At 73.3% G+C, this 56309-nt stretch carries 53 protein-coding genes (1 of these 53 cut by a window edge); 28 read left to right on the forward strand and 25 right to left on the reverse strand.

Features of this window, described 5'->3' with window-relative positions:
• The 3 genes from ACZ434_RS11505 to ACZ434_RS11515 form a co-directional block, all read left to right on the forward strand.
• On the forward strand, positions 1-1519 hold a 1519-nt coding region (locus ACZ434_RS11505; protein ID WP_468454280.1), incomplete at its 5' end, for a protein phosphatase 2C domain-containing protein.
• Between the two features lie 66 nt (positions 1520-1585).
• The gene (locus ACZ434_RS11510) at positions 1586-3331 is read left to right on the forward strand and encodes a pyruvate dehydrogenase (protein WP_468454282.1); all 1746 of its coding nucleotides are present in this window, start codon (positions 1586-1588) and stop codon (positions 3329-3331) included.
• 155 nt (positions 3332-3486) lie between these two features.
• Positions 3487-3888 carry an ATP-binding protein gene (locus ACZ434_RS11515; RefSeq protein ID WP_468454284.1) on the forward strand — a complete coding sequence of 134 codons (402 nt, stop codon included), beginning with the start codon at positions 3487-3489 and terminating at the stop codon, positions 3886-3888.
• A gap of 68 nt (positions 3889-3956) precedes the next feature.
• Here the strand turns inward: ACZ434_RS11515 and ACZ434_RS11520 are convergent, their stop codons facing one another.
• On the reverse strand, positions 3957-5006 hold the full coding sequence (locus ACZ434_RS11520) for a DUF2637 domain-containing protein (RefSeq protein WP_468454286.1): 1050 nt from the start codon (positions 5004-5006) through the stop codon (positions 3957-3959).
• 326 nt (positions 5007-5332) lie between these two features.
• Positions 5333-6193, reverse strand: a complete 861-nt coding sequence (locus ACZ434_RS11525; RefSeq protein WP_468454288.1) for a (2Fe-2S)-binding protein — start codon at positions 6191-6193, stop codon at positions 5333-5335.
• A gap of 168 nt (positions 6194-6361) precedes the next feature.
• On the opposite strand from ACZ434_RS11525, the gene ACZ434_RS11530 reads away from it, so the two are divergent.
• Positions 6362-7243, forward strand: coding sequence for a GntR family transcriptional regulator (locus ACZ434_RS11530; RefSeq protein ID WP_468454290.1), 882 nt, complete (start codon positions 6362-6364; stop codon positions 7241-7243).
• Between the two features lie 155 nt (positions 7244-7398).
• Here the strand turns inward: ACZ434_RS11530 and ACZ434_RS11535 are convergent, their stop codons facing one another.
• Positions 7399-8166 carry a hypothetical protein gene (locus ACZ434_RS11535; protein WP_468454535.1) on the reverse strand — a complete coding sequence of 256 codons (768 nt, stop codon included), beginning with the start codon at positions 8164-8166 and terminating at the stop codon, positions 7399-7401.
• A gap of 160 nt (positions 8167-8326) precedes the next feature.
• Positions 8327-10015 carry a PucR family transcriptional regulator gene (locus ACZ434_RS11540; protein ID WP_468454292.1) on the reverse strand — a complete coding sequence of 563 codons (1689 nt, stop codon included), beginning with the start codon at positions 10013-10015 and terminating at the stop codon, positions 8327-8329.
• A gap of 356 nt (positions 10016-10371) precedes the next feature.
• Here ACZ434_RS11540 and ACZ434_RS11545 point away from each other — a divergent pair, with 356 nt between their 5' ends.
• From ACZ434_RS11545 to ACZ434_RS11565, 5 genes are all read left to right on the forward strand, one after another.
• A complete protein-coding gene (locus ACZ434_RS11545; RefSeq protein ID WP_468454294.1) occupies positions 10372-11262 on the forward strand; it encodes an FAD binding domain-containing protein in 891 nt (296 codons plus the stop codon).
• Positions 11262-11834, forward strand: a complete 573-nt coding sequence (locus tag ACZ434_RS11550; RefSeq protein WP_468454296.1) for a (2Fe-2S)-binding protein — start codon at positions 11262-11264, stop codon at positions 11832-11834. Before ACZ434_RS11545 ends, ACZ434_RS11550 begins: the two co-directional genes overlap by 1 nt.
• 2 nt (positions 11835-11836) lie before the next feature.
• Positions 11837-14221 (forward strand): xanthine dehydrogenase family protein molybdopterin-binding subunit, encoded by a 2385-nt coding sequence (locus tag ACZ434_RS11555; RefSeq protein ID WP_468454298.1) that lies wholly within the window; start codon positions 11837-11839, stop codon positions 14219-14221.
• Between the two features lie 251 nt (positions 14222-14472).
• Positions 14473-15930, forward strand: coding sequence for an NCS2 family permease (locus ACZ434_RS11560; protein ID WP_468454300.1), 1458 nt, complete (start codon positions 14473-14475; stop codon positions 15928-15930).
• Positions 15931-15982: 52 nt separating this feature from the next.
• The gene (locus ACZ434_RS11565) at positions 15983-17140 is read left to right on the forward strand and encodes an XdhC family protein (RefSeq protein WP_468454302.1); all 1158 of its coding nucleotides are present in this window, start codon (positions 15983-15985) and stop codon (positions 17138-17140) included.
• Positions 17141-17147: 7 nt separating this feature from the next.
• Here ACZ434_RS11565 and ACZ434_RS11570 read toward each other — a convergent pair whose 3' ends face one another.
• A complete protein-coding gene (locus ACZ434_RS11570) occupies positions 17148-18986 on the reverse strand; it encodes a hypothetical protein (RefSeq protein ID WP_468454304.1) in 1839 nt (612 codons plus the stop codon).
• A gap of 95 nt (positions 18987-19081) precedes the next feature.
• Between ACZ434_RS11570 and ACZ434_RS11575 the strand changes: the two genes are divergently transcribed.
• Positions 19082-20542, forward strand: a complete 1461-nt coding sequence (locus ACZ434_RS11575; protein WP_468454306.1) for a hypothetical protein — start codon at positions 19082-19084, stop codon at positions 20540-20542.
• 34 nt (positions 20543-20576) lie between these two features.
• Here ACZ434_RS11575 and ACZ434_RS11580 read toward each other — a convergent pair whose 3' ends face one another.
• Together ACZ434_RS11580 and ACZ434_RS11585 are read right to left on the reverse strand one after the other, a co-directional pair.
• Positions 20577-21017, reverse strand: coding sequence for an SRPBCC family protein (locus ACZ434_RS11580; RefSeq protein ID WP_468454308.1), 441 nt, complete (start codon positions 21015-21017; stop codon positions 20577-20579).
• 89 nt (positions 21018-21106) lie between these two features.
• Positions 21107-21883: a polysaccharide deacetylase family protein gene (locus ACZ434_RS11585; protein WP_468454310.1), complete on the reverse strand. Its 777-nt coding sequence runs from the start codon at positions 21881-21883 to the stop codon at positions 21107-21109.
• 283 nt (positions 21884-22166) lie between these two features.
• Between ACZ434_RS11585 and ACZ434_RS11590 the strand changes: the two genes are divergently transcribed.
• From ACZ434_RS11590 to ACZ434_RS11615, 6 genes are all read left to right on the forward strand, one after another.
• Positions 22167-23171, forward strand: a complete 1005-nt coding sequence (locus tag ACZ434_RS11590; RefSeq protein ID WP_468454312.1) for a glycosyltransferase — start codon at positions 22167-22169, stop codon at positions 23169-23171.
• Between the two features lie 50 nt (positions 23172-23221).
• A complete protein-coding gene (locus ACZ434_RS11595) occupies positions 23222-23881 on the forward strand; it encodes a D-glycero-alpha-D-manno-heptose-1,7-bisphosphate 7-phosphatase (RefSeq protein WP_468454314.1) in 660 nt (219 codons plus the stop codon).
• Positions 23878-24870, forward strand: coding sequence for a glycosyltransferase family 9 protein (locus tag ACZ434_RS11600; RefSeq protein ID WP_468454316.1), 993 nt, complete (start codon positions 23878-23880; stop codon positions 24868-24870). Before ACZ434_RS11595 ends, ACZ434_RS11600 begins: the two co-directional genes overlap by 4 nt.
• On the forward strand, positions 24867-25871 hold the full coding sequence (locus ACZ434_RS11605; RefSeq protein WP_468454318.1) for a glycosyltransferase family 9 protein: 1005 nt from the start codon (positions 24867-24869) through the stop codon (positions 25869-25871). The genes ACZ434_RS11600 and ACZ434_RS11605 overlap by 4 nt, the downstream gene beginning before the upstream one ends.
• Before the next feature lie 628 nt (positions 25872-26499).
• Entirely contained in the window at positions 26500-27369 is an 870-nt protein-coding gene (locus ACZ434_RS11610) for a glycosyltransferase family 2 protein (protein ID WP_468454320.1), read from the forward strand.
• Positions 27366-28262, forward strand: coding sequence for a glycosyltransferase family 2 protein (locus ACZ434_RS11615; protein WP_468454322.1), 897 nt, complete (start codon positions 27366-27368; stop codon positions 28260-28262). Before ACZ434_RS11610 ends, ACZ434_RS11615 begins: the two co-directional genes overlap by 4 nt.
• A gap of 84 nt (positions 28263-28346) precedes the next feature.
• Here ACZ434_RS11615 and ACZ434_RS11620 read toward each other — a convergent pair whose 3' ends face one another.
• The 4 genes from ACZ434_RS11620 to ACZ434_RS11635 all read right to left on the reverse strand — a co-directional run bounded on the left by ACZ434_RS11620 (position 28347) and on the right by ACZ434_RS11635 (position 30185).
• Complete coding sequence (locus tag ACZ434_RS11620) at positions 28347-28547, reverse strand: hypothetical protein (protein ID WP_468454324.1); 201 nt, start codon at positions 28545-28547, stop codon at positions 28347-28349.
• A gap of 53 nt (positions 28548-28600) precedes the next feature.
• Positions 28601-28921: a DUF3040 domain-containing protein gene (locus ACZ434_RS11625; RefSeq protein WP_468454326.1), complete on the reverse strand. Its 321-nt coding sequence runs from the start codon at positions 28919-28921 to the stop codon at positions 28601-28603.
• Positions 28922-29012: 91 nt separating this feature from the next.
• Complete coding sequence (locus tag ACZ434_RS11630) at positions 29013-29942, reverse strand: polysaccharide pyruvyl transferase family protein (RefSeq protein WP_468454328.1); 930 nt, start codon at positions 29940-29942, stop codon at positions 29013-29015.
• 60 nt (positions 29943-30002) lie between these two features.
• Positions 30003-30185 carry a hypothetical protein gene (locus ACZ434_RS11635; RefSeq protein WP_468454330.1) on the reverse strand — a complete coding sequence of 61 codons (183 nt, stop codon included), beginning with the start codon at positions 30183-30185 and terminating at the stop codon, positions 30003-30005.
• A 207-nt stretch (positions 30186-30392) separates the two neighbouring features.
• Here ACZ434_RS11635 and ACZ434_RS11640 point away from each other — a divergent pair, with 207 nt between their 5' ends.
• A complete protein-coding gene (locus ACZ434_RS11640; protein WP_468454331.1) occupies positions 30393-31514 on the forward strand; it encodes a winged helix DNA-binding domain-containing protein in 1122 nt (373 codons plus the stop codon).
• A 555-nt stretch (positions 31515-32069) separates the two neighbouring features.
• Here ACZ434_RS11640 and ACZ434_RS11645 read toward each other — a convergent pair.
• Both ACZ434_RS11645 and ACZ434_RS11650 read right to left on the reverse strand, forming a co-directional pair.
• Positions 32070-34880, reverse strand: a complete 2811-nt coding sequence (locus ACZ434_RS11645) for a helix-turn-helix transcriptional regulator (RefSeq protein WP_468454332.1) — start codon at positions 34878-34880, stop codon at positions 32070-32072.
• Between the two features lie 155 nt (positions 34881-35035).
• Complete coding sequence (locus tag ACZ434_RS11650) at positions 35036-35866, reverse strand: helix-turn-helix transcriptional regulator (RefSeq protein WP_468454537.1); 831 nt, start codon at positions 35864-35866, stop codon at positions 35036-35038.
• 140 nt (positions 35867-36006) lie between these two features.
• Here ACZ434_RS11650 and ACZ434_RS11655 point away from each other — a divergent pair, with 140 nt between their 5' ends.
• Both ACZ434_RS11655 and ACZ434_RS11660 read left to right on the forward strand, forming a co-directional pair.
• Positions 36007-37680 carry an AMP-binding protein gene (locus ACZ434_RS11655; RefSeq protein ID WP_468454333.1) on the forward strand — a complete coding sequence of 558 codons (1674 nt, stop codon included), beginning with the start codon at positions 36007-36009 and terminating at the stop codon, positions 37678-37680.
• Positions 37677-39287 carry an AMP-binding protein gene (locus ACZ434_RS11660; RefSeq protein WP_468454334.1) on the forward strand — a complete coding sequence of 537 codons (1611 nt, stop codon included), beginning with the start codon at positions 37677-37679 and terminating at the stop codon, positions 39285-39287. Before ACZ434_RS11655 ends, ACZ434_RS11660 begins: the two co-directional genes overlap by 4 nt.
• A 36-nt stretch (positions 39288-39323) precedes the next feature.
• On the opposite strand, the gene ACZ434_RS11665 is transcribed toward ACZ434_RS11660, so the two are convergent.
• Together ACZ434_RS11665 and ACZ434_RS11670 are read right to left on the reverse strand one after the other, a co-directional pair.
• Positions 39324-39860, reverse strand: coding sequence for a GNAT family N-acetyltransferase (locus tag ACZ434_RS11665; protein WP_468454336.1), 537 nt, complete (start codon positions 39858-39860; stop codon positions 39324-39326).
• 43 nt (positions 39861-39903) lie between these two features.
• On the reverse strand, positions 39904-40575 hold the full coding sequence (locus ACZ434_RS11670; protein WP_468454338.1) for a hypothetical protein: 672 nt from the start codon (positions 40573-40575) through the stop codon (positions 39904-39906).
• Between the two features lie 202 nt (positions 40576-40777).
• On the opposite strand from ACZ434_RS11670, the gene gcl reads away from it, so the two are divergent.
• Complete coding sequence (gene gcl, locus ACZ434_RS11675; protein ID WP_468454340.1) at positions 40778-42562, forward strand: glyoxylate carboligase; 1785 nt, start codon at positions 40778-40780, stop codon at positions 42560-42562.
• 82 nt (positions 42563-42644) lie between these two features.
• On the opposite strand, the gene ACZ434_RS11680 is transcribed toward gcl, so the two are convergent.
• The 4 genes from ACZ434_RS11680 to ACZ434_RS11695 form a co-directional block, all read right to left on the reverse strand.
• Positions 42645-43346: a TIGR04222 domain-containing membrane protein gene (locus ACZ434_RS11680; RefSeq protein ID WP_468454342.1), complete on the reverse strand. Its 702-nt coding sequence runs from the start codon at positions 43344-43346 to the stop codon at positions 42645-42647.
• Between the two features lie 161 nt (positions 43347-43507).
• Positions 43508-43744 carry a hypothetical protein gene (locus ACZ434_RS11685; RefSeq protein ID WP_468454344.1) on the reverse strand — a complete coding sequence of 79 codons (237 nt, stop codon included), beginning with the start codon at positions 43742-43744 and terminating at the stop codon, positions 43508-43510.
• A gap of 445 nt (positions 43745-44189) precedes the next feature.
• Positions 44190-45080, reverse strand: a complete 891-nt coding sequence (locus ACZ434_RS11690) for a 2-hydroxy-3-oxopropionate reductase (RefSeq protein ID WP_468454346.1) — start codon at positions 45078-45080, stop codon at positions 44190-44192.
• Between the two features lie 27 nt (positions 45081-45107).
• A complete protein-coding gene (locus ACZ434_RS11695; protein ID WP_468454348.1) occupies positions 45108-45938 on the reverse strand; it encodes a TIM barrel protein in 831 nt (276 codons plus the stop codon).
• A gap of 192 nt (positions 45939-46130) precedes the next feature.
• Here ACZ434_RS11695 and ACZ434_RS11700 point away from each other — a divergent pair, with 192 nt between their 5' ends.
• The 7 genes from ACZ434_RS11700 (at position 46131) to ACZ434_RS11730 (ending at position 51867) form a co-directional block, all read left to right on the forward strand.
• Entirely contained in the window at positions 46131-46382 is a 252-nt protein-coding gene (locus ACZ434_RS11700) for a thiamine-binding protein (protein ID WP_468454350.1), read from the forward strand.
• Complete coding sequence (locus ACZ434_RS11705) at positions 46379-46747, forward strand: helix-turn-helix domain-containing protein (RefSeq protein ID WP_468454352.1); 369 nt, start codon at positions 46379-46381, stop codon at positions 46745-46747. The genes ACZ434_RS11700 and ACZ434_RS11705 overlap by 4 nt, the downstream gene beginning before the upstream one ends.
• 133 nt (positions 46748-46880) lie before the next feature.
• On the forward strand, positions 46881-47396 hold the full coding sequence (gene uraD, locus ACZ434_RS11710) for a 2-oxo-4-hydroxy-4-carboxy-5-ureidoimidazoline decarboxylase (protein ID WP_468454354.1): 516 nt from the start codon (positions 46881-46883) through the stop codon (positions 47394-47396).
• Position 47397: 1 nt separating this feature from the next.
• Positions 47398-47805 carry a hydroxyisourate hydrolase gene (uraH, locus tag ACZ434_RS11715; RefSeq protein ID WP_468454356.1) on the forward strand — a complete coding sequence of 136 codons (408 nt, stop codon included), beginning with the start codon at positions 47398-47400 and terminating at the stop codon, positions 47803-47805.
• Between the two features lie 6 nt (positions 47806-47811).
• Positions 47812-48723 (forward strand): factor-independent urate hydroxylase, encoded by a 912-nt coding sequence (pucL, locus tag ACZ434_RS11720; RefSeq protein ID WP_468454358.1) that lies wholly within the window; start codon positions 47812-47814, stop codon positions 48721-48723.
• 121 nt (positions 48724-48844) lie between these two features.
• Positions 48845-50224, forward strand: a complete 1380-nt coding sequence (locus ACZ434_RS11725) for an 8-oxoguanine deaminase (protein WP_468454360.1) — start codon at positions 48845-48847, stop codon at positions 50222-50224.
• Positions 50225-50481: 257 nt separating this feature from the next.
• Positions 50482-51867 (forward strand): nucleobase:cation symporter-2 family protein, encoded by a 1386-nt coding sequence (locus ACZ434_RS11730; protein ID WP_468454362.1) that lies wholly within the window; start codon positions 50482-50484, stop codon positions 51865-51867.
• Positions 51868-51889: 22 nt separating this feature from the next.
• Here the strand turns inward: ACZ434_RS11730 and ACZ434_RS11735 are convergent, their stop codons facing one another.
• The 6 genes from ACZ434_RS11735 to ACZ434_RS11760 all read right to left on the reverse strand — a co-directional run bounded on the left by ACZ434_RS11735 (position 51890) and on the right by ACZ434_RS11760 (position 55926).
• A complete protein-coding gene (locus ACZ434_RS11735; protein WP_468454364.1) occupies positions 51890-52549 on the reverse strand; it encodes a peptidoglycan recognition protein family protein in 660 nt (219 codons plus the stop codon).
• Between the two features lie 104 nt (positions 52550-52653).
• On the reverse strand, positions 52654-53538 hold the full coding sequence (locus ACZ434_RS11740; RefSeq protein ID WP_468454366.1) for a lysozyme: 885 nt from the start codon (positions 53536-53538) through the stop codon (positions 52654-52656).
• A gap of 240 nt (positions 53539-53778) precedes the next feature.
• Positions 53779-54204, reverse strand: coding sequence for an acyl-CoA thioesterase (locus ACZ434_RS11745; RefSeq protein WP_468454368.1), 426 nt, complete (start codon positions 54202-54204; stop codon positions 53779-53781).
• A 62-nt stretch (positions 54205-54266) separates the two neighbouring features.
• Positions 54267-54896: a hypothetical protein gene (locus ACZ434_RS11750; protein ID WP_468454370.1), complete on the reverse strand. Its 630-nt coding sequence runs from the start codon at positions 54894-54896 to the stop codon at positions 54267-54269.
• On the reverse strand, positions 54893-55099 hold the full coding sequence (locus tag ACZ434_RS11755) for a DUF397 domain-containing protein (protein WP_468454539.1): 207 nt from the start codon (positions 55097-55099) through the stop codon (positions 54893-54895). The genes ACZ434_RS11750 and ACZ434_RS11755 overlap by 4 nt, the downstream gene beginning before the upstream one ends.
• Positions 55099-55926 carry a helix-turn-helix domain-containing protein gene (locus ACZ434_RS11760; RefSeq protein ID WP_468454372.1) on the reverse strand — a complete coding sequence of 276 codons (828 nt, stop codon included), beginning with the start codon at positions 55924-55926 and terminating at the stop codon, positions 55099-55101. Before ACZ434_RS11760 ends, ACZ434_RS11755 begins: the two co-directional genes overlap by 1 nt.
• Positions 55927-56083: 157 nt before the next feature.
• On the opposite strand from ACZ434_RS11760, the gene ACZ434_RS11765 reads away from it, so the two are divergent.
• A protein-coding gene (locus ACZ434_RS11765) for an ATP-binding protein (protein ID WP_468454374.1) crosses the window boundary here: on the forward strand, positions 56084-56309 show its 5' end (the start). The gene runs 323 nt beyond the window's last position; only the first 226 of its 549 coding nucleotides appear in the window; it begins with the start codon at positions 56084-56086; the stop codon falls past the right edge of the window.

A 56309-nucleotide genomic window follows, 5' to 3' on the forward strand; every position in this document is an offset into this window, starting at 1 on the left:
TACGCCGGGTTCGGGTCGTGGTGCTGCGTCGGATGGCGGTCGGCAGGCGCCGCAGGGTCCGGGGCGGGGCGCGGCGCCGGACGTTGGTCGCGGTGCTACGCAGGGTCCGGGTGGGGGTGTCGCGCCGGAGGACGGTCGGGGGGTGCCGCAGGGTCCGGGTCGGGATGCCGCGCCGGGGGTGGGTCGGGGTGCCGCGCAGAGTTCCGGTCGGGGTGGCCGGCCGGGCGTGGGCCGGGATGCCCCGCAGGGCACCAGCGCCCGGCAGGTCCCCCGTACCCCGGAGGACGTGCCGCCCCGGCCGGGCGTGGGCCGGGATGTCCCGTCGGGGTCGGGCCGGGAGGTCCCGCAGGGGCCCCGTGCCCCCCAGGGTCCCCGCCCCCCGGAGGACGTTCCGCCTCCCTTGCCCCCCATGGCGTTCGGTACCTGGACGCCCTTCCCCGACTCGGCTTCCGAGGAGCAGGGGGCGGCGGGTGCCCCGGCCGTCCCGGGGCCCGTGGACGCGCCGGGGCCCGCCGCCCCCCGTCCCTCCCGCCTCGTACCGCTCCCCGAGCCGCCCACCCGCGCCCATGTCGGTTCCCGGCCGCCCACCTACGACGCCGAGCCGACCGCCCTGCCCGCGGCCGACCCCGACGAGCTGGACGGTCTGGTGCCGGACACCGTGCTGGACGGCGCCCGCTACGGCGCCTGCACCCTGCGCGCCGCCTCCGTACGCGGCGACTCCGCGCGCTACCGGGGGGAGCCGCGACGCGACGCCCTGCTCACCGCCCGGTTCGGGGCGGGGGAGCGGGCGCTCCTCCTCGTGGCCCTCGCGACCGGTGTCCGGACCTCCTCCGCGCCGCACCTGGCCGCCGCCGAGGCCTGCCGCTGGATCGCACGCGCGGTGGGACGCAGCCACGCCGGCCTCGTCGACGACATCAGGGCCGCCCGGCGCGGCGACCTCAAGTCGGGCCTGCACCGCCTCACCGACCGCAGCCTCGGCCGGCTCCGCGCCAGCGCCGCCGAACAGGGCCTCGAACCCGACGCCTACGCGGCCACCCTGCGCTGTCTGCTCCTGACCGCCGACCCCGAGTGCCGCACCCGGGTCTTCTTCGGCGTCGGCCCCGGCGGTCTGTTCCGGCTGCGGGACGGCGAGTGGCAGGACATCGAACCGGAGGTCACCGAGATCAAGGGCGAACCCGTACTCGGCTTCGGCTCACCGCCCTCCGAGACGCCCGACGGCGACCGCCTCACCATGGACCTCGGCATCCCCACACCCCCGAGCCCCTACGAGCCCGCCCCCGAACCGCCCCGCGAACCCTTCCGGTTCCGCACCTCCGTAGCCCGCCCGGGTGACACCCTGCTGATGTGCGGCACCGGCCTCGCCGACCCGCTGCGGGGCGAGCCGGAACTCCGCGCCCACCTGGCCGAACGGTGGCATCGCCCCGAACCGCCCGGCCTCGCCGCGTTCCTCGCCGACACCCAGGTACGGGTCAAGGGGTACGCCGACGACCGTACGGCCGTCGCCGTTTGGGAGGCGTGAGCGCGCCCGGTGTGAATTCATGGAACCCGTCAGGCATCTTCGGCACCGGAGGGGCAGACGGAACCCATGGCCAAACAGAACATCGCGGAACAGTTCGTCGACATCCTCACCCGCGCGGGAGTCAAACGCCTCTACGGCGTCGTCGGCGACAGCCTCAACCCGGTCGTCGACGCCGTGCGCCGCAACTCCGCCATCGACTGGATCCACGTCCGGCACGAGGAGACCGCCGCCTTCGCCGCCGGCGCCGAGGCGCAGATCACCGGCAGGCTCGCCGCCTGCGCAGGCTCCTGCGGCCCCGGCAACCTCCACCTCATCAACGGCCTCTACGACGCCCACCGCTCCATGGCCCCGGTCCTCGCCCTCGCCTCCCACATCCCGTCCAGCGAGATCGGCCTCGGCTACTTCCAGGAGACCCACCCCGACCAGCTGTTCCGCGAGTGCAGCCACTACAGCGAGCTGATCTCCAGCCCCCGCCAGATGCCCCGGCTGCTGGACACCGCCATCCAGCACGCGGTCGGCCGCTCCGGCGTCAGCGTCGTCTCCCTGCCGGGTGACCTCGCCGACGAGCCCGCCCCGGACCAGGCCCCCGAGACCGCCCTCGTCACCTCCCGGCCCACCGTCCGCCCCGGCGACGCCGAGATCGACCGTCTCGTCGACATGATCGACAGGGCCGAGAAGGTCACCCTGTTCTGCGGCGCCGGAACGAAGGGCGCGCACGCGGAGGTCATGGAGTTCGCCGGGAAGATCAAGTCCCCGGTCGGGCACGCCCTGCGCGGCAAGGAATGGATCCAGTACGACAATCCGTACGACGTCGGCATGAGCGGTCTGCTCGGCTACGGCGCCGCCTACGAGGCCACCCACGAGTGCGACCTGCTGATCCTGCTCGGCACCGACTTCCCGTACAACGCCTTCCTCCCCGGCGACGACGTGAAGATCGTCCAGGTCGACGTGCGGCCCGAGATCATCGGCCGGCGCTCCAAGCTGGACCTCGCGGTGTGGGGCGACGTGAAGGAGACGCTGCGCTGTCTGACGCCCCGGGTCCGCGCCAAGGACGACCGCAGGTTCCTCGACCGGATGCTGAAGAAGCACGCGGACGCGCTGGAAGGCGTGGTGAAGGCGTACACTCGGAAGGTGGAGAAGCATGTCCCGATCCACCCCGAGTACGTGGCGTCCGTACTGGACGAGATGGCCGACGACGACGCCGTGTTCACCGTCGACACCGGCATGTGCAACGTCTGGGCGGCCCGCTACATCTCGCCCAACGGCCGCCGCCGGGTGATCGGTTCCTTCTCCCACGGCTCGATGGCCAACGCGCTGCCGATGGCGATCGGGGCGCAGTTCACCGACCGGGGCCGGCAGGTCGTGTCGATGTCCGGCGACGGCGGATTCACCATGCTGATGGGCGACTTCCTCACCCTCGTGCAGTACGACCTGCCGGTGAAGGTGGTCCTGTTCAACAACTCCTCGCTGAGCATGGTCGAGTTGGAGATGCTGGTCGCGGGTCTGCCCTCGCACGGCACCGCCATGAAGAACCCCGACTTCGCCGCCGTCGCCCGGGCGTGCGGCGCGTACGGGGTGCGGGTGGAGAAGCCGAAGGAGCTCGCCGGGGCGCTGAAGTCGGCGTTCAGGCACAAGGGACCGGCCCTCGTCGACGTGGTCACCGACCCCAACGCGCTGTCCATCCCGCCGAAGATCAGCAAGGAGATGGTGACCGGGTTCGCCCTGTCCGCCTCCAAGATCGTGCTGGACGGAGGCGTGGGCCGGATGCTGCAGATGGCCCGGTCCAACCTGCGCAACGTGCCGCGGCCGTAGCGGTGTTCACCCCGCGCGCATACATGGCCACTGCACTTCGGCCAACAACCGGTCGTCGACGATGCGGGACGACTGCCGCGTGGGTGACCGGGCAATGATTCCCGTGAACGCGTACGAACGGCAGGGGAATCGACGGCGGCACGCGGGCGGGGGCCATGAAGAGTCAGGCTTCGGCGGCTCAGCTGAGGCGCACACTGGGGCGGGCGGATCTGAGAGCGGTGCCGGAGTCCCGCAGGGCACTGCGTGAACTGCTCGCCCACTGGGGGACGCCGGAACGGTCCGCAGTGGCGGAGCTGCTCACCTGCGAGCTCGTCACCAACGCGCTGGTGCACACCGACGACGGGGCGGTGCTGACGGCCACCGTCGGACCCCATGGACTGCGGGTCGAGGTACGGGACTTCGTGGCCCGCGATCCCCGGCCGCGCCCGCCCTGCGCCGACGAGGGCACCAACGGCCGGGGGCTGGCGCTGGTCGAGTCCCTCGCCGACGCGTGGGGCGTCAGCAGGCACGACGTGGGCAAGTCCGTCTGGTTCCAACTCGAGGCGGACGCCGCCTGAAGGACCGGTCACGCGGCACGGGGACGCGGCCCGGGCGGGCCGCACCCCCGTCGGTCCGGGGAGCGGCGTCAGCCGAACTGCTGCTCCAGGTCCTTGAGTTTGCGCTCCAGGGAGTCCAGGCGCGGCAGGGCCTGGGTGTCGTCCTCGGCGGTGAGGTCGACGGTCACCGGGTCAGCGCCACCGGTGCGTACCGGCTGCAGGGAGGGACGCGCGCGGACGGGCAGGGCCTCCGACGCCGATATGGCAGGCTCCGCGGAGACCAGGTCGGATTCGCGCTCCACGGTCGCCGTCTCCAGCTCCCGCCCGCCGCCGCCCCGGCCGACGAGACCGCGGTGGCCGCGGCTGATCGCCTTCAGCCGGGCCCGCTCCATCCGCTGCTGGTCCCGCCGGCGCCGCTTCGCCTCGTCCTTGCGGATCTTGTCCTCGCGGACCTCCTCGACCGCCTCGTCGAGGCTGCGCACGCCCTCCAGCAGCATCAGCGACCAGGCGCGGTAGGTCTCCCGGGGAGCGCGCAGCCAGCGCACGATACGGATCTGGGGGAGCGGACGCGGTACCAGGCCCTGTTCGCGCAGGGCGGCCCGGCGGGTCTGCTTCAGCGCGCGGTCGAACAGGACCGCCGCCGACAGCGACATGCCCGCGAAGAAGTGCGGGGCGCCCGCGTGACCGATGCCCCGGGGAGCGTGGACCCAGTTGAACCAGGCCGCGGCGAAGGCGAACGTCCATACGAGTATGCGGGAGCCCAGCGCCGCGTCGCCGTGGCTGGCCTCGCGTACGGCGAGCACCGAGCAGAACATCGCCGCGCCGTCCAGACCGAAGGGGACGAGGTACTGCCAGCCGTCGGACAGGCCGAGGTTCTGCTCGCCGAAGCCGACGAGCCCGTGGAAGGAGAGCGCGGCGGCCACCGCCGCACAGCAGAACAGCAGGACGTAGGAGACGGTGCCGTAGACGGCCTCCTTGCGCCGGCGGCGCTCCTCGCTGCGCTCCCACGAGTCGTCCGCGCTCGTGTCCTTGACCGAGGAGCGCTTCCCGCGCGCCAGCACCGCCACCGCCGCCAGCATGCCGAGGAGCAGCACGGCGCCCGGAAGCAGCCAGTTCAGCGATATGTCGGTCAGTCTCATCTAGGGGTCCCTTGCATTGGGATAGGGCGTAACGCCCGCCATAGTGGCCCAATCCCAGCGGCCCTCAGGGGGTTTCGGGGCAAGAGGCCGCCAAGGAAGTGCGAGGGGGGTGCCCAGGGCGGCGTTCTGCTCGAACTGCCGCATGAGGGGCGGGAGTTGAGTTCGAATAACACTACCCGTGCGGGTGGTTCCACGGACAGTTCCCGCGACGGGTGAGGGAATTGTGAATCAGTCGTGACCTTGGTGGGCCCCCGACCGGGTGATCCGGCGGCCCCGGGGGCCGTTCCCGGAGGCCGTGGCAGATTGGACCGTCGGCCGACGCGGCGTCAACTCGCCTGCGCTGCAAGGGCCGTGGCGCGTCCGGCGGTCGGCTCCTTGGCGCAGGTGCGCGGGCAGGTGGCGCAGATGTCGGCGGGGCGCAGGGTGTAGAACATGCAGCAGCTGACCCGGTCCCGGGTGGCGCTCCGCGGCTCCCCGTCCGGTCCGGCCGGCCGGTGGAAGGCCGCCGCGCCGACGTACGGCTTGGTCGCGCCCGGCAGCAGCTCCTCCAGCTCGCGCAGTCCCCGCTCCTCCTCGCCGAGCAACTGGGCGATGTACCGCAGGCTCTCGACGATCTCGTCGGTCGCCATGCCCCACAGGGCGCGGCCGCGCCGGCGCATCCGGGGGCCGAATCCGGCCAGCACGGGCTCGAGGTGCTGGGCGACCGCCGTGCGCACCTCCGCCCGCAGCGCCTCCTCGTCGGGCACCACGCGGGCGCCGGGCAGCGCGGCGGCCGGGTCGCCGGGCAGACAGGCGAACCCGTCGGGCCGTACGGCCATGCGTCCCACGGCGAGACCGGCGGCCGTGCGGTCGAACGAGACGTGCGTCACGGGGTAGCGCGGCACCCGGCGGTGCAGGAACCACGGCACGGTGATCAACAGGCAGGCGGGCCAGGCGTAGCGGTGCAGTCCGAAGCTGGCGATCACGTCGGGCCGGCCCTGCTGTCCGTAGTCCCGCAGCACCTGGGTGTCGTCCCAGGCGAGGAAGGCGTCCAGGTCGGAACCGCCCTCGGCGAGACCGGAGGCGGCCACCCAGCCGCCGCCCCGGGGTGCCGCCTCGTCGGCGCCGAGCTCGGTGACGGCCAGTGCGGGGAAGGCCTCCGCCAGGAGGGCGTACGCGTCCGCGACGGCCGAACCGGGCACAGGCATGGGACCACCCATTCACGTCTCGTGCAGCAGGGCAAGAAAAGGTAAGGCTCACCTTACCCAAGATCTCCGGGATGTGAACTGACGTCCGGTGCGCCGTATGGTGCTTGACGCAGAGGTGACAACCCGCCGTAATGGCCGCAAGTACCGACACGTCCTCGGGAGGACCTGGTGAAGCAGGGCATGCAGGGCTCCGTGGGGGCGGAGGCAGGGGAGACGGCGGCCGGCGGCGCGCCGGCCGGGGCGGGGCGTCATCGGGTGCCCGTGCAGCCGGGGGCGCGGGAGGCGGAGCGGCGGCGGAGTGGCGTCGGGAGTGGTCTCGGGAGTGGAGTCCGGGGCGGCGTCGGAGGTGGTGCCGGCGACGGTGCCGTGCGCGGGGAGCACACGCACGGTGAGCCGGCCCTTCCGCGGCCCCGGCCCGTCGTCCAGCGGGCCTCCGTGCGCGGGCAGGTCCTCGCCGCGTTGCGCACCGCGCTGGTGACGGGGGAGCTGCGGCCCGGCGAGGTGTACTCCGCGCCTGTACTGGGGGAGCGGCTCGGGGTCTCCGCGACGCCCGTCCGGGAGGCCATGCAGCAGCTCGCCCTGGAGGGCGCGGTCGAGGTCGTGCCCAACCGGGGGTTCCGGGTCGTCGAGCGGGGGGCGCGCGAACTGGCGGAGCTCGCCGAGGTGCGGGCGCTGATCGAGATGCCGGTGATGCTGCGGCTGGCCCGTACGGTGCCGGCGGAGCGGTGGGCCGAGCTGCGGCCGCTCGCGGAGGCGACCGTGCGGGCGGCTTCGTCCGGGTGCCGGGCCGCGTACGCGGAGTCCGACCGGGCGTTTCACCGGGCGGTGCTGGGGCTCGCGGGGAACGAGCAGTTGGTGGGGATCGCCGAGGATCTGCATCGGCGGGCGCAGTGGCCGCTGGTGGGGGGTGGGTCCGGTGGGTCCGGTGTGCGGGCTGAGTTGGTCGCGGACGCGCATGAACACACGGCGTTGCTGGACGCGTTGATCGCGGGGGATCTGGGCGTGGTGCGGGTGTTGGTGGGGGAGCACTTCAACGGGGCGGCGGGGTGAGGGGGCGGTAGCTGTTTTCGCCCCCGCCGCCCCTTCCCGTCCCGTCCCTGGGGGCTGCGCCCCCAGACCCCCTGTCGGCCCTGCGGGCCTCGTCCTCAAACGCCGGACGGGCTGGGGGGCGGCCTCGTCCGCACGTGCTGGACGGGGGCTGGGTGTTATGCCGTCGCTGCTCCCGGGGTGGGTGGGGAGAGCTGGGTGGTGAGCCAGGTGGGGACTCCGCCGAGGAGGCGGAAGAGGCGGCGGGCCTCCTCCCGGAGGCGGGAGGCCTCCGGTTCGGTCTCCGTGTCGGCGAGGGAGACCAGGGCGGGGGCCGTGCCGACGAGGTAGCCCAGCTCCTCGCGGATCCGCAGGGACTCGGCGAAGCCCTGCCGGGCCTCCGCCAACTCCCCGTCGCGCAGGGCGAGTCCGGCCAGATGGCGCCAGGTGGCCGACAGCAGCAGCGGGTCGGCGTGCGCGGTGGCACCCGCGTGGGCACGGCGGTAGGCCGCCCGCGCCGCCTGCGGGGAGCGGGTGAGGTTCTCCGCGATCAGCCCGCGCCGGAAGTCCAGCAGCGCCCGCCCCGTCGCCCCCGGAGCGATCAGCGCCGCCGCCCGGCCGAGCGCCGCCCGCGCCTCGTCCGCACGGTCGCGCACCCGGAACAGGGTGGCCGCGTAGGCCAAGTACCCGCGTTCACAAGCGGCCGCCCCGCGCTCGTCGTCGCTGTGCGCCAGCGCCTCCGCCGTACGCAGCGCGTCCTCCGCGTCCTCCCACCCCGCCTCGGTGTAGAGGCACCGCTCGACCAGCAGCGACGCCCGCTGCAGCGCCGTGCCGGGGGTGGCGGGTTCGAGCAGCGCGGCGGCGTCGGCCCAGCAGGCACGGGAGCGCAGCCGCCACACCGCCGTCTGGAGAGGATCGTCTTCGGCGGTCGTTCCGTCACCGGACATGGCGGTATGCGCCACGTTGCCCTCCCCGAGCACGCCATCGAGCTGTTGAGTGGTGGCCGCATCTCAGCACGAACCGCACGGCCCGGCCAAGAGGGTGGGTGAAGGATTTCACAAAGTCATGGCTTGCGGGCCCGAACTGCCCGGACGGGTCCCCTTGTGATCAACTCATGCGCAGGGCAAGGAAGAAGTCCAGCTTGTCCTCCAGGCGGGACAGGTCACGGCCCGTCAACTGCTCGATGCGGCCGACGCGGTAGCGCAGCGTGTTGACGTGCAGGTGGAGACGGGAGGCGCAGCGGGTCCAGGAGCCGTCGCAGTCGAGGAACGCCTCCAGGGTGGGGATCAGCTCCGCGCGGTGCCGGCGGTCGTACTCCCGCAGGGGGTCCAGGAGGCGCGCGGTGAAGGCACGGCGTACGTCGTCCGGGACGAACGGGAGCAGCAGGACGTGCGAGGCCAGTTCCTGGTGGCCGGCCGCGCAGACCCGGCCCTGGCGGGCGGCGGCCACGCGCCGGGCGTGCCGGGCCTCCTCCAGCGCGCCGCGCAGCCCCTCCGCGGAGTGCACGGCGGCGGAGACACCGAGGGTGAGCCGGCCGTCCCCGTCCAGGCCGGCCGTGAGCGGGTCGCGCACGGACTCCAGGAGGACGTCGGCGAGCACGCCCGTACCGGGGTGGCCGTCGTCGCCGGCCACCGCCGGCAGCGGTACCAGCGCGACCGCCTCGTCCCCGGCGTGCGCCACCGCGATGCGGTCGGAGTGCTCGGGCCCCGTCGACGCCGGGTCGACCAGGATCTCCTCCAGCAGCGCCTGTGCCACCGGGCCGCCGTCGACCTCCCCGCCGTCCCAGTCGACGCGCGCCACCACGACCTGCCAGTGCGGCGCGGTCCCGAGCCCGGGCAGCAGCACCGGCGCGGCCACCCGCAGCCGCGCCGCGATCTCGGCGGGCACGGCACCCGTCTGGACCAGCTCCAGCACCTCCTGCGCGAGCCGGCGCCGCACCGTGCGCGCCGCGTCCCGGCGGTCCCGTTCGACGGCGATCAGCTGGGTGACGCCCTGGAGCAGGTCCAGCCGCTCCTCGGCCCAGTCCCCGGCGTCGGCCTCGACGGCCAGCACCCAGTCCGACAGCACGCTCTCGCGCACGTCGCGCGCGCCCGCCGCGGAGCGTCCGCTGCCGCGCACCGGGAAGAGGCTGTACGTCGTCTGCCCCAGCGTCGCCCGGTGCGGTCCGCGCCGGCCGGTGCGGGTGGCCGCCAGCTGCTCCGCGGCGAGCCGCGCGCACACCTCGGCGGGCAGCGTCGGCTCCGCCCCCAGCGCCCCGGCGACCTTCGGTCCCGCGATCAGCCGGCCGGTGGGCGACAGCACCCAGGCCCGCAGGTCCAGGTCGGAGCCGAGCAGGTCGAGCACGACGTCGGGGCCGCCGCCCGCCGGGCCCGACGTCATCATCCGCCGGTGCCGGTCCACGACGGCCGCGAGATCCCCGGCGCGCTCGCCGGAGACCTGCCGTACGACATGTTCGGTGATGGTGGCGAAGGCCACCGACTCGTGCACCGCGAACAACGGCAGCCGGTGCCGCGCACAGGCCGCCACCAGGTCGTCGGGCACCTCGCCCAGCTCCGCCTCACCGGCCGCGAGCGCGGCCACCCCGGCCTGCACCAGCAGCCGTACGAACGGCTCGGAGTCGGCGGCGTCCCGGCGCCAGGCCAGGCCCGTGAGCACCAGTTCCCCGCCGGAGAGGTAGCGGCTGGGGTCCCGCAGATCGGTGGTCATCACGCCCCGGACACCGCGGTCCAGCTCGTCCTCGCCGCCGAGCAGCTTCAGGCCCAGCGCGTCGGTGTCCAGCAGTGCGCGCAGCCGCATTCTCGTCGCCGCCGTTCTCTGTGTTCTCTGTCTCGGATATCTACGATGGACCGGGACGGAGCTTCCGGTGAGCGCCCATGGCGTGGCTGATCAGCGGTGCCGGCCGTTCCCCGGACCGGGCCCCCCGTTTCCGGAGGAACATGGGGAGGCCATGGACGGCCTCCGTTCATATGAATCTACAAGATGCCTTTGCTGGCCAGCTAACTCCTTCATGGTTTCCGTGACTGACCCATGCGGAGCACGCGGCGGTGTACTGAGCCCACTCCGCGTGAACATCGCATGAACGAGCCGGGCCCGCCGCACACGGATTGGCTCAATCTGTACGCCCCACCACGAGACGAAGAAGAGAGCCGGTCATGGACTTCCTTCGCCCCGCCAGCTGGAAGGAGGCGCTCGCCGCGAAGGCCGAGCACCCCGCCGCTGTGCCGATTGCGGGTGGCACCGACGTGATGGTCGAGATCAACTTCGACCACCGCCGGCCCGAGTACCTCATGGACCTGAACCGCATCGGCGACCACGAGGAATGGGAGGTCGGCGAGGACAGCGTACGGCTCGGCGCCTCCGTCCCGTACTCGAAGATCATGGAGCATCTGCGCGCCGAGCTGCCGGGCCTCGCCCTCGCCTCCCACACGGTCGCCTCCCCGCAGATCCGCAACCGCGGCGGCGTCGGCGGCAACCTCGGCACCGCCTCCCCGGCCGGCGACGCCCATCCGGCGCTGCTCGCCGCCGGTGCCGAGGTCGAGGTGGAGTCGGTGCGGGGGGCGCGCCGCATCCCGATCGACGCGTTCTACACCGGCGTGAAGCGCAACGCGCTGGCGCCCGACGAGCTGATCCGCGCCGTCCACATCAAGAAGGCCGACGGCCCGCAGCAGTACTCCAAGGTCGGCACCCGCAACGCCATGGTCATCGCCGTGTGCGCCTTCGGGCTGGCCCTGCACCCCGGGACGCGGACGGTGCGTACGGGCATCGGATCGGCGGCTCCCACCCCCGTCCGGGCGAAGGCGGCCGAGGAGTTCCTGAACGCGGCGCTGGAGGAGGGCGGCTTCTGGGACAACGGGAAGATCATCACCCCGTCCGTCGCCAAGCACTTCGCCGACCTGTGCGCCGCCGCCTGCAACCCCATCGACGACGTGCGCGGCACCGCGGGCTACCGCCGGCACGCGGTCGGCGTCATGGCCCGCCGCACCCTGACCTGGACCTGGGAGTCGTACCGCGGCGCCCACCGCATCACGGAGGGAGCCGCGTAATGCGCATCGACTTCACCGTCAACGGACGCCCCCAGGAGGCCGACGACGTCTGGGAGGGCGAGTCCCTGCTGTACGTGCTGCGCGAACGGCTCGGTTTGCCCGGCTCCAAGAACGCCTGCGAGCAGGGCGAGTGCGGTTCCTGCACGGTCCGCCTGGACGGCGTGCCCGTGTGCTCCTGTCTCGTCGCCGCCGGCCAGGCCCAGGGCCGCGACGTCGTCACCGTGGAGGGCCTGGCGGACTTCGCCCGGCAGCGCGCCTGCGGCACCGGCGCCTGCGGCACCGCACTGGACGAGGCCAGGGCGTGGCAGGCCGGGGGCACCGACTCACAGACCGGCGAGGGCACCGAACTCGCCCCCATCCAGCAGGCGTTCATCGACGCCGGCGCCGTCCAGTGCGGCTTCTGCACCCCGGGTCTGCTGGTCGCCGCCGACGAGATGCTGGAGCGCAACCCCAACCCGAGCGACGCGGACATCCGCGAGGCCCTGTCCGGCAACCTGTGCCGCTGCACCGGCTACGAGAAGATCATGGACGCGGTCCGCCTGGCGGCCGCCCGCCAGTCCGAGGAGGTCTGAGCATGCCGACGAACGGTGTTCCCACCAAGATCACGCAGGGCTCGGGGACCAAGGGCGGCATCGGCGAGTCCACCCTCCGCCCCGACGGCACCCTCAAGGTCACCGGCGAGTTCGCCTACTCCTCCGACATGTGGCACGAGGACATGCTCTGGGGCCAGATCCTGCGCTCCACCGTCGCCCACGCCGAGATCGTGTCCATCGACACGAGCGAGGCGCTCGCCACCCCGGGCGTCTACGCCGTGATGACGTACGACGATCTGCCGACCGACGTGAAGAACTACGGCCTGGAGATCCAGGACACCCCCGTCCTCGCCCACGGCAAGGTCCGCCACCACGGCGAACCCGTCGCGATCGTCGCCGCCGACCACCCGGAGACCGCCCGCCGCGCCGCCGCCAAGATCAAGGTCGACTACCGCGAACTCCCCGTCGTCACCGATGAGGCCTCCGCCACCGCACCCGACGCGGTCCTCGTCCACGACAACCGCGACGACCATCACAGCGGCCACGTCCCGCACCCCAACATCGTCCACCGCCAGCCCATCGTGCGCGGCGACGTGGCCTCCGCACGGGAGCGCGCCGACGTGATCGTCGAGGGCGAGTACACGTTCGGCATGCAGGACCAGGCCTTCCTCGGCCCCGAGTCGGGCCTCGCGGTCCCCGAGGAGGACGGCGGCGTCCACCTCTACATCGCCACCCAGTGGCTCCACTCCGACCTGCGCCAGATCGCGCCCGTGCTCGGCCTGCCCGAGGACAAGGTACGGATGACCCTGGCCGGAGTCGGCGGCGCGTTCGGCGGGCGCGAGGACCTGTCCATGCAGATCCACGCCTGTCTGCTCGCCCTGCGCACCGGCAAACCCGTCAAGATCGTCTACAACCGGTTCGAGTCCTTCTTCGGCCACGTCCACCGCCACCCGGCCAAGCTGTTCTACGAGCACGGCGCCACGGCCGACGGCAAGCTGACCCACGTCGCCTGCCGCATCGTCCTCGACGGCGGCGCCTACGCCTCCGCCTCCCCGGCCGTGGTCGGCAACGCCTCCTCGCTCGGCATCGGCCCGTACGCCGTCGACGACGTCGAGATCGAGGCCATCGCCCTCTACACCAACAACCCGCCCTGCGGCGCGATGCGCGGCTTCGGCGCGGTGCAGGCGTGCTTCGCCTACGAGGCGCAGATGGACAAGCTGGCGGCGAGGCTCGGCATGGACCCGGTGGAGCTCAGGCAGCTCAACGCCATGGAGCAGGGCACGCTGCTGCCCACCGGCCAGCCCGTCGACTCCCCGGCACCGGTCGCCGAACTCCTGCGCCGCGTCAAGGCGATGCCCATGCCGCCGGAACGCCAGTGGGAGTCCAGCGAGGGCGCCGACGTACGCCAGCTCCCGGGCGGCCTGTCCAACACCACGCACGGAGAAGGCGTCGTACGCGGTGTCGGTTACGCGGTCGGCATCAAGAACGTCGGCTTCTCCGAGGGCTTCGACGACTACTCCACCGCCCGCGTCCGCATGGAGGTGGCCGGCGGTGAACCGGTCGCGACCGTGCACACCGCGATGGCGGAGGTCGGCCAGGGCGGCGTCACCGTCCACGCCCAGATCGCCCGCACCGAGCTGGGCGTCGGTCAGGTCACCATCCAGCCCGCCGACACCCAGGTGGGCTCGGCCGGTTCGACCTCCGCGTCCCGGCAGACGTACGTCACCGGCGGCGCGGTCAAGAACGCCTGCGAGCTGGTCCGGGAGAAGGTGCTGGAGCTCGGCCGGCGCAAATTCGGCTCCTACCACCCGGCCTGGGCCACGGCCGAACTCCTGCTGGAGGGCGGCAAGGTCGTCACCGACGGCGGCGAGGTGCTCGCCGACCTGGTGGACGTCCTCGGTGACGAGGCCGTGGAGGTCGAGGAGGAGTGGCGGCACCGCCCGACCGAACCCTTCGACCTGCGCACCGGCCAGGGCAACGGCCACGTCCAGTACTCCTTCGCCGCGCACCGCGCCGTCGTCGAGGTCGACACCGAACTCGGCCTGGTCAAGGTCATCGAACTGGCCTGCGCGCAGGACGTCGGCAAGGCGCTCAACCCGCTCTCCGTCGTCGGCCAGATCCAGGGTGGCACCACCCAGGGCCTGGGCGTGGCGGTCATGGAGGAGATCATCGTCGACCCCAGGACCGCGAAGGTACGCAACCCATCCTTCACGGACTACCTCATCCCCACCATCCTCGACACGCCGACCATCCCCGTCGACGTGCTCGAACTCGCCGACGACCACGCCCCCTACGGCCTGCGCGGCATCGGCGAGGCCCCCACCCTGTCCTCCACCCCCGCGGTCCTGGCAGCCATCCGCAACGCCACGGGCCTGGAACTGACCAGAACCCCGGTCCGCCCGGAACACCTCACGGGCAAGGTGTAAGGCCGACGCCCGCAGCAACAGGCGGGCCCGGACCGACACCGGTTGCCGTTGCGGGCAGTCCGGCCGCAGGGCGGCACGGGTGGGCGCAACGGCACCCCGACGCCGGGGAACCGCACAACTCGCGGTCACCCCGGCGCCGGTCTCCACCTCAGGTGCAGTACCGGGCCGTCCCCCGAGACTCGGCACCTCCCAAATCCCGCGCACTTCGCCGAAGGCACGGGTGCCCCTATGAACCTTGGGAGTAGGCCCACATGACCCAGCAGTCACTCGAGCCGGCGGCCACCGCCGAGGACGCGGGCGCGGGAACCCGCGTCCCGGCCGGCCGGTCCTGGCTCGACCGGTACTTCCACATCTCGCACCGAGGGTCCACCGTCGCCCGTGAAGTGCGCGGCGGCGTCACCACCTTCATGGCGATGGCGTACATCCTCCTGCTCAACCCCCTGATCCTGTCCGGCGAGGACGCGACCGGGAACACCCTCGGCCGCACCGCCCTGATCACGGCGACCGCGTTCGCCGCCGCCCTCACCACCCTCCTCATGGGCTTCCTCGGCAAGGTGCCGCTCGCCCTCGCCGCCGGCCTGTCGGTGTCCGGGGTGCTCGCCTCGCAGGTCGTGCCCGTGATGACCTGGCCGCAGGCGATGGGCATGTGCGTGATGTACGGCGTGGTCATCATGCTGCTGGTCGTCACCGGCCTGCGCGAGATGATCATGAACGCGATCCCGCTCGCCCTCAAACACGCGATCACCATGGGCATCGGTCTGTTCGTCGCCCTGATCGGCTTCTACAAGGCCGGCTTCGTGCACCAGGGCGAGGCGACCCCGGTCACCCTGGGCCCGGCGGGCGAACTGGCGGGCTGGCCCGTGCTGTTGTTCGCCGTCACCCTCCTCGCCATCTTCATGCTCCAGGCGCGGGGCATCCCCGGCGCCATCCTGATCGGCATCGTCGGCGGCACCGTCCTCGCCGTCGCCCTCAACGCGTTCGGGGTCATCGACCCCGAGCAGTGGGCGAGCGGGGCACCCGAACTGCACGGCGGCGCGGTGTCGATGCCGGACTTCGGGGTCTTCGGCCACGTCGAGTTCGGCGGCTGGGGCGAGGTCGGCGCGATGACGGTCGGCATGATCGTCTTCACTCTCGTCCTCGCGGGGTTCTTCGACGCGATGGCGACGATCATCGGCGTCGGTACGGAGGCGAAGCTCGCCGACGACGAGGGCCGGATGCCGGGCCTGTCCAAGGCGCTGTTCATCGACGGCGCGGGTGGCGCGATCGGCGGTGTCTCGGGGGCCTCCGGCCAGACGGTCTTCGTCGAGTCGGCGACCGGGGTCGGCGAAGGCGCCCGTACCGGACTGTCCTCCGTCGTCACCGGCCTCTTCTTCGCCGCCTGCCTCTTCTTCACCCCGCTGACCGCGATCGTGCCGGGCGAGGTCGCCGCGGCGGCCCTGGTGGTGATCGGCGCGATGATGATGATGAACGCCCGCCATGTCGACTGGTCCGACCGCGCCACCGCGATCCCGGTGTTCCTGACCGTGGTGATCATGCCGTTCACCTACTCCATCACCGCGGGTGTGGCCGCCGGCGTCATCTCCTACGTCGCCATCAGGACCGGCCAGGGCAGGGCCCGGGAGATCGGTGCCTTCATGTGGGTCCTGACGCTGATCTTCGTCGTGTTCTTCGCCCTCGCCCCGATCGAGAGCTGGCTGGGTGTGCACTAGTCACTGAGCCACGAGCCGCCTTCCGCGCAACCGAAGCCGAGGAGACCGAGACATGCTGGACATCGCCGAGGAACTGGACCGGTGGGTCGAGCAGGGCCGTGACTTCGCGGTCGCCACCGTGGTGGCGGTCAGCGGCAGTGCGCCCCGCCCGCCGGGTGCCGCGCTCGCGGTCGACGCCGACGGAACGGCCGTCGGCTCGGTCTCCGGCGGCTGCGTGGAGGGCGCGGTGTACGAGCTGTGCGCCCAGGCGCTGACGGACGGCGAAACCGTCCTGGAACGCTTCGGCTACAGCGACGAGGACGCCTTCGCCGTCGGTCTGACCTGCGGCGGGGTCATCGACATCCTGGTCACTCCGGTGCGGGCGGCGGACCCCGCCCGCCCGGTGCTGGCCCCGGCCCTCGCCGCCGCCGCGCGCGGGGAGGCGGCCGCGGTGGCACGGATCGTGAGCGGCCCGGCGGAGTTGAAGGGCCTCGCGCTGACGGTCCACCCGGACGGTTCGTACGAGGGCGGCTTCGGTGCCCATCCGGAGCTGGACCGCACGGTCGCCGCCGAGGCGGGTGCCTTCCTGGACGCCGGCCGCACCGGCACCCTGGAGATCGGAGAGCAGGGCTCGCGGTGCGGAGCACCGCTCACCCTGCTGATCGAGTCGTCCGTCCCCCCGGCCCGCATGATCGTCTTCGGTGCGATCGACTTCGCGTCGGCACTGGTACGGGTCGGCAAGTTCCTCGGCCACCATGTCACGGTGTGCGACGCGCGCCCCGTCTTCGCCACCCGGGACCGCTTCCCCGAGGCCGACGAGATCGTCGTCGAGTGGCCGCACACCTACCTGGAACGCACCTCCGTCGACGCCCGTACGGTCCTGTGCGTGCTGACCCACGACGCCAAGTTCGACGTACCGCTGCTGCGGCTCGCCCTGCGGCTGCCGGTGGCCTACGTCGGCGCGATGGGCTCCCGGCGCACCCACCTGGACCGCGACGCCCGCCTCCGCGAGGCCGGCGCGACCGAGCTGGAACTGGCCCGCCTCAAATCCCCCATCGGCCTGGACCTGGGCGCCCGTACGCCGGAGGAGACGGCCCTGTCCATCGCCGCCGAGATCATCGCCGCCCGCCGGGGCGGCACCGGGGTCCCCCTCACCGGCGCCCACACACCGATCCACCACGACACCGCGACCGGCCCGGCGCCGGAGGACCGGATCGGCAGGCCCGCGTGACGGCGGGTCAGGCCGGACGGGGAGCCGACAGAACGGCGGAGGCGCGACGGACCTCGTCGAGGAGTTCTCCGAGGGACTTCACCAGCGCGCGCAGCCCGGGATGCCCGTTGCCGTACGCGAGTTCCTGCATACGACGCAAGGGCTGCACGAGCACCCCGTGCAGTTCCTCGGCCCGGTCGACCACCTCGCTCAACCGGCCCAGCACCTGCTCGCGGCACTGCTCGTCGGTGATGCCGGCCGGCTGCGGCATGACGAGCCGGGGATGACCGAGGGTCAGCCTGAGATCCGTGGCACGACGCATCACGTACTCGACGGTGGGGCGCTTCACGTGACCCACCGGGACCGAGGAGATCTGCCGCAGAACGGGCTCGAAGATCTCCCAGATCTCCGCCAGCACCTCCACGGCGTCGGTCCCCGCCCCCACGGGCACCTGCGGATCAGGCGCCGGAGGAGCGGCCACCTGCGCCCCCGGGCCGGCCTCTGTCGGCGCCGGGACGACGGCGACCGGCACCGGAACCGGAACCGGATCGGGAGCCGGAGCCGGATCGCCCACCGGTACCGGAACCGGAACCGGCACCGTTCCGGCATCGGGTGCCGGCGTCGCGGAGGAGGCGGGCGCCTCGATCACCGGGACCGCGCCCCTCGGCCGTCCCGCGTCCGTCTTCTCCAGGTAGGCCCGGCACGCGCGGGCCGCCAGCCGGAAGAACCACCAGCGGTCCCGCTCCGCGTACCACTCTCGTACCAGCACCATCACCGCGCAGGCCTGGAGCGCCAGAAACCACTGGTGGCGCCAGCTCGGGTTGATGTGGTGCACCGCGCCCCAGCCGATGACGGCCCGGCGCACCCGCATGACGGTGTCCGCCAGCCCCTGCGGGATCAGCGGTCCCGCGCACTCGGGGTCCTCACCGGTCAGCGCGGTCAGCAGCTCCTCGCGGGCAGGGTCGGACATGTGCGGCAGGAACGCGTCGGCGATCAGGCACAGCAGCAGATGGACGGGGTCGCGGGCCAGCAGCGCGTCCTGCTGGTACCCACTCAGGTCCACCAGCCAGAAGTCGTAGGGCGCGGACTTCCCGCTCACCGGCACGAGGATGTTGCCGGGGTGCAGATCCCCGTGGGCCCGCCCGCGTACCGCGAGTCTCACCTCGCACCGGCGCAGAGGGGAACGTTCGTACGGCGCCACGGGGTTGGGCAGGGGATCGGTGCCCTCGCCCAGCGAGAACCAGGCGCTCTCGCTGTCCGGTCCCATCCGTTCCCGCAGCCACGTCCGGGCCCGGTGCTCCCTGTCGGAGGACTCACCCAGCATCTCGGTGACGAACCGGGCCGCCGAAACACGCCCCACGGCGCCGTTCCTGTTCCCGCCGGCGGCCGGATCGGGGTTCCAGCCGCCCAGCACCCCCTTGACGACCTCCTCCATGAGGGCGGGCGTCCGACCGTCGGTGCCCAGCCCGGCGAGTGTCCCCATTTCCTCCCTGCCGTCACCGGCCGGGTACTGGATCATCACCCAGTAGTCGCCCACTTTGCCGGTCCTGTCGTCCAGCCCGACCAGGTGACGGTCGATGAACTCCTCGTTGTGCGGGACCCGGTCGGACAGGGCGAGCCGGTGGTTGCGGGGCTCCGCCTCGGCATGGGCGGAGGCCGGGACCAGCTTGATGATCCGCAGTCCGCCGGTGCGTCCGGGTCTCCGCTCCCGCAGGAACGCCGACATGAGCATCCCGCCGCTCCGGCCCGTCGCCACCAGGTCGGGCTCGTCCAGTACCAGGAGGCTCTGGTCGAGCCATTGGACCAGCGCCTTGCTGACGGGCTCGTCACCGAGCACGGAAAGGACGCCGGACAGGGAATGCTCCATGTTTCCAGTATGGCCAACGCGAGTTGCCGGGGACGGTCCGTCGAAGCGCTGGAACGAGCCTGTGATATGCCATGCGGGGAACAAGGGGGGACACCGTGTCACGCATCAGGGGGATCCGGCGTACGCGCCGGGCGACGGGCCTGTCCGGAACGGTCGACGCGGCGGTCCTGGGCGCGGCCCTCGCCGCGCGGGACGGCACCGGGGAACGGACCGTCACCTACGAGGGGTTGCGCGTCACGGGCCCCCTGCGTCTGGACCGCCGGCGCCTCGACACCGCGGTCGCCTTCGTCGACTGCACCTTCGAGGAACCGGTCGACCTGACGGAGTTGTCGGTTCCCTCGCTCGACCTGTACGGTTCCGTCCTGCCGGGGCTGTACGCCGACCGCCTCGCCGTCGACGGTGAACTCCGGCTGGCCGGCGCTCGGTTGGGTGACGGGGTCGCCGAACCCCGGCCCATGACGGACCCGTCGGACTCGGGTGCGGGGCGACGGGCGCCGCGGCGGCTCCAGGAGGGGGCGGCCACCGGGGCCGTCCGGCTGGCGGACGCGCGGATCGGCGGGAACCTCGTCGTCGAGGAACTCTCCGTGACCGACGGCGGCGCCTGGTCGCTGCTCGCGCCGCGGCTGACCGTCGAGGGCTCGGTCCACGGGCGCGGCCTGACCGCCAACGGAGCCCTGTATCTGAGGGACGCCCGCATCACCCACGCCATGAACCTGCACGCCGCCGACGTGGGCGGCATCGACGCCACCGGGATCGTCTGCACGGGCTTCTACGCGGACTGGGGGTTCCGGAGCACCGGTCAGGTGCTGCTGCGGGCCGCCGAGGTCGGCGGCGTGGTGACCTTCCACGACGGCGTCCTCGCCGGCCCCGCGGGCTCCCTGCTCTGCGGCCGGCTCCGCGTACCGCGCCTCAGGCTGGACCTGCGTCGCCCCCCGGCGGGCCGCGTGGTGCTGCAGGACGCGGCCGTCGACGTCCTGGTCGACTCCGAGTCCACCTGGCCGGCGCCGGGAGCGCTGTCCCTGGAGGGGTTCGTGTACCAGCGGCTGGAAACGGAACGGCCCGTCGGCGTGCGAAGCCGGATCTCCTGGCTCACCCGCGATTCCCGTGCCGGCGCCCGGGCCTTCGAGCAGCTCGCGAAGTCCTACGAGAGCGGCGGCGACGAACGCTCCGCCCGCACCGTGCGGCACGCCCGGGAGCGGCACCTCAGCCGCAGCGACCGTCTCTCCGGGCGGGTGTGGGGTCTGCTGCAGGACGTTCTGTTCGGTTACGGCTACGCGCCCCGCCGTGCCCTGCTGTGGCTGCTGTCGCTCGTGGCCGTGGGCTCGTCGTGGTTCGCCACGCACCGGCCGCCGCCCGTCGGCGGCGACTCCAAGCGGGCCTGGGACCCCGTGCTGTACAGCCTGGACCTGCTGATCCCCGTCGCGAGTCTCGGACACCGAGGCGCCTGGGACCCCCAAGGGGCGAGCAAGGCCGTCGCGGTGCTGCTGATCGTCTCCGGGTGGGTCCTGGCGACGGCCGTCATCGCCGGCGCCCGCCGGGTGCTCGGCCGGGGCTGACGCCGTGTACGTGAAGGCGGGCTCACCCTCTCCCTCACGGGGATCGCAGCAACCGGTTCACCGCGCGGCCGAACACGTGCCGGCCCGCCCGGGCCAGTACGGTGTCGGCGAAGGCGGGGAGGAAGCGGAGGTGGATCTCCTCCCGCCATTCCACGCGGGCCCGGCCCCCGGGGCCCGGCCGTACGTCGATCTCCGCCCAGCCGGTGACGACGCGGCCCCGCTTCTCCAGGCGGCAGAGTCCCGGGGAGTCGTCCGCCGGGGGCTGCCACACCGTCACCTCCATCGGGTCGGCGAAGGAGAGGGGGCCGAGGCCCGTGCGGGCGACGAACACGGTGCCCTCGCCGGTGGGAGGCGGAGTGGTCACCGTGACGCGGGTCAGCGGGACCACGTCGCCGTGGCGGGGCCACGTCGTGAGTCTGCGCCAGGCCTCGTCGAGGGAGAGAGGTGCCGTGCGCCGGAGCTGGAAGGTGGCCACGGGGGCATCCTAGGAAACCCGGGCCGCGCGGTGGCCCGCCCGGGGGCGACTCACCCGTCCGGCCCAGCCGGCGCCGGCGGTTCCGTCGCTCACCGGTACACCTTGCCGGGCTCCGCCTTCCCCGGGGCGAGCAGTTGCGGCACCGTCACGAACACATAGCCCCGCTTCTTCAGCGCGTCGATGATGCCCGGCACGGCGGGGACGGTCCCGTCGTAGATGTCGTGGAGCAGGATGATGCCGTCGCGGGAGGACTGGGCGAGGACGCGGCGGGTGATGAGGTCGGAGTCGGTGGTCGTGTAGTCCTTCGCCGTGACGCTCCAGAGGATCTCGGAGAGGCCGAGCTCGCGGCTGATCGCGTGCACGGTGTCGTCGGTGCGGCCCTGGGGCGGGCGCATCAGGGTGGGGCGGCGGCCGGTGAGGCGTTCTATCTCCTCGTTGGGGCGCTCGAGTTCCTCGCGTATCTCGTCCGGCTCCAGGTCCGTCAGGATCCGGTGCGTCCAGGTGTGACTGGCCACCTCGTGCCCCTCGTCGGCCATCCGCTTCACGAGCTCCGGATACGTGTCGATGTGCCGCTTGCCCAGCAGGAAGAACGTCGCCGGGACCTGCTCCTCCTTCAGGATGTCCAGCAGCCGCGAGGAGTGCTCACTGGGGCCGGCGTCGAAGGTGAGCGCTATGCACTTGGCCTCGCGGCAGTCGACGGTGCCGAAGCGGGCCTGGACGTCGGTGGTGCGGACGGTGCTCGGCGGGGTCGTCTCCAGCCGTGTGCAGCCGCTCAGCGCCAGCGAAAGTGCCGTGGCGGCGGCCAGTGTCGTCACCGCCCGGAACGCGGTCGCCGGTCTTGTCATCTTCCTGGTCAGAGAAGGCATGCGCGGACTATACCTATCGTCTATACACGCTATGTATAGTCCGTTTCGCGTGCCCTCGTGCCGGGTGTCGCGGGTGTGTGAGGGTCGTCACCCGGGGCGGGGGTCGTGGTCCGGAGCGGTACGCAAAGTGCGCAAGTGCGGCTCAGTGGGACAAGCTGTGTCCAAGTGTTTGAGACAACCGCGAATGCGGCACCCGCGTCCCGGTAGTACCTCACGCCTCTCAGGGACGGAGCACAGCCCCGATGCGCATCCTCGGTACCAGAGCAAGGGGGAGGGCGTTCGCATGACGTCGTACGCCGTCGTGATCCCCACCCTGGTGCGGGACTCCCTCGCCGACTGCCTCGCCGCGCTGGCCGCGGCGCACGGGCCGCGCCCCGACGGGATCGTCCTCGTCGACGACCGGGCCCGTCCCGAGCCCTCACCGGACGCGCTGGGCCACGCGCTGAACGTCCTGGGCGACCTGCGCGAACGCACCACCGTCCTGGCCGGCGGCGGACGCGGGCCCGCCGCCGCGCGCAACACGGGACTGCGCACCGTCACCACCCCCTGGGTCGCCTTCCTCGACGACGACGTCCAGGTCGGTCCGCACTGGTGCGCGGAGCTGCTCCGGGACCTCGCGGAGGCCTCCTCCGACACCGCCGGCGTCCAGGGCGACATCACCGTCCCGCTGCCGCACGGGCGCCGCCCCACCGACTGGGAACGCGGCACCGCCGGGCTGGCCCGGGCCCGCTGGATCACCGCCGACATGGCCTACCGCACCGAGGCCCTGAACCAGGTGGGCGGCTTCGACGAGCGCTTCCCCCGGGCCTTCCGCGAGGACGCCGACCTCGCGCTGCGCCTCCTCGACGCGGGCTGGCGCATCCGCCGGGGCCGGCGCACCACCCTGCACCCCGTGCGCCCGGCCTCCCGCTGGGCGTCACTGGCACAGCAGCGCGGCAACGCCGACGACGCCCTGATGCGCCGGCTGCACGGACCCGACTGGTGGGACAAGGCGGTCGCGCCGCGCGGCCGGATCCGCCGGCACGCCGCGATCACCGCGGCGGGCGCCGCCGCCTGCGTCCTCGGCGCCACCGGACACCGCCGGGCGGCCGGCGTCTGCGCGCTCGGCTGGGCCGCGGGAACCGCCGAGTTCGCCCGCGCTCGCATCGGCCCCGGACCGCGCACCCGCGACGAGGTGACGACCGTGCTGGCGACCAGCGTCGCCATACCGCCCGCCGCGACCTGGCACCGGCTGGCCGGCACCTGGCGCCACCGCAACACCCCCGCCTGGGCGGAGGCGGCCCGGTGAGCCCCGGGAGTCCGGTGAGCCCGGGGAGTCCGGTGAGCCCCGGGAGTCCGGTGAGCCCCGTGCGGGCGGTCCTCTTCGACCGCGACGGCACACTGGTCCACGACGTCCCCTACAACGCCGACCCCGCGCGGGTGCGACCCGTCGACGGGGCCCGCGCGGCACTCGACGAACTGCGCGCACGCGGCATCCGCACCGGCGTCGTCACCAACCAGTCGGGCATCGCCCGCGGACTGCTCACCGAGGCCGACGCCCGCCGCGTCAACCGGCGCGTCGACGAACTCCTCGGCCCCTTCGACGTATGGGCCCTGTGCCCGCACGGCCCCGACGACGGCTGCCTGTGCCGCAAGCCCCGGCCGGGCATGGTGCTGTGGGCGGCCGGGCGGATCTGCACGGACCCCGCCGACTGCGTCGTCATCGGCGACATCGGCGCCGACATGGAGGCCGCCCGCCGGGCCGGCGCCCACGGCATCCTCGTCCCCACCCCGCAGACCCGCCCCGAGGAGACGGCCGCGGCCCCCCACGTGGCCCCCGACCTCCCGGCAGCGGTACGCCTGCTCCTCGACACCCCGCTCCGGGACCGCCCCGCGCCTCCCGCGCACGGCTCCGGGCGTGCGGTGCCCCGGACGCCGGAGAAGCGCGCCGCCACCGGCACCGCGTCCCGTCCCGCGCACGGCGGCGGCGGACGGTCTCCGCGGAGGAGGGCCACGTGAACGTCCTCGTCACCCGGCTCGACAGCTTCGGCGACGTCCTGCTCGCCGGACCCGCCGTGCGGGCCGTGGCCGCCCGGGCCGACCGGGTCACCCTGCTCTGCGGACCGCACGGGGCTCCCGCCGCCCGGCTGCTTCCCGGAGTCGACGAGGTGCTCGTCTGGGACTCCCCTTGGACCGGGTTCCAGCCGCCCGACGTCAGCCGCGAGGCGACCGAGTCGCTCATCGCCGCCGTCGACGCCGACACCGCGCTGATCCTCACCTCCTTCCACCAGTCGCCCCTGCCCACCGCCCTGCTGCTGCGCCTGGCCGGCGTGCCCTTCATCGCGGCCGACAGCGAGGACTACCCCGGCTCCCTCCTCGACGTGCGGCACCACCGTGCCCCGCACGCCCACGAGGCCGAGGCCGCGCTGGACCTCGCCGAGGCCGCCGGTTTCCCCCGGCCCGCCGACACACGGCTGCGGGTCCTCCCGCCGCCCCCCGCCGAGGCGCTGACCGGCCCCGGGGAGTACGTCGTCGTCCACCCGGGCGCCAGCGTGCCCGCCCGCGCCTGGAGCCCCGGCCGGTGCGCGCAGGCGGTACGCGAACTCGCCGCCGCCGGACGCAAGGTGGTCGTCACCGGCGGCGCGGGGGAGCGGGACCTGACCGCGTACGTCGCCGGCGGCCGGGCCGTCGACCTCGGCGGCCGCACCGGCGCCGCCGAACTCTCCGGAGTGCTCGCCGGAGCCGACTGCGTGGTCACCGGCAACACCGGCCCCGCCCACCTCGCCGCCGCCGTCGGCACCCCGGTCGTCTCCCTCTTCTCGCCGGTCGTCCCCGCCGAGCGCTGGCGGCCGTACGGCGTGCCCTACGTGCTCCTCGGCGACCAGGAGGCACCGTGCGCCGGCACCAGGGCCCGGCAGTGTCCCGTACCGGGCCACCCGTGCCTGGAGGAGGTCACCGCGTACGACGTCGTCGCCGCCGTCGACAAACTCGTGCAGGTCGTCCGGTGAGCGGCCGTACGGTGCCCGGGCCGGCCGCCCGCGTACCCCGGGAGCGGCGCCTGCTCGTGCTGCGCGCCCTCGGCCTCGGGGACCTGCTGGCCGGCGTCCCCGCGCTCCGGGCGCTGCGGCGGGCCCATCCCGGCCACGAACTCGTCCTGGCCGCGCCCGCCGGACTCGCGCCCGTCGCCGAGGCCTCCGGAGCCGTCGACCGGCTGCTGCCCGCCGCCGCGCCCTCCCGCGCCGTGCCGGGCGCCCTCGACTGGACCGGCCCGCCCCCGGACATCGCGGTCGACCTGCACGGCAACGGGCCCCCCAGCCACCGCCTGCTGCAGTCCCTGCGCCCCTCACGCCTGCTGGCGTTCGCCCACCCCGACACGCCCGCGATCGAGGGCCCGGTCTGGTACGCCGAGGAACACGAGCGGGACCGCTGGTGCCGGCTGATCCGCTGGTACGGCATCGACGCCGACCCCGCGGATCTGCTGCTGCCCCGCCCGCACACCGCGTCCCCCGCCCCCGGCGCGGTCGTGCTGCACCCCGGCGCGGGAGCCCTCGCCCGGTGCTGGCCGGTCGAACGGTACGCGGCCGTCGCGACCGCCCTGCGCGAACGCGGCCGGCGGGTGGTGGTCACGGGTGGCGCGGACGAGGGGGACCTGGTGGCACGCCTCGCCAAACGGGCCCTCCTGCCCGACACCGACGTCTTCGCGGGCGGCCTGCCCTTCGCCCGGCTCTCCGCCCTCGTCGCGGGCGCCCGGGCCGTCGTCAGCGGCGACACGGGCATCGCCCACCTGGCCGTGGCCCACGCCACCCCCACCGTCACCCTGTTCGGCCCGGTCCCGCCCAGCCAGTGGGGCCCTCCCGCCCGGCCGCGCCACATCGCCCTGTGGCACGGCCCGCCGGGCGACCCCCACGGCGAACGCCCCGACCCGGCCCTCCTGCGCATCACCCCCGACGAGGTCCTCCACGCCCTGAACCACCTGCCCGCCCCGCAGGGAGGCCCGACCCCACCATGACCCCACCCACCACACCGCTCATGCCGTGCCCCACCGCGCGTGAGGGGAGAGGCGGCCGGTGTCCCGCCCCTTCCGTTCCCCTTTCCGGCGCCGCCCGCCGCCGGGACGCGCCAGGACGTCCGCCGCGAATCCGACCCGGGGACGCCCCGCGCGAGCGCCACCACCACCGTGACGCCCCAGCCCCTCCGGTGCTGGCCGTCCGGTGCCCTGCTCCTCCCGTTCAGCGTCCCGACGCGGCTCCTCGCCGGGGCGGTCCTGAGCGCACCCCGCTCGTCCGACCCGGGGACGCCCCGCGCGAGCGCCACCACCGTGACGCCCCAGCCCCTCCGGTGCTGGCCGTCCGGTGCCCTGCTTCTCCCGTTCTGCGTCCCGACGCGGCTCCTCGCCGGGGCGGTCCTGGGCGCACCCCGCTCGTCCGGCCCGGGGACGCCCCGCGCGAGCGCTACCGCCGCCGTGATGCCCCGGCCGCTCCGGTGCTGGCCGTCCGGTGCCCTGCTTCTCCCGTTCAGCGTCCCGACGCTGCTCCCCGCCGTGGCGGCCCGGTCGCTCCGGGGGCGGGCGGTCGGTGGCTCGTCGTCCGCCCGGCGCGGGGCTCGCGCTTCCGCCGCATGGTGAAGGGAAACGTGCCATGACGGATCACCGCCCCCTCGGCGTCGTCATCGCCACCCGGGACCGTTGTGAACGGCTCGCCGTCACCCTGCGGCGGCTGCTCGAACTGCCCGAGCGGCCCGAGATCCTCGTCGCCGACAACGCCTCGTCCGACGGCACCCGGGACATGGTCGCCCGCGACTTCCCCGAGGTGCGCCTGCTGGCGCTCCCGGTGAACCACGGCGCCCTGGCCCGCAACCACGGGGCCGGCGCCCTGGACACCCCGTACGTGGCGTTCAGCGACGACGACTCCTGGTGGGCGCCCGGCTCGCTCGGCCGGGCGGTCGAACTGTTCGACGCCCACCCCCGCCTCGGACTGATCGCCGCGCGGATGCTCGTCGGCCCGGCGGCGGACCCCGACCCGCTCAACGACGTCCTCGCCGGTTCACCGCTCGGCCCGGCCACCGACCTCCCCGGCACCCAGGTGCTCGGCTTCCTCGCCTGCGGCGCCGTCGTCCGCCGCAGCGCCTACCTCGACGCCGGCGGCTTCCACCGCCTGCTGTTCTTCGGCGGCGAGGAGACCCTGCTCGCCTACGACCTCGCCGCGCGCGGCTGGGGCGTCACCCACTGCCCCGACGTCGTCGCCCACCACCACCCGGCCCCCGCCCCCCGCACCGGCCGCCCGGCGCTCCAGCGCCGCAACGCACTCCTGACCGCCTGGCTGCGCCGCCCCGTCCCCTACGCCCTCGCCCGCACCCGGGCCCTCGCCGCCGAGGCACGCGGCGACCACCACGCACGCCGCGCCCTGCGCGAGGCCCTCGTCCGGCTGCCGGCCGCCCTGCGCGAACGCCGGCCCCTGCCCCCGCAGGTCGAGAGGGCCGCCCGCCTCCTGGAGGGGACGACCGCATGACCGACCCCCGCACTACCGTCGTCGTCATCACCCACAACCGGCGCCCCGAACTCCTGCGCACCCTCCGCCACCTCGCCGGGCTCCCCGAGAAACCGGGAGTGATCGTCACCGACAACGGCTCCACCGACGGCACCGCCGAAGCCGTCGCCCGCCACCACCCCGACGTGCGGCTGCTGCGCCCCGGCCGCAACCTCGGCGCCGTCGGCCGCAACCTGGCCGTGCGCGAGGTCCGTACGCCCTACGTCGCCTTCTGCGACGACGACTCGTGGTGGTCGCCCGGATCCCTGGCCGGCGCCGCCGACCTGCTGGACCGGCACCCGGCGCTCGGCTCGGTCACGGCCCGGATCATCGTCGAACCCGACGGCACCGAGGACCCGATCGTCCGCGAACTGCGCCACTCGCCCGTACCGGGCCCGCCCTGGCTGCCCGGACCGGCACTCGGCTCGTTCCTGGCCGCCGCGACGGTCCTGCGCGCCGACGCCTTCCGCACCGCCGGCGGCTTCCACCCGCGGCTCTGGCTCGGCGGCGAGGAGGAACTGCTGGCCGCCGACCTCGCGGCCGACGGCTGGTGGCTCACCTACGCCGACCACCTGACGATCCACCACCAGGCCTCCACCACCCGGGACCCCACCCTGCGCCGCAGGCACGGCATCCGCAACACCCTCTGGTTCACCTGGCTGCGCCGCCCGGCCGGGCCCGCGCTGCGCCGCACCCTGAACCTGGCGCGCACCGTCCCGCGCGACACCGCCTCCCTGCTCGCCTTCGCCGAGGCGGCGGCCGCCCTGCCCTGGGTCCTGCGCGAACGCCGCGTCCTGCCCCACGAGGTGGAGTCCCGGCTGCGTCTGCTGGAACCCGCCCAGCGCAGCTCCACGGCCCGCCGCTACACCGGCTGACACATGCGCCGGGGCCCGCTCACCCTCACCGGCGAGCGGGCCCCGCAGCGTCACACGTGCGTCACACGCGCGGCACACGTGCGTTCAGTCCGTACCGCCCGGGCGTTCGCCCTTCGGTCCGCGCCCGCGTTCGGTGCGCGGGCCGCGGCTGCGCCATCCTTCGCCCTCCTGCAGTTCCTCGTTGGCGGCCGCGTTGGCGTCCTGGTCGGAGACACCGGACCCTTCGGCGTCCTTGCGGAGCCGGGCCCGGCGGGTGTCGTACTTTTTGCTTCCGGGTTCGGGCACGACGATCACCTCCTGCCCCGGCCGGGTCCCCGCCGCCGTCCGGGGACAAACGCTCAGCCGCCGGACCACCGGCACAGCAGCCGGAACCCCGCGAACAGCGTCAGCGGCCACACGGCGGCGAAGCACCAGATCGCCCAGGGGGCCGAGGTGACGATGCCGGTCACCATCAGCGTGACGGAGACCGCGAGGAGCGCCGCCACCGTCCACCCGCGCGGCCGGCAGGACGCCACACGTGCCAGGAGGCGCGTCACGTCCGGGCCCCGCCGGACCCGGAGCGTGCGCAGCCGCCGGTCGAGCCGGCGGTCGCGGCGCAGTGTCCGCTCGATCTCGTCGAGGATGTGCTGTTCGTGTTCGGGAAGCCGACCGATGGACACCGTCTCTCCTCCAGGGACGACCGCGAGGACCGGCTCGACCGCGGGAACCGGGCGGCCGGGGGGACTCCCGGGTGCCCGGACACGGGCGCGGCTAACCGGCGGTGGCGCGCGGCGCCAGCACCTCCATCAGCCGGTCCGCCCCGTCCGGTGACCGGCCGTCCCGGAAGGAGTCACGGACCTGCCGCGCGGCCACCCGGCCCGACGTCAGGCACCAGTACCACCAGCGCTCCAGCCGGCGCTCGTCCAGCTGCTCGGCGGACAGCAGCGCCGGCCAGCCGCAGGCGCGGGCCTGGGCGCTCACCTTGGCACCGCCCGCCACCGGGTCCACCGCCAGCACCGGCGTGCCGACCCGCAGCGCGAGCACCAGTCCGTGCAGCCGGTCGGTGACGACCAGATCGAGGCGCGCCAGCACGGACTGCACCTGCGCGGGTGTCGCGCTCAGATGCCAGTCCCGGGTGTCCAGCCGGGTCTCCAGTTCCAGCCGGGCGCAGTCCTTCCCGGCCAGCCAGCGCGTCACCCGGTCCGCGACCTGTCCGTGCCGCCGCTGCTCCCCGTACTCCTGCTGCCCGTGGGTGAGGACCACCCCGACCACGGGCCGCGCGGGCACCGCCGGGGCGCGGGCCGCCAGGTCCTCGGACGGCTCGCTGCCGGGGGCGTCCCGGGCCAGCACGCTGTGGAAGCCGGTCGCCGCCGCGTCACCGGGATCGATCACCGACGTGCCCACGGCGATCCGCACACAGTGCGCGAAACGCCGGTGCAGCTCCTCGACCTGCGGCCCGTGCAGCGGCCCGCACACGAACACCAGATGGGAGTAGTCACCGGGCCGTACGTCGTCGAGGTGCAGCGCGTCCGGCAGGAAGCCGGGGCTCCAGGCGACGTCGTACGCCGTCCCGGAGCCCCGCAGCACCTCCTCCACCCGGCGCAGTGCCAGCACGTCACCGGCGGTGGCCTCGCCGTCGCGGAAGCTGAACCACCCGGTCAGCAGGACCTTTCCCGGTCCCCTGCGTTCTCGTTCGTCCACGGGGCCCCGAGTGCCCCACTCCGGCGGAACGCAACCGGCCGGGTCACGGCCGTACGGCCCTCAGCGGGCGGGCCGCTGCTGCCGGGGGCCGCCCGGGGCGGCGGGGTTGCCGGCCAGGCCCTGCCAGGCCTGGTCCCGGGCCTGTTCCGCGACCTCGCGCGCCTCGGCCACGACGTCACCGAGTTCGCGCACCAGTCCGTCGTAGACCGGCAGCTGATCCTTGGCGGGGGGATGGGATGTCACGGGCGCTCGTCCTTCGTGTGTGGGGGGAGTCGTACCGGCGGGCGCGATCGGGACCGCCCTGTCCGACCAGGACGGACCCGACGGGCCCATGGAGGACAGCGCCGTCGGACCGCCGCGGTGTTACTCGCCCGCGCGGGATGTCCTGAATGTGCGCCGCCGCCGTGGTTGCGGGCAGGACCTGACCGCGAGCCCCGCTAGCGTGCCGGTATGACGAAGACGAAGCGGAGCGTCGCCACGCCGCCGGCCGCCGTACTCGGCACCCGGGCCCTCAACCGGGCCACGCTCGAACGGCAGCTGCTGCTGAGTCCCGCGCCGATGTCCGCCCGGGACGCGGTCGGGCATCTGCTCGGCCTCCAGGCGCAGAACGTCAAGCCGCCGTACTACGCGCTCGCCGCCCGTCTCGACGGGTTCACCCCCGAGGCGCTGTCCCGGCCGATGGCCGACCGTGAGGTGGTCCGCATCGTCACCGTGCGCTCGACCCTCCACACCCACACCGTCCACGACTGCCTCACCCTGCGGCCCCTGGTGCAGCCCGCCCGCGACCGCGAACTGAACCAGTTCCGGAGCGGCCTCACCGGCGTCGACCTGGACCGGCTCGCCGCGCTCGCCCGTGAACTCGTCGAGGCCGAGCCGCGCACGATGAGGCAACTGCGCGAGGCCCTGCTGACCGAGTGGCCCGACGCCGACCCGCAGGCGCTCTCCGTCGCCGCCCGCTGCAAGCTGCCGCTGGTGCAAACCACCCCGCGCGGGCTGTGGGGCCGCAGCGGGCAGGTCGTGCTCACCACCGCCGAGCACTGGCTGGGCCGGCCCGCCGAACCGGCCCCCGCGACACCCGACGACACGGTGCTGCGCTACCTCGCCGCCTTCGGACCGGCCTCCGTGAAGGACATGCAGACCTGGGCCGGACTGACCCGGCTGCGCGAGGCCTTCGAACGCCTGCGTCCCCGGCTCGTCACCTTCCGGGACGAGGGCGGCACGGAGCTCTTCGACCTCCCGGACGCGCCCCGCCCCGACCCGGACACCCCGGCCCCGCCCCGCTTCCTGCCCGAATTCGACAACCTGCTCCTCTCCCATGCCGACCGCACCCGCGTCGTACCGCCCGAGTACCGGGGCCGCACCTGGTCGGGGAACATCGCCTACCGCACCCTCCTCGTCGACGGATTTCTGGCGGGGCTGTGGCGGCTGGACGAACACGCCCTCGTCATCGAGCCGTTCGCCCCGCTCGGCAGGGCGCGCCGGGAAGAGGTCACGGCGGAGGGGGAGCGGATGCTGCGGGTGATGCACCCGGGCACGGCGTACGACGTCCGCTTCGGTGCGGTGCGGGGATGAACCGGGGCATGGAAAGGGGGCGTTGCGGGCTGCTCGTGGAAGCTCGCAACGCCCCCTGGTCTGCGCCTGAGGGGTACTCAGGAACTCATGGGGTCGATCGTCCGCGGAGCTGGGCCTGCGAGGCAGCGGTGTGGTGCGCGGGTGAGCCCGGACATGGGTCTCCTCACGGGTTGCCGGTGGGGGGTCGCGCGGGGCGGGGGTCGAGCCCGGGGGCTCGGGCCTCCGTGTGTCCGGCGAGCGGCACGGCGTTCACGCTACGGCCGGTTGCTTGTCGCCCCCAATGAGGGAACCCCCTAAGGGAGTTGGGGCAGGGATAACCCTCGGTCCCCCACGGGTGTTTCCCGCCCCCGCCGCCCCTTCCCGTCCCGTCCCGGGGCTCCGCCCCAGACCCCGCTCCTCAAACGCCGGAGGGGCTGATCTGGCCCGCCCTGGGGGCACCCCCTCCGGGGGAGTTTGAGGACGAGGCCCGTAGGGCCGAAGGGGGGTCCGGGGGCGCAGCCCCCGGGGTCGGGACGGGAAGGGGCGGCGGGGGCGAGGACAGCCCCGCGTGCCGCGCTACGGCGTGCGCCGCCCCGCTGCCAGGCGGACGATGTCCACGCGGGACCGGATGCCCAGCTTGCGGTACACGCGGGTCAGCGTCGCCTCCACCGTCTTCACGCTGATGAACAGCCGCCCGGCGATCTCCCGGTTGGTGGCGCCCTCCATCACCAGCGCGGCGACCTGCCGTTCCATCGAGGCGAGCCCGTCCAGCACGGCCGGCGTCGCGGCCGGCACGGGCTCGGCCTCCGCGGGACCGGCGGCCACCGCCCTGTCCACCTGCCGCAGCCACGGCAGCGCACGGCAGCGGCGGAACAGCCGCGCCGCCTCCTCGTACCCGCCCGGCCCCGGTTTCCGGGAGCGCAGCCGCGCCAGCGCGAACGCGGCCCGGGCCTCCTCCAGTCCGTACCCGAGCTTGGCGAGCCGCTCCTGCGCCGACATCAACTGCGCCTGCGCCGCCTGGTGTTCACCGCGTGCCGCGCGCACCAGCGCCTCCGCGCGGTCGAGCACCGCCAGCACGCTCGCCCGGTTCAGCCGCACCGCGTGCACCCGGGTGAGGTTGATGAGCTCCTGCGCCTCGCCGGGCTCACCGATCCGCACCAGCGCCTCGGCGAGGTCGCCCTGCCAGCGGCCCCGCGCCGGGTCGTTGACGCCCATGCCGTGCTCCAGCTCCCGCACCCGGCACAGCGAGCGCACCGCGCCCTGCGCGTCCCCGGCCACCAACTGGGCGTAGCCCAGGGCGGCCAGGGCAAGCGAGAGGTACAACTGGTCGCCGTCCACCTCGGCGTGGTCCGCGGCCTCGCGGGCCAGCGCCAGCGCCCGGTCGACGTCCCCGCCCGACGCCTCGGCGAGCGAGGCGAGCATGGCGGAGGCGCTCTCGCCGATCCCGGAGTCCCGGGCCAGCCGCAGGCTCTCGCCGGCCAGTTCCAGGGCCCGGCCGCAGTGTCCGAAGCGCAGTTCGGTGTCGGCGAGCAGACGCGAGAAGTGCACCTCGCTCTCGACCATGCCGCGCCGCCGCGCCTCCCGCAGCAGCTCGGTGATGGCCGTACGGGCCTCCGGCAGCTGGTCGCTCATGAGCAGCCACCGGAATCTCGCGCTCGCGGCGCCGTTGTGGTGGCTGGCCACATCCGGGACCTGCGGCGCCTGGAGCGCCCGCTGGATGGTGGCGGGAGCGTCCGGGTGGCCCATCAGGGTCTCGGTGGACGACTGGAAGGAGAGGGCCATCAGCTCGGTGCGCCGGTCGCCGGCCCGGGCGGCCAGTTCCGCCGCGTGGGCGGCCTCCTGGCGGGACTTGGCGAAGTCGCCGTCCACCACCACCTCGCGCCAGGCCAGCTGGTAGTGGACCAGGGCGAGCAGCCGGGGGTCGTCCCCGGCGTCGGCCAGCACCTGCGGGAAGACGGCGTCCACCTCGCCGAGCGCCTGTCCGGCCGCCTCGATGACCACCATCCAGGCCCGCACCCGCTCCGCCGGCACCGTCGCCCGGGTCAGCACCTCCCTGGCTATGTCCCGGGCCAGATCGGCCTCGCCCGCGGTGATCGCGTCCTCGGCGGCCTGGAGCCGCCGCGCGTCCGGTCCCGGATCGCCGCCGTCCGGGGTGTGCCGGGCGGCGAGCAGTCCGAGCGAGGCGGCGACCGACGGCGCCCCGCGGTCCCGGGCCAGGGCTGCGGCCTCCGCGAGCCGGGCCGCCACCTCCGGGTCGGCGCCGGTGGCGGCCAGCGCCAGATGCCGGGCCCGCTCGATGGGGTCGGACGCCGCCGTCGACAGTGCCGTGTGCGCGGCCCGCCGCTCCCGCGCCGGCGCCTCCGCGTACAGGGCGGCCGAGATCAGCGGATGCGCGAAGCGCAGGGCCGGCTCCTCCGGGTCCGTGGCCAGCAGGCCCAGGGCGGCGGCCTGGGCGGTCTCCGCCTCGGCGTTGTCCCGGCCGGCCGCGTGCAGCAGCGCCAGGGTGGGGCGGGCGCCCGCGCTCGCCACCAGCAGGGTGCGGCGCGCCTCGTCCGACAGCATCTCCAGCCGGCTCAGCACCAGCGCCCGCAGCGACGTCGGCACCGGCAGCGGCTCACCCGGCCGGGGCCGGGCGGGGCTCTCCGCGAGGGCGCGGCCCAGTTCCAGCGCGAACAGCGGGTTTCCGGCACTCGTGCGGTGGATGTCACGGACCGTGGAGCGGGACAGACCGGTGTAGCCGCGGTGGTCGAGGAGCGCGGACACCTGCGTACGGGAGAACGGGCCGAGCCGCACCGCGAGCGTGTCCGGCGGGCAGGCGCGCAGATGACGGTCGTACTCCTCGCCGTCCGTACGCACCGCGCACAGCATCCGCACCGGGCTGTCGCCGAGCCGCCGGGCGGCGAAACCGAGCAGTTCGGCGCTGGCCGGGTCCAGCCACTGCAGATCGTCGGCGACCACGAGGACCGGCCCCTCGGCGGCCAGCGCGCGCAGGGTGGACAGCACCGCCAGCCGCAGCGCGAGCCCGTCCCGCTGGAGCGTGGACTCGCCGCGTCCGGTGAGCGCCGACTCCAGGGCGGTGCGCTGGGCGGCGGGCAGCGCGGCGGCCACGTCGTCGAGGACCAGGCCGAACAGGTCGGCCAGGGCCAGGAACGGCAGATGGGATTCGGACTCCGTGGCCGAGCAGCGCAGCACCGTCCGCGTGGCCCCGGCGTTTTCCGCCGCAAGTGCCCGCAGCACGGTCGATTTTCCTATTCCGGCAGGACCGTGGAGCAGCACACTGCCCCCGCGGGCAAGCTGCTCCCGGGCGTCGGAGAACAGCTCCTCCCTGCCGATGACCAGGTCGGGGCGGTACCTGGCAGGCTCCTTGAAGTCCCGTCGCACGGTCACCGCTCCCCTCCGTGTGGCGTGTCCTGGCCAATATTAGGCAACAGGCTCCTCAATTCCGGACGGACGGTGTAGTGAGGCAAATTACAGCGGGCGCGGCAACGATAAATCCAAACATGTACCGCTGGTAATGCCCGGTACGGGAAAACGCCGCAAAGCTATGGCAACCACCCCGCCCGGCGGGCCGCGACCACCGCCTGCCCCCGCGTCCGCACCCCCAGCTTCCGCATCGCCGAGCGCAGATACGCCTTGACCGTCTCCGCCGTCACCCCCAGCCGCTCCGCCGCCGCGCCGTTGGTCGCCCCGGCCGCCACGCAGGCGAGGACGTCCACCTCCCGCGGCGCCAGCCGTACCGGCGCGGTGGGGGCGGTGCCGGCGGTGAGCAGGGCGCAGGCCTCCAGCAGCTCGGCCCGCAGCGCGGGGTCGGCGATCCGCGGGGCGAGCGCCCGCAGCGCCGCGTGCGCCTCCCGGACCTGCTCCCGGGCCGCTCCGGACCCCGGTTCCGGCTCCGGCGGCGGGGCGGTCGCCGCCAGCAGCTCCGCCGCCTCCTCCCGCACCACCAGCGCCTGCTCCACGTCCCGCGCCGTCTGCACCGCCTCGCCGAGCGTGCGGTCGCCGAGCGGCTGGGCGGCGCGCAGGGCGCCGTACAGCACCGCCCGCACCCGCCGCCGTACGACCACGGGGACCGCGACCACGGCACGCAGGCCCTCGGCGGCCACCGGGCCGTCGTACTCGTGGCTGATCTGCCGGGAGACGGAGTAGTCCGTCACCGCGCACGGCCGGGCGAGCGCCACCGCCTTGCCGCCCAGACCGTTGCCCGACGTCACCGCGAGCGCGCTCAGCGCGGGCGTCGCGGTGCCGCTCAGCTCGCTGATGCGCACCTGCCGGCGCCCGGACTCCACCAGCCCGCCGAAGGCGACCGGCAGCCCGGTCGCGCGCCGCAGCCGGGCCAGCGCCCCGCGGATCTCCACCGCGTCCCCCGCCCACATCGGGTCAGCGTTCACCTGTTCGCCCCTTCATCGCGGCTCCTGAGCGGACGCACACCCCCGTTCGGGGGTAGTGAGACCTGCGTCACGGATTACACGATGACGCAGAGCCGCCCGGCAAGGGTCCGGCACAAGGAGGAGACATGACAACGGGGACGGACGCGTTCCGCAGGGCCCGGGACTTCCTGCTGGAACACCGCGAGGACTACGCCACCGCCTACCGGGACTTCGCCTGGCCCCGGCCCGACCGGTTCAACTGGGCGCTCGACTGGTTCGACGTGATCGCCGACGGCAACGACCGCACCGCCCTGCACCTCGTCGAGGAGGACGGCGAGGAGACCCGGCTGTCCTTCGCCGCCCTCGCCCGCCGCTCCGACCGGGTCGCGAACTGGCTGCGGGAGCGGGGCGTGGCCGCCGAGGACCGGGTGCTGGTCATGCTCGGCAACCAGGCCGAGCTGTGGGAGACCGCCCTCGCCGCGATGAAGCTGCGCGCCGTCGTCATCCCGGCCACCCCGCTGCTCGGCCCCGCCGACCTGCGCGACCGTGTCGACCGGGGCCGGGTGGCGCACGTGATCGCGCGCGCCGCCGACACCGCGAAGTTCGACGAGGTGCCCGGCGACTACACCCGGATCGCGGTGGGGGAGGGCGCCGGCCCGAGCTGGCTGCCGTACGCCGACGCCCACGGCGCGGCCGAGCGGTTCACGCCCGACGGGCCCACCCTCGCCGACGACCCCCTGATGCTGTACTTCACCTCCGGCACCACCGCCCGGCCCAAACTGGTCGAGCACACCCACACCTCGTACCCGGTCGGGCACCTGGCCACCATGTACTGGATCGGCCTGAAACCCGGTGACGTGCACCTCAACATCTCCTCGCCCGGCTGGGCCAAGCACGCCTGGTCCAACCTCTTCGCCCCGTGGAACGCCGAGGCGACCGTCTTCCTGCACAACTACACCCGCTTCGACGCGCCCCGTCTGATGGCCGAGATGGACAAGGCCGGCGTCACCACCTTCTGCGCCCCGCCGACGGTGTGGCGCATGCTCATCCAGTCCGACCTCGGCCGGCTGCGCACCCCGCCCCGCGAGGTCGTCGCCGCCGGTGAGCCGCTCAACCCCGAGGTCATCGAACAGGTCAGGCGCGCCTGGGGCGTCACCATCAGGGACGGTTTCGGGCAGACCGAGACGGCCGTCCAGGTCTCCAACAGCCCCGGACAGAGGCTCAAGACCGGGTCCATGGGCCGCCCCAGCCCCGGCTACCGCGTGGAACTCCTCGACCCGGTCTCCGGCGCGCCCGGTGCCGCCGAGGGGGAGATCGCGCTCGACCTCTCCGCCCGCCCGGTGGGCCTGATGGCCGGCTACCACGGAGACCCGGAGCGTACGGCGGAGGCGATGGCCGGCGGCTACTACCGCACCGGGGACATCGGCGCCTGGGACGACGACGGGTACCTGACGTACGTCGGGCGGAGCGACGACGTCTTCAAGGCGAGCGACTACAAGATCAGCCCCTTCGAGCTGGAGAGCGCCCTGCTGGAGCACGAGGCGGTCGCCGAGGCGGCCGTGGTGCCCGCCCCGGACGAGCTGCGGCTGGCCGTGCCCAAGGCGTACATCGTGCTCGCCGAGGGCTGGGAGCCCGGCCCGGAGACCGCGAAGGTGCTCTTCGAGCACTCCCGCGAGGCGCTCGCCCCGTACAAGCGGATCCGCCGGCTGGAGTTCGGCGAGCTGCCCAAGACCGTCTCCGGCAAGATCCGCCGTATCGAACTGCGCGAGGCCACGGCGGCCGGCTCCGCCGACGAGTACCGCGAGGAGGACTTCCGGTGACCGAACTCTCCTACGCGCACGGGACCGGCGGGACGCCGCTGCTCGGCGACACCATCGGCGACAACCTGGGCCGTACGATCGCCGCGTGGCCGGACCGCGAGGCCCTGGTCGACGTGGCCTCCGGACGGCGCTGGACCTACGCCGAGTTCGGCGCGGCCGTCGACGAGGTGGCGCGCGGACTGCTGGCCAAGGGCATCGCGACCGGCGACCGGGTCGGCATCTGGGCGGTCAACTGCCCCGAGTGGGTTCTGGTGCAGTACGCCACCGCCCGCATCGGCGCGATCATGGTGAACATCAACCCGGCCTACCGGGCGCACGAGTTGGAGTTCGTGCTCAAGCAGTCCGGCATCAGCCTGCTGGTCGCCTCGCTCGCCCACAAGGGCAGTGACTACCGGGCACTGGTGGACGAAGTGCGCGGCGCCTGCCCCGGTCTGCGGGAGACCGTCTACATCGGCGACCCGTCGTGGGAGGCGCTCACCGGGGCCGCGGCCACCGTGCCCGCCGAACGACTCGACACCGTCGCCCGGGGGCTGAGCTGCGACGACCCGATCAACATCCAGTACACCTCGGGCACCACGGGCTTCCCCAAGGGCGCGACCCTCTCCCACCACAACATCCTCAACAACGGTTACTGGGTGGGCCGTACCGTCGGCTACAGCGAGCAGGACCGGGTCTGTCTGCCGGTGCCGTTCTACCACTGCTTCGGCATGGTGATGGGCAACCTGGCGGCCACCTCGCACGGCGCCTGCATCGTCGTCCCGGCCCCCTCCTTCGAGCCGCGGGCCACGCTGGAGGCCGTCCAGCGGGAGCGCTGCACCTCCCTCTACGGCGTGCCCACCATGTTCATCGCCGAGCTGAACCTGCCCGACTTCGCGTCGTACGACCTCACGTCGCTGCGCACCGGCATCATGGCGGGCTCGCCCTGCCCGGTGGAGGTGATGAAGCGGGTGGTCGCCGAGATGCACATGGAGCAGGTCTCCATCTGCTACGGCATGACCGAGACCTCCCCGGTCTCCCTGCAGACCCGCATGGACGACGACCTGGAGCACCGCACCGGCACCGTCGGCCGGGTGCTGCCGCACATCGAGGTCAAGGTCGTCGACCCGGCGACCGGCGTGACACAGCCGCGCGGCACCTCCGGTGAGCTGTGCACCCGGGGCTACAGCGTGATGCTCGGCTACTGGGACGAACCGGGGAAGACCGCCGAGGCCGTCGACGCGGGCCGCTGGATGCACACCGGGGACCTCGCGGTGATGCGGGACGACGGCTACGTCGAGATCGTCGGCCGTATCAAGGACATGATCATCCGGGGTGGGGAGAACATCTACCCGCGCGAGATCGAGGAGTTCCTCTACGCCCACCCGAAGATCGCGGACGTGCAGGTCGTCGGGGTCGCTCACGAGCGCTACGGCGAGGAGGTGCTGGCCTGTGTCATCCCGCGCGACGCGGCCGACCCGCTCACCCTGGAGGAACTGCGCGCCTTCTGCGAGGGCCGGCTGGCCCACTACAAGATCCCGAGCCGGCTCCGGCTCCTCGACGCCTTCCCCATGACGGTCTCCGGAAAGGTGCGCAAGGTGGAGCTGCGGGAGCGGTACGCGACGGGATAGCGCTGGGCGGCCCCGAAGGTGGTGACCGCCTCCGCCTCACCGGAGGCGGTCCGCCCGCGGGCGCGGCACGTCCCGGCGCATGCACACCCTCGGCCACCGGTCGAGCCCGTACGCGGCCTCCTCGGCGCGGATGCGCCGCAGCCCGGGGGTGAGTTCGGGCTCGGTGAGGGTGCGGAAGCCGAGGCGGGCGTAGTAGGGGGCGTTCCACGGGACGTCGGTGAAGGTGGTCAGTGTCAGCGCGGTCAGACCCTCCTCGCGGGCCCGGCTCGCGGCGTGCGCGAGGAGGGTCCGGCCCACCCCCCGGCGGGCCGCGGCGGGGTGGACGGATATCTGGTCCACGTGGAGCGCGCCGTCCACCGGCTCGGCGATCAGATACGCCACGGGCCGGTCGTCGTCCGTGACGGCGGCGACCCAGCAGCGGCCCGCCCGCCGGTAGCGCTCCAGCAGGTCCAGGGCGGGCGGCTCGTCCTCGGCGATGTCCGGCATGCCGACGTCGTGGAACGGGGTGCCGGCCGCCCGTTCGACGTCCTGGAGGGCGGGCAGTTCGCCGGGGGCGGCGGGACGGATGCGCATCCGCCGAGTATCGGACGTCCGGGGCGGGCGCGTCGCCGGGTTTTCAGGCCCCGTCGGCGTCCAGCGCGTCCGCGGGGCCGTTCACGGGCTGCGGGGTTCCGGTGAGGTCGAGCAGGAACAGCGGGACACCGAGGGTGTCGGCGCGGGCCCGGGCCTCCTCGGCGTACCCGGTCAGGGAGAAGTACAGGCACGCCGACGACTCGGTCATCGCCGTCAGCCACAGGCACTCCACGTCCCGCATGGTCGCCGGCCGCGCCGACGGGTCGACCTGGGCGAGGACGCCCCGGCCGGCCAGCCCGATGCCGGACGGGGGCCGCTGGTCCGCGCGCCGGATGTCCTCGTGGCCGAGCCGCCGCAGGTACAGCACGGCGGCCGTCACCGCGTCCCGCGCGGTGCGGATCGGCACCGGACGGAAGGCGGGCCGCTCCGGCCTGCCCGCCGGCAGGGGCGCCTCGGGGCCGGCCACCGGGATCCGCAGCACCGTCCCGCAGGGGCAGCCCAGTTCGGGCCGCGGCCACTCACCGCGCAGCCCGCAGCACCCGCAGCGCAGGGTCACCCATTCCTCCCGCCAGACGCGGTGGTCGACGGTGCCGGGCACGCCGTCGAGGTCCAGCGGCGGGGCGACGGGCGCACCGCAGGCGCAGGGGTACGACGGTGCCGTGAAACGGTGCGCGCGCCGACAGGCGGGACAGCGCACCGGCACGCTCTGGGCCATGACCCCACTCCCGTGTTCTCGAGGCGGTGCCCATCGTCCTCCTCCGGCCCGCCCGTGTCCGGCACTTGCCCTTCTCTTGACGTCCTTCGACACCCCCGCCTACATTCATTCCAGATCGTAGAAAACATATTCCACCATACGGAAGAGCTCACCGCGGGGCGCGACGGGAGTGCGAATCCGACAGTCGGAGCAGGAGTACTCGATGGCTCGAATGACCGCTGCCCGCGCGGCAGTTGAGATCCTCAAGCGCGAGGGCGTCACCGACGCCTTCGGTGTCCCCGGAGCGGCGATCAACCCCTTCTACGCGGCGCTCAAAGCGTCCGGCGGCATCACCCACACCCTCGCCCGCCATGTCGAGGGCGCCTCGCACATGGCCGAGGGCTACACCCGCACCCGTGCCGGCAACATCGGTGTCTGCATCGGCACCTCGGGCCCGGCGGGCACCGACATGATCACCGGCCTGTACTCCGCCATCGGCGACTCCGTCCCGATCCTGTGCGTCACCGGCCAGGCGCCGACCGCCGTGATCCACAAGGAGGACTTCCAGGCCGTCGACATCGCCTCCATCGCGGGGCCGGTCACCAAGATGGCGGTGACCGTCCTGGAGGCCGCACAGGTGCCCGGCGTCTTCCAGCAGGCCTTCCATCTGATGCGCTCCGGCCGGCCCGGACCGGTCCTGATCGACCTGCCGATCGACGTGCAGACGACGGAGATCGAGTTCGACCCGGACACCTACGAGCCGCTCCCGGTCTACCGGCCCGCCGCGTCCCGCGCCCAGATCGAGAAGGCCCTCGGCATGCTCAGCGCCGCCGAGCGTCCGCTGATCGTCGCCGGCGGCGGCGTCATCAACGCCGACGCGTCCGAACTTCTCGTCCAGTTCGCCGAGTTGACCGGCACACCGGTCGTGCCGACGCTCATGGGCTGGGGTGTCATCCCCGACGACCACGAGCTCAACGCCGGCATGGTCGGTCTGCAGACCTCGCACCGCTACGGCAACGCGACGTTCCTGGAGTCCGACTTCGTCCTCGGCATCGGCAACCGCTGGGCCAACCGCCACACCGGGAAGCTCGATGTCTACACGGCCGGGCGGACGTTCGTCCACGTGGACGTCGAACCCACCCAGATCGGCAGGATCTTCGCCCCCGACTACGGCATCGCCTCCGACGCGCGCGCCGCGCTGGAGCTGTTCGTCGAGGTGGCGAAGGAGCTCGGGGCCGGCGGCCGGCTGCCCGACCGCTCCGCCTGGGCGGCCGCCGCTCAGGACAAGCGCGCCGCGCTCCAGCGCCGTACCCACTTCGACGACGTCCCGATCAAGCCGCAGCGCGTCTACGAGGAGATGAACAGGGCCTTCGGACCCGAGACCCGGTACGTCTCCACCATCGGCCTCTCCCAGATCGCCGGAGCGCAGCTGCTGCACGTCCACCGGCCGCGGCACTGGATCAACTGCGGCCAGGCGGGCCCGCTCGGCTGGACCGTCCCCGCCGCGCTGGGGGTGGCGAAGGCCGACCCGGAGGCCCAGGTCGTCGCCCTGTCCGGCGACTACGACTTCCAGTTCATGATCGAGGAACTGGCGGTCGGGGCACAGCACAAGATCCCGTACGTCCATGTCCTGGTCAACAACGCCTACTTGGGCCTGATCCGGCAGGCGCAGCGGGCGTTCGACATCGACTTCCAGGTCAACCTGGAGTTCGAGAACGTCAACTCCCCGGAGCTGGGCGTCTACGGCGTCGACCACGTCAAGGTCGCCGAGGGCCTGGGCTGCAAGGCGATCCGGGTCACCGACCCGAACGAACTGGGCGCCGCGCTGGAGCGGGCGAAGAAGCTCGCGGCGGAGTTCCGCGTGCCGGTCGTCGTCGAGGCGATCCTGGAGCGCGTCACCGACATCTCCATGTCGACGACCAACGACATCGGTGACGTCACCGAGTTCGAGGACCTCGCCACCGACCCGGAGCACGCGCCGACAGCGATCAGAACCCTGAAGGTCTGACCCCGTACGCCTGCGTCACGCTCGGCGTCGGGCGGTCCGTCCAGGGGATGGGCCGCCCGACGCGGTGTGCCCGGACCGGCGTTCAGTCGGAGCCGCCGCCTCCGCCGCAGCCCCCTCCGCTGCTTCCGCCGCCGCCCCCGCCGCAGTAGAGGGAGCCGCGGCCGCTCCCGTAGGTGCCGCCACGCGGGGAGTGGCGGATCAGGCTCTTCTCCCTCAGGCTCACCCGCTCGATCAGGCCCGCGCGGAGAGCGAAGCGCGGGGCGAGGACGCGCAGGGCGGCCTCGCCGTGCAGGGCGACGGCGAGCAGCTTCGCCTCGTCCGGCAGACCGCGTCTGCTCGCCGGCAGCGGAAACGCCTTCCGCAGCGTCCGCAGCCGCCTGCGGGCCGCCCTGGTCGGTCCGAGCAGCAGCGGATACCGCAGCATCCCCGCCTCCGCGAGCCCGGTCCGCACCTCGGCCACCGCCCAGCGGACATCCGGGTGCCGCAGCAACTCCCGTACGTCCGAGGGCTCCTCCAGGCAGTGGTACACGGCGCTCTCCAGGTACGGCGCCCGCAGATCGGCCGGGACGCCCTCTCCCTGTTCCAGGAGCTGTTCGGGCGGCGGAAGCGGCGGCAGGGACCGCCCGGCCTCGCCGTCGACCGCCCGGATCGTGCCGGGCGCGCCCGCCTCGACGGCGCCCCGCAGCTGGAGGGCGACGACGGCGACGACGACCGCGGCGCGCGGACCGGCGGCCAGCAGGGCGATCTCGTGCGGCGTCCCCCGGACGCCCCCGGTGTCGGCCATGTCAGGACACCCCCTCGACGGGGGCCCGCCGCCCCCGTGCCGGCGGGCCCCGTGTGGGAGGAGTGTGCCCGCCGGCGAGGGCGGCCGAAGCCTCCCGGGGCCGCCTTCAGAGGTTCATTTGAGGGTGCCGTAGCCCGGGTACGGCCGATGCCGTACGGCGGCTACGGCTCGTGGTGTTCCGACAGCCCCGGCCAGTCGTCGGGGCCGCCGCCCTGCCATTCGATGAGGTCGCTCTCCTCGACGTCGGTGACGTACAGGTCGGCCAGCCGGAGGATCTCGCCCACGTCATCGGCGTGCGTGGCGAGGCCCAGCGTCTCGTCGCCCGAGGTGACCCGCCGGCTGCCGTCCAGGGCCGGCGAGTGCACCACGATGTGCGGATGCTCCGTTGGGTGTGCCATGCCCCCAGGCTGCTGCTCCCCGCGCCGATCCGCACCCCGGCAGCAGCCGTGAGCGCCCGGACGCGGAACCGTCCGCGTCCGGGCGCCGGAGAGCAGGGGCAGGGGAGCCGCGGCGGCCGCGACGGCTCCCGGGCTCCTCCCCTCAGGTCGAAGGAGGAGGCCCGCGGCCTTGACCACCGCACTGGCTCGCGGGCCGCCGCGGCGCCCCTGCCCCGCCCGCGCGGCGCCGTCCGGTCACCCTCGTCCGGGCCGTACGGCGTCACCGCGGGCTGCGCGCACGGCCCCGACCTTCCGTCAGGGGCCGTACGCGAGTCGTTCGTGCCCACGGATCAACGGTTTGCCGAACCGGTGGGCGGGGTGGGTTCCGGGCGGCGCCGCCGCCTTGGGCGCGACAGGACAGGTGTCGGCGCCGGCGCCGCCCGGGGATCTCGGGGTGCGGCGGGCGTCAGACCCGCGCGCCGGACAGCCGCTCGACCGCGCGCAGCAGCGCGGAGTGGTCCAGGCCGCCGTCGCCCTGGGCGCGCAGCCCGGCCACCAGCTGGGCGACCAGGGTGCCGACGGGCAGCGCCGCGCCGACGGTGCGGGCGGCGTCGGTGACGATGCCCATGTCCTTGTGGTGCAGGTCGATCCGGAAGCCCGGCGTGAAGTCCCGCTTCAGGAAGTTGTCCTTCTTGCGGCTGAGCACGGTCGAGCCGGCCAGCCCGCCGTTCAGGACGTCCAGCGCCGCCGCCAGGTCCACGCCGGACTTCTCCAGGAAGACCACGGCCTCGGCGCACGCCTGGATGTTCACGGCGACGATCAGCTGGTTGGCGGCCTTCACGGTCTGACCGGAGCCGTGCGGGCCGCACAGCACGATCGTCCTGCCCAGCGCCTCGAAGACCGGCCCGGCCTCCTCGAAGTCGGCCCGCTCGCCGCCGGCCATGATGGACAGCACCGCCTCGATCGCGCCCGCCTCGCCGCCGGACACCGGGGCGTCGAGCACCCGGATGCCCTTGTCCCTCGCGGCGGCGGCCAGGTCGATCGAGGTCTGCGGGGTGATCGAGGACATGTCGATCAGCAGGGCGCCGGAGCGCGCGTTCTCCAGGATGCCCTCGGGGCCGTACGCGATGGCCTCGACCTGCGGGGACGCGGGAACCATCGTGATGATCACGTCGGCGTCCCGTACCGCCTCGGCGACGGAGGCGGCGGCGGTGCCGCCCGCGGCGGTCAGCCGGTCCAGCTTCTCCCGTTCGAGGGTGTAGCCGGTGACCTCGTAGCCCGCCTTGATCAGGTTCTCGGACATGGGCGAGCCCATGATGCCGAGGCCGATCCAGGAAACCTTGGGAAGATTGCTCATGGGTGCCTCTCGGTAAGGGAAGGGTGGTCAGCGGGCCTCGCGGGGCAGCCAGTCGAAGGCCTGGGCGCTCGGGCGGTCGCCCGGCTTGTACTCCAGGCCGACCCGGCCGTCGTAACCGGCCTTGCGCAGCCGGTCCAGCAGGTCCTCCAGCGGGAGCGACCCGGTGCCGGGGGCGCCGCGCCCGGGGCTGTCGGCGATCTGCACGTGGCCGGTCCTCTCCGCGTACCGGTCGATCACCGCCGGCAGGTCCTCGCCGTTCATGGCCAGGTGGTAGAGGTCCATCAGGAAGCGGGCGTTGTCCAGCCCCGTGGCCGCGTTGACCTCGTCGACCACGCCCACCGCGGCCGGCGCCGACACCAGCGGGTACCGCGGCGACTCGGGCGCGTTCAGCGCCTCGACCAGCAGGACGGCCCCGATCCGGTGGGCGGCCCGGGCGGCGAGGGCGAGGTTCTCCAGCGCGAGCGCGTCCTGCTCGGCCGGGTCCACGCCGTCCACCCGGTTGCCGTACAGCGCGTTCAGGGCCGTACAGCCGAGGGACTCCGCGAAACCGGCGGCCACGTCGACGTTGGCGCGGAACCGCTCGGACTCCTCGCCGGGGACGGACAGGGCCCCGCGGTCGGGTCCGGGCAGCCGGCCGGCGTAGAAGTTCAGGCCCGTGAGCCGGACGCCCGCGTCCTCGATCGCCTTGCGCAGCGCGTCCAGTTCGGACCGGCCGGGGGTGGGGGAGTCGACCCAGGGCCACCACAGCTCGACCGCGCCGAAGCCGGCCGCGGCGGCGGCCGCGGGCCGCTCCAGGAGCGGGAGTTCCGTGAAGAGGATCGACAGGTTGACGTTGAAGCGCTGCTCTGTGCATCCCATCGGGCTCGCGCTCCTTCTCATAATTCCGTATGGTGGAAGTTGCTTTCTGCTCACTGGAAGATTGCCCGTGGCCGGGAGCGGCTGTCAAGGGGCGCGGGCCCAGCCCCGCCCGCTGCGGCCCGCCGCGAGCCCCTGAGGGCCGCCGCGGAACGCGCCTCCCCCGGCCGTCCCGCAGCCGCTAGGTTGGGCCTCGTGCGATTGAGAGTGGAGTTCACGACCGAGCCCTTCGACCTCGACGAGGCGCCCGCGCACGCCGTGGTGGCCCGGCAGGTCGTCGAGGCGGCCGAACTGGACGCGGTGGATGTCGGCCCGTTCGGCAACACCGTCGAGGGGGGCGCCGAGGCGGTGCTCACCGCCGTGGACGCGCTGCTGCGCCGGAGCCTGACGGCCGGCGCCACCCGCGTCTCGCTCCAGATCAACGTGGTCGAGGAGGACGGCCGGTGACCGGTGCCGGTGAGGACGCCTTCATCGCGGCGGTGAAGCCGCTGGTCGACGCCATGGGCGGCGAGATGGTCCCGCCGGACGAGGCGGGGCCCGACGATGTCGTGCTCTCCTGGCAGGGCGCCGCCGCCGTGGCCGTCCGGCTGCCCCAGCTCGCCGACTCCCTCGACCACATCCTCGCGGCGCTGGAGCGCCGCAAGGGCATGCCGCTGGCGGACCTGGACCGCAGGGCGAAGCAGGAGATCGTGCGCGGTCTGGAGGCGCGCGGCGCCTTCGCCGTGCGGCACGGCGTGGAGACCGTGGCGAGCGCGCTCGGGGTCAGCCGCTTCACGGTCTACAACTACCTCAACCGCGAAAAGGGCTCCTGAATCCCCCGGGCGGCGGGCGCTCCTCTTTGTCTCCCCGAATTTTCAACAAACTGTTGACGCATGGGGCGTGACGGCGTTCACTGTCGGCACGCCCGTTCGCAGCACTAGGCCGTTCGCGGCCACGGAGGCTCCCGTGACGTCGACATCCACGCCACCGGGCCTGGCCCGGTTCAACGCCCTGGAGGAGCAGGCGGCGCTCGCCGCACTCCACGAGGCCTGCGCCGCCACGGCCTGGGCCCGCCGCCTGCTCACCGCCCGCCCGTACGCCACCGCCGACGACCTGTACGCCGCCAGCGACGCCGCCACGGCCGAGCTGACCACGGCGGACCTGGAGGAGGCGATGGCCGGGCACCCGCCCATCGGCCGCCCCCGGCCCGGCGACCCGGCCTCCGCCCGGGAGCAGAGCGGGATGGCCGGCGCCCCGGAAGGACTCAAGGCCGAGATGCTGGAACTGAACCTGGCCTACCAGGAGAAGTTCGGCCATGTGTTCCTCATCTGCGCCACCGGCCGGACCGGCGAGCAGATGCGCGACGCCGTGAGGGAACGCCTCGGCAACACGCCGGAGCGGGAGCGCGAGATCGTCCGCACCGAACTGGGGAAGATCAACCGCATCCGGCTGGCCCGCCTCGCAGACGCCGAAGAGGACTGACATGAGCACCGACACCACCGCGTCCGTGTCCACGCACATCCTGGACACCAGCGTCGGCCGCCCCGCCGGGGGCGTCGCCGTCCACCTCTCCGCCCGCGCGGGCCGGGACGCGGACTGGAGGGCGCTCGGCGGCAGCGCCACCGACGCGGACGGGCGGTGCAAGGACCTGCCGGCCCTGCCGGAGGGAACCACCCACGTACGGCTCGACTTCGCCGTGGAGCCGTACTTCGAGAAGAACGACGCCGAGAAGCAAGCCGAGGCGCAGCAGGACGCCCCCGCGAATCGGGACAGCGGCGCCGGAGTGTTCTTCCCCGAGGTGGCGATCGCGTTCGCCGTCGTCCCGGGCGAGCACTACCACGTACCGCTGCTGCTCAACCCGTTCGGCTACTCCGTTTACCGAGGGAGCTAGCACACCATGCCCACGATCCTGGGACAGAACCAGTACGGCAAGGCCGAGAACCGAGTCGTCAAGGTCACGCGGGACGGCGCCACCCACCACATCAAGGACCTCAACGTCTCCGTCGCCCTCTCCGGCGACATGGAGGAGGTCCACTACTCCGGATCGAACGCGAACGTCCTGCCGACCGACACCACCAAGAACACCGTGTTCGCCTTCGCCAAGGAGCACGGCGTCGAGTCGGCCGAACAGTTCGGCATCCACCTCGCCCGCCACTTCGTCACCTCGCAGGAGCCCATCCACCGGGCGCGCATCCGCATCGAGGAGTACGCCTGGGAGCGCATCGCGGCCTCCGACGGACGTGAGGGCGGGCACTCCTTCGTCCGCAAGGGCCAGGAGACCCGCCTGACCCAGATCACCTACGACGGTGAGAGGTGGGAGGTCGTCTCCGGGCTGAAGGACCTCACGGTGCTGAACTCCACCGACTCCGAGTTCTGGGGCTACGTCAAGGACAAGTACACGACGCTCAAGGAGGCCTACGACCGTATCCTCGCCACCTCCGTCTCCGGCCGCTGGCGCTTCAACTGGACCGGCGACGAACAGCAGATGCCCGACTGGGAGACGTCCTACGAGCAGGTCAGGACGCACATGCTCCAGGCCTTCGCGGAGACCTACTCCCTCTCCCTCCAGCAGACGCTGTACCAGATGGGCGCGCGGATCATCGACCACCGCGGGGAGATAGACGAGGTCCGCTTCTCCCTCCCCAACAGCCACCACTTCCTGGTCGACCTGGAGCCGTTCGGGCTGAAGAACGACACCGCCGACGGAGCCGTGTACTTCGCCGCCGACCGCCCCTACGGCCTGATCGAGGGCACCGTCCTGCGGGACGGCTGCGAGGCGCGCATCCCGGCGGACCTCACCAACCTCTGACCGCACCACCTTTCGGCACCCGTGGCCGGGGGAACACGTCACCGGCATGTCACCCGGCCACGGCACTCAAACCTCTCAGGGTCCTGCCGTGCCCACTCCACGTACCCGCAAAGGACGAACCATGGCAGCAGACCGGCGCATCGTCATCGAGAACTGCGCGATCGCGACCGTCGACGGCGAGGACACCGAGTACGCCTCGGGCCACCTGGTCCTCGCCGGCAACCGCATCGAATCGCTCGGCGCGGGCACGGCCCCCGAGGGGCTCGACAACGTCGTACGCCGGATCGACGCCACCGGACATCTGGCGACCCCCGGCCTGGTCAACACCCACCACCACTTCTACCAGTGGATCACCCGGGGCCTGGCCACCGACCACAACCTGTTCGACTGGCTCGTCGCGCTCTACCCGACCTGGGCGCGCATCGACGAGCCGATGGTGCGCGCGGCGGCCGAGGGCTCGCTCGCCATGATGGCCCGGGGCGGCGTCACCACCGCGATGGACCACCACTACGTCTTCCCGCGGGGCTCCGGCGACCTGTCCGGCGCGATCATCGGCGCCGCCCGTGACATGGGCGTCCGCTTCACGCTCGCCCGCGGCTCCATGGACCGCGGCGAGAAGGACGGCGGCCTGCCCCCGGACTTCGCCGTCGAGACCCTCGACGACGCCCTCGCCGCCACCGAGGAGACGGTACGCCGGCACCACGACACCTCGTCCGGCGCCATGACCCAGGTCGCCGTCGCCCCCTGCTCGCCCTTCTCCGTCTCCACCGAACTGATGCGGGACGCGGCCGACTTGGCCCGCCGACTCGGTGTCCGCCTGCACACCCACGGCTCGGAGACCGTCGAGGAGGAGAAGTTCTGCCACGAGCTGTTCGGCATGGGCCCCACCGACTACTTCGAGTCCACCGGCTGGCTCGGCGAGGACGTGTGGATGGCGCACTGCGTCCACATGAACGACTCCGACATCGCCGCCTTCGCCCGCACCGGGACCGGCGTCGCCCACTGCCCCTCCTCCAACGCCCGCCTGGCGGCCGGTATCGCCCGCGTCCCCGACCTGCTCGCGGCCGGCGTCCCCGTCGGCCTCGGCGTGGACGGCACCGCCTCCAACGAGTCCGGCGAACTCCACACCGAACTGCGCAACGCCCTCCTCGTCAACCGCCTCGGTCCCCACCGCGAGGCCGCCCTGAACGCCCGGCAGGCGCTGCGGCTCGGCACCTACGGCGGGGCCCGAGTGCTGGGCCGCGCGGGCGAGATCGGCTCCCTGGAGCCCGGGAAGCTCGCCGACCTGGTGCTGTGGCGGATGGACACCCTCGCCCACGCCTCCATCGCCGACCCGGTGACCGCGCTGGTCCTGGGCGCGGCGGCACCGGTCACCGCGTCGTTCGTGAACGGCCGGCAGATCGTGGAGAACGGCCGCCTGCTCACGGCCGACGAGGACGCGATCGCCCGCTCCACCCGGGCCGAGGCGCGGCGGCTGGCGCGGATCGCCGCGCGGGCCTGACCCCCCTTTGACGTCTCCGGCCGGGAGGGACGGCTCCCGGCCGGAGATCGTGGACCCCTTTTCCGGGATCCGCGACGGCCGTCTCCGGGGCGCGCGTGGACGACTGCGCCCCGGAGACGGTCACCCTCCCCTCCCCGTCCCCGGTCCCTCCCCCACTCTCGACTTCGCTCGAGCGGGAGGTACCCCCATGCCCACCCGCACCACCTCCTTGACACCCACGTCAGAGCCGACGTGTACCCGACCGGAGGAGAGCCGCAGTGGCCGACCACCCCGTTGACGAGAAACTGCCCGCGCTCAAGATGGCGACGACCGGCCTGCAGCACGTGGCCGCCATGTACGCCGGAGTCGTCGCCCCGCCCCTGATCGTCGGCGCGGCCATCGGTCTCTCCGGCACCGAACTCACCTTCCTCACCGGCGCCTGCCTGTTCACCGCGGGCCTCGCCACCTTCCTGCAGACCCTCGGCGTCTGGAAGATCGGCGCCCGGCTGCCCTTCGTCAACGGCGTCACCTTCGCCGGGGTCGCCCCCATGACCGCGATCGTCGCCGCCACCGACGACAAGGACGACGCCCTGCCGATCATCTTCGGCGCGGTGATCGTCGCCGGCCTCCTCGGCTACCTCGCGGCGCCGTTCTTCAGCAAGGCGGTGCGTTTCTTCCCGCCGGTCGTCACCGGCACGGTCATCACCCTCATAGGCGTCTCGCTGCTGCCGGTCGCCTTCGGCTGGGCCCAGGGATCCAGCCCCACGGCGGAGGACTTCGGCTCGGCCACGAACCTGGGCCTGGCCGCCGCCACCCTCGTGATCGTCCTGCTGCTGCGCCGTTTCACCCGCGGCTTCGTCAAGCAGATCGCCGTGCTGCTCGGTATGGTGGCCGGCACCCTCCTCGCCGTCCCGTTCGGGGTCACCGACTTCTCACCGGTGGCGGAGGCGGACATCGTCGGCTTCCCCACGCCGTTCCACTTCGGCGCACCGCAGTTCCAGCTCGCCGCGATCATCTCGCTGTGCGTGGTGATGGTGGTCTCGATGACCGAGTCGACCGCCGACATGCTGGCCCTGGGGGAGATAGTCGACCGCCCGGCCGACGAGAGGACCATCGCGGCCGGACTGCGCGCCGACACCCTCGGCTCCGCGATCAGCCCCCTGTTCAACGGCTTCATGTGCAGCGCCTTCGCGCAGAACATCGGCCTGGTCGCGATGACGCGGATCCGCAGCCGGTACGTCGTCGCCACCGGCGGCGGTTTCCTCGTACTGATGGGCCTGTGCCCGATGGCCGCCTCGCTGATCGCCGTCGTACCGCGCCCGGTGCTCGGCGGCGCGGGCGTGGTCCTGTTCGGCTCGGTCGCGGCGAGCGGCATCCAGACCCTGGTCCGGGCCGGTCTGGAGAAGGACAACAACGTCCTGATCGTGGCCGTCTCGCTGGCCGTGGGCATCATCCCGATCAGCGCACCGGAGTTCTACCACTCCGCCCCGGAGACGGCCCGGATCATCCTGGACTCGGGCATCTCCACGGGCTGCGTGGTGGCGGTCCTCCTGAACGTCGTCTTCAACCACCTCGGCAACGGCCGCCGCGAGGCGACCGACGTCACCCACCCGATGGAACCGGGCGGGGACCTCACGGGCGTGAAGGCCCCTGCCGCGCCATGAGGTGGGCGGGCGGCCCGCGGGGTCACGCCGAGCGGGCCGCCGCCACTTCCTCCCGCAGCCGCGGGAGCATGTCGTGGTACACGCCCGGGCAGAGCGTCTCGCCGTAGTCCTTGTGGCCGAAGATCTGCGCGGACGGAATGCCGTACTGCGCGCAGGTGTACGCGCACAGGGTCACCAGGACGTCCCACTGGGCATCGGGCGGCACCGCGCCCGCGTGGTACGCGCCCTCGCACGCGATGCCGATGGCCGCGTTGTTCTGCCCGGAGGTGTGGGAGCCGAGCACGAAGTTCCGGCCCCCGGTCAGGGCCCGGAGGCTGCCGTGCCGGCCCTCGGTGATCCAGCCGCCCCGGCTGACCAGGAAGTGGTAGCCGGTGTCGGCCCAGCGGTTCTTGTCCAGGTGCAGGTCCTGCACCCAGTGGGCGTGGGCGTGCGCCTGGGCGCGGGAGAGGTCGGTGGAGTTGGTGCTCACCGTGTGGTGGACGACGATCCTGCTCGGCCGGTACGTCAGGAGGCTGATGGTCCCCTGCGGGGAGCGGGCGCCCCAGGCGGCGGTGGAGTCGATGTCCGGCTCGACGGCTGCGGTCCCGCGCGCCTGCGCGGTGCCCGGCAGGGCGGTGACGGCGGCCAGGCCGGCCGCACCGGCGATCAGGAGGCGGCGCCGTGAGGCGTTCTCGGGATGCACGATCACTCCTCGTGGGGGGAGGGGGCGTGGGGAGGCGGGGGAGCCGGCGACGGACGGCCGCCGGCTGCCCCGCGTGATCGCGTACGGGACGGAGCCCGCAACCGTCAGGTGTTGTTGGCGAGCGCCAGGAGCCGGTCGCGGGAGCCGTTGAACTTGTTGCGGTCCACGTTGCCGGAGACACCGCCGACCGAACCGGTGCTGGTGTACTGCCACACCGTCCAGGTGGGGAAGCCGCTGGGGATGGACGGGGCCGACGCGGAGGTCCAGTGCGCCACCCACAGCGGGCTCTTGGCGGACATGCCGGTCCAGTTGCCGGTGCAGGTGTTCCACCAGCTCGCCGTCGTGTAGATGACGACATCACGGCTCGTGCGCGACTTGTACGTGTTGTAGAAGTCGTTGATCCAGCTGCGCATCTGCGTGGTGGACAGGCCGTAGCACATGGCCCCGTAGGGGTTGTGCTCGATGTCCAGCACGCCGGGCAGGGTGAGGTTGTCGCGCGACCAGCCGCCGCCGTTGTTGACGAAGTAGTTCGCCTGGGTGGCGCCGCTGGAGGCGTTGGGGAGTGCGAAGTGGTACGCGCCGCGGATCACGCCCGCGTGGTAGGCGCCCGGGTAGTTGGCGTTGAAGCCGGGGTCCTTGTAGCCGGTGCCCTCGGTCGCCTTCATCCAGGCGAACTGGATGCCGGAGTTCCGTACCGAGGTCCAGTTGATGGCGCCCTGCCAGTGCGAGACGTCGATGCCCTGGACGCCGTCGGTCGGGGCCAGGACGCCCATCGACGGCTCACCGGCGGGAACGCCCTCGTGGATACGGGCGCCCACACCCATGTACGCCTCGCCGGGTTCCACGTCGACGCGGTCACGGTCGGGCTGGGGCGCTGCGGTCGCGCCGCCGACGGCGGTGGCCGTCAGGGCGAGGGCGGCACCGATGACACCGAGGGCGGTGACGGTGCGTCTGCGGGGGCCGGTCAACGGGCGGGGGACGGGGAACATGGGGACTGCCTCCTGGACACATGTGGGGATGAGCGAAGGAGGTGACGTCGGCCGCTGCCACCTGGGCAGATCCGTACTGAGGAACGTACGTTTTGACGTGCGCGCGTCATTAGTTACGCACGTAGATTCCAGGCCTGTAAAGGGTCTTCGCTCCTCTCTGGTGGTCTGGTCCACTGTAGGAGCGGATGGCCTGGAAACTTGGGAGCGGACGACGGAAACTTTCAGCGTGTGAAACCCCGGCTACAGTCCGAACAGGCCCGGATCCTTCGCCAGGTCCCGGAAGACGTCCTGGGGATTCGGCACGAGCTTGCGCCGTCCGAGGTCCAGGAGCCCGCCGACCGCCGTGATCTCGGCCGCCAGGGTGCCGTCGGCCTTGGTGATGGTCTGCTCGATGGTGAAGACCTTGCCGCCGCTCCAGGAGAAGGCGCAGCTCACGTCCGCCTCGTCCCCGGCGAGCAGTTCACGCCGGTAGCGGATGGTGGTCTCCAGCGCGACGGGCCCCACGCCCTGGGAGATGAGCCCGGACTGGGTGATCCCGGCCGCCTGGAGCAGCGACCAGCGCGCGTGCTCCGCGTAGTTGAGGTACACGGCCTGGTTGAGGTGGCCCTGTACGTCGGTCTCGTATCCGCGCACGGTCACCCGTACGGAGAACGGCTCGCTGCTCACTGTCTCTGTCCCCTTCGCGCCCGATCGGTCCGGTGCATCGCCCACCGATCTTGGCATGCGCGTCACACGCGGCGCGGGGAGGCCAGCAGGTAACGCGTCCGGGTCCTCGGCTCCGTGTACTCCCCGACCTGCCAGCCTGCTCCCTCCAGCGTGGCCGCGCAGGCCCGCAGCGCCGTACCGTCCGGCTCGTACACGGCGACCGCCTCCGGCTGCGGAGTCTCCCGCACCCGGTAGCCGCCGTCCCCGGCGTCCGTGCCGGCCGGCCGGTGCCCGGCGGCCTCCAGGGCCAGCGCGGCGGCCTGCACCAGATGCGAACGCTCCCAGCCGCACGGCCGGTTCGTCGCCCCGTCGGGATTGGTCATCCGGCGCAGCTCCAGCATGCCCTGCCAGGCGCCGCGCACCTCCCGGAGCCGGGCGGGGCCCGACTCCGGCGCGGGGTGCTCACCGCCGGCCCGCGCGGCGAACACCCCGGTCGCGTCCGGTGCCGTCACCGGCTCCGGCGCCGCTTCCGCCTCCCGCGCCCGATGTCCCGCCGGGGTCAGGAAGTGATCGTGCGGCGGCCTCGGGTGCCGGAAGGCGAGCCCGCGCTTCACCAGCGCGGCGAGCTGCGCCGGCGTACCCCTCAGCCGTCCCGTGTCGGGATCGGCGGCTTCGACGAGGCGGCGCTGCGCGGCGGTGAGCGGTCGGGTCATCGTCGTCCGGAGGCGTACGGGAGGAAGGCGGCCCACTGGTGGGGGGCGAAGGTGAGGCGGGGGCCGTGTATGTGCTTCGAGTCGCGGACGTGGACGGTCTCGGGGGTGGCGGCGACCTCTACGCACTCGGGGCCGTCGGCGGTGCTGTAGCTGCTCTTAAACCACTCCAGTGGGCGGCCGTGCTCCGTGGAGGGGTTGGTCATCATGTCTCTCCCAACACTTTCTCGATGAAGGCGAGCGACTCACGAGGAGTGAGAGCCTGGGCTCGGATGGCGCCGTAACGGACCTCGCAGATCTGGATCTCCTTGACGTGCGAGATCAGCCGACTCGTGAGCTGAACTTCGTTGTGAGCCACCGTAACCCCCTCCCTGAGCCGCAGAAGTTGGAATGATCCGTCGATACCGGCGTGGTCCTCGCGGTCGGTGGGCATCACCTGGATCTCCACGTTCCGCCGGTGACCGACCTCCAACAGGTGTTCGAGCTGCTTGCGCATCACCATTCTGCCCCCGAGCGGACGGCGCAACGTCACCTCTTCCTGGACGAAGTTGAAGACCGGCGCGGGCTGCTGATCGAAGATCTTCTGGCGTGCCAGACGTCCTTCGACAAGCTCGTCCACCTGCTCTTCGGAGAACGGAGGTCGCCTCATGACGTAGAGATTCCTCGCGTACTCCTCGGTTTGGAGCAGGCCGTGCACGACCGAGTTGGCGTAGGCGCACAGCTCGACCGCCTCCGACTCCAGTTTCGCGTGATCCCGCACCTTCTTGGGGAACCGGGCGTTCGCCACATCGTTCTTCAGCCCCGAGATCAGCCCGCCCGCTTCGAGCACCCGGTCCGCTGCCTCCAGGAACTCCTCCGCCGGAGCCCTGCGTCCGCGCTCGACGGACGACACCTGCTCCTCGCTGTATCTGATGGCCGTTCCGAGACCGGCCTGGGTCAGACCCTCCCGCTCCCGGCACATCTTGATGACCCGTCCGACGGTCCGCAGAACGGCCGCCGACTCCTCGTCCGCGCCGTAAGGTTCCACACTCATACCCTCGCACCTCCTTGTGCCACCCGTGCCCAACTCACCGCCGGTGCGGAACGTCACGCGTCGCGACCCGGACAGACCCGGACAGCATCCGCACGGTGACGCTGCGTACCGTCACCGCCGCTGTGCGGAGTGAGCGCGACCGGCCACGCTGAGTGACATGAACGTCGACATCGCCCCGACCGCCGGACACACGGGCCCGGCCCGCCACTTCAGCATCCGACTCTCGGCCACCGCCCGGGGCGCGCGCCTGGCCCGCCACCTGTCGGCCGAGCAACTCGCCTCCTGGGGCTGGACGTACGACAGCGAGGCCAACCGCACGGCGTCCCTGCTGGTGGCCGAACTCGCCGCGAACGCGGTGGTGCACGGGCACGCCCGGGGGCGTG

It is taken from the genome of Streptomyces sp. NPDC030893 (genome assembly GCF_055571535.1).

Excerpts from the sequence above, each read along its gene's own strand:
- ACZ434_RS11670 (WP_468454338.1), bottom strand. The coding sequence starts at position 40,575 with ATGGCCCAGAGCGTGCCGGTGCGCTGTCCCGCCTGTCGGCGCGCGCAC.
- ACZ434_RS11615 (WP_468454322.1), top strand. The coding sequence starts at position 27,366 with ATGACCGACCCCCGCACTACCGTCGTCGTCATCACCCACAACCGGCGC.
- ACZ434_RS11760 (WP_468454372.1), bottom strand. The coding sequence starts at position 55,926 with ATGAGTGTGGAACCTTACGGCGCGGACGAGGAGTCGGCGGCCGTTCTG.
- ACZ434_RS11685 (WP_468454344.1), bottom strand. The coding sequence starts at position 43,744 with ATGGCACACCCAACGGAGCATCCGCACATCGTGGTGCACTCGCCGGCC.
- gcl (WP_468454340.1), top strand. The coding sequence starts at position 40,778 with ATGGCTCGAATGACCGCTGCCCGCGCGGCAGTTGAGATCCTCAAGCGC.
- ACZ434_RS11750 (WP_468454370.1), bottom strand. The coding sequence starts at position 54,896 with ATGACCCGACCGCTCACCGCCGCGCAGCGCCGCCTCGTCGAAGCCGCC.
- ACZ434_RS11515 (WP_468454284.1), top strand. The coding sequence starts at position 3,487 with ATGAAGAGTCAGGCTTCGGCGGCTCAGCTGAGGCGCACACTGGGGCGG.
- ACZ434_RS11570 (WP_468454304.1), bottom strand. The coding sequence starts at position 18,986 with ATGGAGCATTCCCTGTCCGGCGTCCTTTCCGTGCTCGGTGACGAGCCC.
- ACZ434_RS11640 (WP_468454331.1), top strand. The coding sequence starts at position 30,393 with ATGACGAAGACGAAGCGGAGCGTCGCCACGCCGCCGGCCGCCGTACTC.
- ACZ434_RS11740 (WP_468454366.1), bottom strand. The coding sequence starts at position 53,538 with ATGTTCCCCGTCCCCCGCCCGTTGACCGGCCCCCGCAGACGCACCGTC.
- ACZ434_RS11650 (WP_468454537.1), bottom strand. The coding sequence starts at position 35,866 with ATGTGGGCGGGGGACGCGGTGGAGATCCGCGGGGCGCTGGCCCGGCTG.
- ACZ434_RS11610 (WP_468454320.1), top strand. The coding sequence starts at position 26,500 with ATGACGGATCACCGCCCCCTCGGCGTCGTCATCGCCACCCGGGACCGT.
- ACZ434_RS11510 (WP_468454282.1), top strand. The coding sequence starts at position 1,586 with ATGGCCAAACAGAACATCGCGGAACAGTTCGTCGACATCCTCACCCGC.
- ACZ434_RS11550 (WP_468454296.1), top strand. The coding sequence starts at position 11,262 with ATGCGCATCGACTTCACCGTCAACGGACGCCCCCAGGAGGCCGACGAC.
- ACZ434_RS11560 (WP_468454300.1), top strand. The coding sequence starts at position 14,473 with ATGACCCAGCAGTCACTCGAGCCGGCGGCCACCGCCGAGGACGCGGGC.
- ACZ434_RS11565 (WP_468454302.1), top strand. The coding sequence starts at position 15,983 with ATGCTGGACATCGCCGAGGAACTGGACCGGTGGGTCGAGCAGGGCCGT.
- ACZ434_RS11690 (WP_468454346.1), bottom strand. The coding sequence starts at position 45,080 with ATGAGCAATCTTCCCAAGGTTTCCTGGATCGGCCTCGGCATCATGGGC.
- uraH (WP_468454356.1), top strand. The coding sequence starts at position 47,398 with ATGAGCACCGACACCACCGCGTCCGTGTCCACGCACATCCTGGACACC.
- ACZ434_RS11535 (WP_468454535.1), bottom strand. The coding sequence starts at position 8,166 with ATGTCCGGTGACGGAACGACCGCCGAAGACGATCCTCTCCAGACGGCG.
- ACZ434_RS11520 (WP_468454286.1), bottom strand. The coding sequence starts at position 5,006 with ATGAGACTGACCGACATATCGCTGAACTGGCTGCTTCCGGGCGCCGTG.
- pucL (WP_468454358.1), top strand. The coding sequence starts at position 47,812 with ATGCCCACGATCCTGGGACAGAACCAGTACGGCAAGGCCGAGAACCGA.
- ACZ434_RS11725 (WP_468454360.1), top strand. The coding sequence starts at position 48,845 with ATGGCAGCAGACCGGCGCATCGTCATCGAGAACTGCGCGATCGCGACC.
- ACZ434_RS11590 (WP_468454312.1), top strand. The coding sequence starts at position 22,167 with ATGACGTCGTACGCCGTCGTGATCCCCACCCTGGTGCGGGACTCCCTC.
- ACZ434_RS11585 (WP_468454310.1), bottom strand. The coding sequence starts at position 21,883 with ATGCCTTCTCTGACCAGGAAGATGACAAGACCGGCGACCGCGTTCCGG.
- ACZ434_RS11680 (WP_468454342.1), bottom strand. The coding sequence starts at position 43,346 with ATGGCCGACACCGGGGGCGTCCGGGGGACGCCGCACGAGATCGCCCTG.
- ACZ434_RS11525 (WP_468454288.1), bottom strand. The coding sequence starts at position 6,193 with ATGCCTGTGCCCGGTTCGGCCGTCGCGGACGCGTACGCCCTCCTGGCG.
- ACZ434_RS11755 (WP_468454539.1), bottom strand. The coding sequence starts at position 55,099 with ATGACCAACCCCTCCACGGAGCACGGCCGCCCACTGGAGTGGTTTAAG.
- ACZ434_RS11665 (WP_468454336.1), bottom strand. The coding sequence starts at position 39,860 with ATGCGCATCCGTCCCGCCGCCCCCGGCGAACTGCCCGCCCTCCAGGAC.
- ACZ434_RS11555 (WP_468454298.1), top strand. The coding sequence starts at position 11,837 with ATGCCGACGAACGGTGTTCCCACCAAGATCACGCAGGGCTCGGGGACC.
- ACZ434_RS11540 (WP_468454292.1), bottom strand. The coding sequence starts at position 10,015 with ATGCGGCTGCGCGCACTGCTGGACACCGACGCGCTGGGCCTGAAGCTG.
- ACZ434_RS11655 (WP_468454333.1), top strand. The coding sequence starts at position 36,007 with ATGACAACGGGGACGGACGCGTTCCGCAGGGCCCGGGACTTCCTGCTG.
- ACZ434_RS11695 (WP_468454348.1), bottom strand. The coding sequence starts at position 45,938 with ATGGGATGCACAGAGCAGCGCTTCAACGTCAACCTGTCGATCCTCTTC.
- ACZ434_RS11545 (WP_468454294.1), top strand. The coding sequence starts at position 10,372 with ATGGACTTCCTTCGCCCCGCCAGCTGGAAGGAGGCGCTCGCCGCGAAG.